General features: G+C 55.8%; 54 protein-coding genes (1 of these 54 only partly in view). 19 read left to right on the top strand and 35 right to left on the bottom strand.

Features of this window, described 5'->3' with window-relative positions:
* On the top strand, window positions 1-1231 hold the 3' portion of the coding sequence (locus tag ACN0VM_RS02215; RefSeq protein WP_417449194.1) for a M20/M25/M40 family metallo-hydrolase. Its footprint begins 260 nt before the window's first position; the window shows 1231 of its 1491 coding nt (coding positions 261-1491); its start codon lies beyond the left edge, outside the window; it ends in the stop codon at window positions 1229-1231.
* Between the two features lie 225 nt (window positions 1232-1456).
* Window positions 1457-1903 carry a GNAT family N-acetyltransferase gene (locus tag ACN0VM_RS02220; protein ID WP_417449195.1) on the top strand — a complete coding sequence of 149 codons (447 nt, stop codon included), beginning with the start codon at window positions 1457-1459 and terminating at the stop codon, window positions 1901-1903.
* A 39-nt stretch (window positions 1904-1942) separates the two neighbouring features.
* Here the strand turns inward: ACN0VM_RS02220 and ACN0VM_RS02225 are convergent, their stop codons facing one another.
* Window positions 1943-2410: a GNAT family N-acetyltransferase gene (locus ACN0VM_RS02225; RefSeq protein WP_417449196.1), complete on the bottom strand. Its 468-nt coding sequence runs from the start codon at window positions 2408-2410 to the stop codon at window positions 1943-1945.
* 35 nt (window positions 2411-2445) lie between these two features.
* Here ACN0VM_RS02225 and ACN0VM_RS02230 point away from each other — a divergent pair, with 35 nt between their 5' ends.
* A complete protein-coding gene (locus ACN0VM_RS02230) occupies window positions 2446-2865 on the top strand; it encodes an HIT domain-containing protein (RefSeq protein ID WP_417449197.1) in 420 nt (139 codons plus the stop codon).
* 67 nt (window positions 2866-2932) lie between these two features.
* Here ACN0VM_RS02230 and purH read toward each other — a convergent pair whose 3' ends face one another.
* From purH to ACN0VM_RS02250, 4 genes are all read right to left on the bottom strand, one after another.
* Entirely contained in the window at window positions 2933-4513 is a 1581-nt protein-coding gene (gene purH / locus ACN0VM_RS02235) for a bifunctional phosphoribosylaminoimidazolecarboxamide formyltransferase/IMP cyclohydrolase (RefSeq protein WP_417449198.1), read from the bottom strand.
* A gap of 64 nt (window positions 4514-4577) precedes the next feature.
* On the bottom strand, window positions 4578-6329 hold the full coding sequence (locus ACN0VM_RS02240; protein WP_417449199.1) for a heparinase II/III family protein: 1752 nt from the start codon (window positions 6327-6329) through the stop codon (window positions 4578-4580).
* 51 nt (window positions 6330-6380) lie between these two features.
* Window positions 6381-7040 carry a ribulose-phosphate 3-epimerase gene (gene rpe, locus ACN0VM_RS02245; RefSeq protein ID WP_417449200.1) on the bottom strand — a complete coding sequence of 220 codons (660 nt, stop codon included), beginning with the start codon at window positions 7038-7040 and terminating at the stop codon, window positions 6381-6383.
* Between the two features lie 72 nt (window positions 7041-7112).
* Window positions 7113-8438 carry an RsmB/NOP family class I SAM-dependent RNA methyltransferase gene (locus tag ACN0VM_RS02250; protein WP_417449201.1) on the bottom strand — a complete coding sequence of 442 codons (1326 nt, stop codon included), beginning with the start codon at window positions 8436-8438 and terminating at the stop codon, window positions 7113-7115.
* A 137-nt stretch (window positions 8439-8575) separates the two neighbouring features.
* Here ACN0VM_RS02250 and ACN0VM_RS02255 point away from each other — a divergent pair, with 137 nt between their 5' ends.
* The 4 genes from ACN0VM_RS02255 (at window position 8576) to ACN0VM_RS02270 (ending at window position 11372) form a co-directional block, all read left to right on the top strand.
* Window positions 8576-9301 (top strand): PaaI family thioesterase, encoded by a 726-nt coding sequence (locus ACN0VM_RS02255; RefSeq protein ID WP_417449202.1) that lies wholly within the window; start codon window positions 8576-8578, stop codon window positions 9299-9301.
* 3 nt (window positions 9302-9304) lie between these two features.
* A complete protein-coding gene (locus ACN0VM_RS02260) occupies window positions 9305-9772 on the top strand; it encodes a hypothetical protein (protein ID WP_417449203.1) in 468 nt (155 codons plus the stop codon).
* A 68-nt stretch (window positions 9773-9840) separates the two neighbouring features.
* Complete coding sequence (locus ACN0VM_RS02265; RefSeq protein WP_417449204.1) at window positions 9841-10746, top strand: GNAT family N-acetyltransferase; 906 nt, start codon at window positions 9841-9843, stop codon at window positions 10744-10746.
* 11 nt (window positions 10747-10757) lie between these two features.
* Window positions 10758-11372: an MSMEG_1061 family FMN-dependent PPOX-type flavoprotein gene (locus ACN0VM_RS02270; protein ID WP_417449205.1), complete on the top strand. Its 615-nt coding sequence runs from the start codon at window positions 10758-10760 to the stop codon at window positions 11370-11372.
* A 30-nt stretch (window positions 11373-11402) separates the two neighbouring features.
* On the opposite strand, the gene ACN0VM_RS02275 is transcribed toward ACN0VM_RS02270, so the two are convergent.
* The 9 genes from ACN0VM_RS02275 to ACN0VM_RS02315 all read right to left on the bottom strand — a co-directional run bounded on the left by ACN0VM_RS02275 (window position 11403) and on the right by ACN0VM_RS02315 (window position 18617).
* Window positions 11403-13076, bottom strand: a complete 1674-nt coding sequence (locus ACN0VM_RS02275; RefSeq protein ID WP_417449206.1) for a DUF4166 domain-containing protein — start codon at window positions 13074-13076, stop codon at window positions 11403-11405.
* Window positions 13073-13726, bottom strand: a complete 654-nt coding sequence (locus tag ACN0VM_RS02280) for a thiol-disulfide oxidoreductase DCC family protein (protein ID WP_417449207.1) — start codon at window positions 13724-13726, stop codon at window positions 13073-13075. Before ACN0VM_RS02280 ends, ACN0VM_RS02275 begins: the two co-directional genes overlap by 4 nt.
* Entirely contained in the window at window positions 13656-14552 is an 897-nt protein-coding gene (locus ACN0VM_RS02285) for a hypothetical protein (protein WP_417449208.1), read from the bottom strand. The genes ACN0VM_RS02280 and ACN0VM_RS02285 overlap by 71 nt, the downstream gene beginning before the upstream one ends.
* 19 nt (window positions 14553-14571) lie before the next feature.
* Window positions 14572-15453, bottom strand: a complete 882-nt coding sequence (locus ACN0VM_RS02290) for a hypothetical protein (RefSeq protein WP_417449209.1) — start codon at window positions 15451-15453, stop codon at window positions 14572-14574.
* Between the two features lies 1 nt (window position 15454).
* Window positions 15455-16339 carry an alpha/beta hydrolase gene (locus tag ACN0VM_RS02295; RefSeq protein WP_417449210.1) on the bottom strand — a complete coding sequence of 295 codons (885 nt, stop codon included), beginning with the start codon at window positions 16337-16339 and terminating at the stop codon, window positions 15455-15457.
* Between the two features lie 177 nt (window positions 16340-16516).
* Window positions 16517-17164, bottom strand: a complete 648-nt coding sequence (locus tag ACN0VM_RS02300; RefSeq protein WP_417449211.1) for a DUF938 domain-containing protein — start codon at window positions 17162-17164, stop codon at window positions 16517-16519.
* Window positions 17161-17397: a DUF6460 domain-containing protein gene (locus tag ACN0VM_RS02305; protein WP_417449212.1), complete on the bottom strand. Its 237-nt coding sequence runs from the start codon at window positions 17395-17397 to the stop codon at window positions 17161-17163. Before ACN0VM_RS02305 ends, ACN0VM_RS02300 begins: the two co-directional genes overlap by 4 nt.
* Window positions 17398-17453: 56 nt before the next feature.
* Window positions 17454-17915, bottom strand: coding sequence for a hypothetical protein (locus tag ACN0VM_RS02310; protein WP_417449213.1), 462 nt, complete (start codon window positions 17913-17915; stop codon window positions 17454-17456).
* Window positions 17916-17933: 18 nt separating this feature from the next.
* Window positions 17934-18617: an EI24 domain-containing protein gene (locus ACN0VM_RS02315; protein WP_417449214.1), complete on the bottom strand. Its 684-nt coding sequence runs from the start codon at window positions 18615-18617 to the stop codon at window positions 17934-17936.
* 167 nt (window positions 18618-18784) lie between these two features.
* Between ACN0VM_RS02315 and ACN0VM_RS02320 the strand changes: the two genes are divergently transcribed.
* The gene (locus tag ACN0VM_RS02320; RefSeq protein WP_417449215.1) at window positions 18785-19771 is read left to right on the top strand and encodes an adenosine kinase; all 987 of its coding nucleotides are present in this window, start codon (window positions 18785-18787) and stop codon (window positions 19769-19771) included.
* A gap of 21 nt (window positions 19772-19792) precedes the next feature.
* Here the strand turns inward: ACN0VM_RS02320 and htpX are convergent, their stop codons facing one another.
* Window positions 19793-20746: a zinc metalloprotease HtpX gene (gene htpX, locus ACN0VM_RS02325; protein ID WP_417449255.1), complete on the bottom strand. Its 954-nt coding sequence runs from the start codon at window positions 20744-20746 to the stop codon at window positions 19793-19795.
* Between the two features lie 153 nt (window positions 20747-20899).
* Here htpX and ACN0VM_RS02330 point away from each other — a divergent pair, with 153 nt between their 5' ends.
* On the top strand, window positions 20900-21805 hold the full coding sequence (locus ACN0VM_RS02330) for a CPBP family intramembrane glutamic endopeptidase (RefSeq protein ID WP_417449216.1): 906 nt from the start codon (window positions 20900-20902) through the stop codon (window positions 21803-21805).
* Window positions 21802-21960, top strand: a complete 159-nt coding sequence (locus tag ACN0VM_RS02335) for a DUF1674 domain-containing protein (RefSeq protein WP_417449217.1) — start codon at window positions 21802-21804, stop codon at window positions 21958-21960. Before ACN0VM_RS02330 ends, ACN0VM_RS02335 begins: the two co-directional genes overlap by 4 nt.
* Before the next feature lie 9 nt (window positions 21961-21969).
* Here ACN0VM_RS02335 and ACN0VM_RS02340 read toward each other — a convergent pair whose 3' ends face one another.
* Together ACN0VM_RS02340 and ACN0VM_RS02345 are read right to left on the bottom strand one after the other, a co-directional pair.
* The gene (locus tag ACN0VM_RS02340; RefSeq protein WP_417449218.1) at window positions 21970-23778 is read right to left on the bottom strand and encodes a hypothetical protein; all 1809 of its coding nucleotides are present in this window, start codon (window positions 23776-23778) and stop codon (window positions 21970-21972) included.
* Between the two features lie 135 nt (window positions 23779-23913).
* Window positions 23914-24891, bottom strand: a complete 978-nt coding sequence (locus ACN0VM_RS02345) for an NAD-dependent epimerase/dehydratase family protein (protein WP_417449219.1) — start codon at window positions 24889-24891, stop codon at window positions 23914-23916.
* A gap of 123 nt (window positions 24892-25014) precedes the next feature.
* On the opposite strand from ACN0VM_RS02345, the gene ACN0VM_RS02350 reads away from it, so the two are divergent.
* From ACN0VM_RS02350 to ACN0VM_RS02380, 7 genes are all read left to right on the top strand, one after another.
* Window positions 25015-26028, top strand: coding sequence for a DUF481 domain-containing protein (locus ACN0VM_RS02350; protein WP_417449220.1), 1014 nt, complete (start codon window positions 25015-25017; stop codon window positions 26026-26028).
* Window positions 26029-26257: 229 nt separating this feature from the next.
* The gene (locus ACN0VM_RS02355) at window positions 26258-27052 is read left to right on the top strand and encodes a hypothetical protein (protein ID WP_417449221.1); all 795 of its coding nucleotides are present in this window, start codon (window positions 26258-26260) and stop codon (window positions 27050-27052) included.
* 33 nt (window positions 27053-27085) lie between these two features.
* Entirely contained in the window at window positions 27086-28903 is a 1818-nt protein-coding gene (locus ACN0VM_RS02360) for a CHASE domain-containing protein (RefSeq protein WP_417449222.1), read from the top strand.
* Between the two features lie 15 nt (window positions 28904-28918).
* On the top strand, window positions 28919-29338 hold the full coding sequence (locus ACN0VM_RS02365; RefSeq protein WP_417449223.1) for a response regulator: 420 nt from the start codon (window positions 28919-28921) through the stop codon (window positions 29336-29338).
* Window positions 29335-29724: a response regulator transcription factor gene (locus ACN0VM_RS02370; protein ID WP_417449224.1), complete on the top strand. Its 390-nt coding sequence runs from the start codon at window positions 29335-29337 to the stop codon at window positions 29722-29724. The genes ACN0VM_RS02365 and ACN0VM_RS02370 overlap by 4 nt, the downstream gene beginning before the upstream one ends.
* A 143-nt stretch (window positions 29725-29867) precedes the next feature.
* Window positions 29868-31379: an ATP-binding protein gene (locus tag ACN0VM_RS02375; protein ID WP_417449225.1), complete on the top strand. Its 1512-nt coding sequence runs from the start codon at window positions 29868-29870 to the stop codon at window positions 31377-31379.
* A gap of 289 nt (window positions 31380-31668) precedes the next feature.
* Complete coding sequence (locus ACN0VM_RS02380) at window positions 31669-32454, top strand: sensor histidine kinase (RefSeq protein WP_417449226.1); 786 nt, start codon at window positions 31669-31671, stop codon at window positions 32452-32454.
* An 18-nt stretch (window positions 32455-32472) separates the two neighbouring features.
* Here ACN0VM_RS02380 and ACN0VM_RS02385 read toward each other — a convergent pair whose 3' ends face one another.
* Window positions 32473-32880 carry an Hsp20 family protein gene (locus ACN0VM_RS02385; protein ID WP_417449227.1) on the bottom strand — a complete coding sequence of 136 codons (408 nt, stop codon included), beginning with the start codon at window positions 32878-32880 and terminating at the stop codon, window positions 32473-32475.
* A 179-nt stretch (window positions 32881-33059) separates the two neighbouring features.
* The gene (locus ACN0VM_RS02390; RefSeq protein ID WP_417449228.1) at window positions 33060-34469 is read right to left on the bottom strand and encodes a tetratricopeptide repeat protein; all 1410 of its coding nucleotides are present in this window, start codon (window positions 34467-34469) and stop codon (window positions 33060-33062) included.
* Window positions 34470-34616: 147 nt separating this feature from the next.
* Here ACN0VM_RS02390 and ACN0VM_RS02395 point away from each other — a divergent pair, with 147 nt between their 5' ends.
* Complete coding sequence (locus ACN0VM_RS02395; RefSeq protein ID WP_417449229.1) at window positions 34617-35627, top strand: SPOR domain-containing protein; 1011 nt, start codon at window positions 34617-34619, stop codon at window positions 35625-35627.
* 357 nt (window positions 35628-35984) lie between these two features.
* On the opposite strand, the gene ACN0VM_RS02400 is transcribed toward ACN0VM_RS02395, so the two are convergent.
* Window positions 35985-36686, bottom strand: coding sequence for an AAA family ATPase (locus ACN0VM_RS02400; protein WP_417449230.1), 702 nt, complete (start codon window positions 36684-36686; stop codon window positions 35985-35987).
* Window positions 36687-36969: 283 nt separating this feature from the next.
* Between ACN0VM_RS02400 and hemN the strand changes: the two genes are divergently transcribed.
* Window positions 36970-38328, top strand: a complete 1359-nt coding sequence (gene hemN, locus ACN0VM_RS02405) for an oxygen-independent coproporphyrinogen III oxidase (protein WP_417449231.1) — start codon at window positions 36970-36972, stop codon at window positions 38326-38328.
* 149 nt (window positions 38329-38477) lie between these two features.
* Here hemN and ACN0VM_RS02410 read toward each other — a convergent pair whose 3' ends face one another.
* The 15 genes from ACN0VM_RS02410 to ACN0VM_RS02480 form a co-directional block, all read right to left on the bottom strand.
* Window positions 38478-39107 (bottom strand): OmpW/AlkL family protein, encoded by a 630-nt coding sequence (locus tag ACN0VM_RS02410; protein ID WP_417449232.1) that lies wholly within the window; start codon window positions 39105-39107, stop codon window positions 38478-38480.
* 108 nt (window positions 39108-39215) lie between these two features.
* A complete protein-coding gene (gene ccoS, locus ACN0VM_RS02415) occupies window positions 39216-39398 on the bottom strand; it encodes a cbb3-type cytochrome oxidase assembly protein CcoS (RefSeq protein WP_417449233.1) in 183 nt (60 codons plus the stop codon).
* Complete coding sequence (locus tag ACN0VM_RS02420; protein ID WP_417449234.1) at window positions 39398-41650, bottom strand: heavy metal translocating P-type ATPase; 2253 nt, start codon at window positions 41648-41650, stop codon at window positions 39398-39400. The genes ccoS and ACN0VM_RS02420 overlap by 1 nt, the downstream gene beginning before the upstream one ends.
* A complete protein-coding gene (locus tag ACN0VM_RS02425) occupies window positions 41650-42144 on the bottom strand; it encodes a FixH family protein (RefSeq protein ID WP_417449235.1) in 495 nt (164 codons plus the stop codon). The genes ACN0VM_RS02420 and ACN0VM_RS02425 overlap by 1 nt, the downstream gene beginning before the upstream one ends.
* 11 nt (window positions 42145-42155) lie before the next feature.
* The gene (gene ccoG, locus ACN0VM_RS02430; RefSeq protein ID WP_417449236.1) at window positions 42156-43571 is read right to left on the bottom strand and encodes a cytochrome c oxidase accessory protein CcoG; all 1416 of its coding nucleotides are present in this window, start codon (window positions 43569-43571) and stop codon (window positions 42156-42158) included.
* Window positions 43572-43604: 33 nt separating this feature from the next.
* Window positions 43605-44474 carry a cytochrome-c oxidase, cbb3-type subunit III gene (gene ccoP, locus ACN0VM_RS02435; RefSeq protein WP_417449237.1) on the bottom strand — a complete coding sequence of 290 codons (870 nt, stop codon included), beginning with the start codon at window positions 44472-44474 and terminating at the stop codon, window positions 43605-43607.
* The gene (locus ACN0VM_RS02440; protein ID WP_417449238.1) at window positions 44471-44623 is read right to left on the bottom strand and encodes a cbb3-type cytochrome c oxidase subunit 3; all 153 of its coding nucleotides are present in this window, start codon (window positions 44621-44623) and stop codon (window positions 44471-44473) included. The genes ccoP and ACN0VM_RS02440 overlap by 4 nt, the downstream gene beginning before the upstream one ends.
* Entirely contained in the window at window positions 44620-45372 is a 753-nt protein-coding gene (gene ccoO, locus ACN0VM_RS02445) for a cytochrome-c oxidase, cbb3-type subunit II (protein ID WP_417449239.1), read from the bottom strand. Before ccoO ends, ACN0VM_RS02440 begins: the two co-directional genes overlap by 4 nt.
* Window positions 45365-46816 carry a cytochrome-c oxidase, cbb3-type subunit I gene (gene ccoN, locus ACN0VM_RS02450; protein ID WP_417449240.1) on the bottom strand — a complete coding sequence of 484 codons (1452 nt, stop codon included), beginning with the start codon at window positions 46814-46816 and terminating at the stop codon, window positions 45365-45367. The genes ccoO and ccoN overlap by 8 nt, the downstream gene beginning before the upstream one ends.
* Before the next feature lie 10 nt (window positions 46817-46826).
* Complete coding sequence (locus ACN0VM_RS02455; protein ID WP_417449241.1) at window positions 46827-47579, bottom strand: sulfite exporter TauE/SafE family protein; 753 nt, start codon at window positions 47577-47579, stop codon at window positions 46827-46829.
* A gap of 136 nt (window positions 47580-47715) precedes the next feature.
* Entirely contained in the window at window positions 47716-49425 is a 1710-nt protein-coding gene (locus ACN0VM_RS02460) for a sodium:solute symporter family protein (RefSeq protein ID WP_417449242.1), read from the bottom strand.
* 108 nt (window positions 49426-49533) lie between these two features.
* Complete coding sequence (locus ACN0VM_RS02465) at window positions 49534-50331, bottom strand: gluconate 5-dehydrogenase (RefSeq protein WP_417449243.1); 798 nt, start codon at window positions 50329-50331, stop codon at window positions 49534-49536.
* A 2-nt stretch (window positions 50332-50333) separates the two neighbouring features.
* Complete coding sequence (gene kduI / locus ACN0VM_RS02470; protein WP_417449244.1) at window positions 50334-51185, bottom strand: 5-dehydro-4-deoxy-D-glucuronate isomerase; 852 nt, start codon at window positions 51183-51185, stop codon at window positions 50334-50336.
* Window positions 51186-51295: 110 nt separating this feature from the next.
* Complete coding sequence (locus ACN0VM_RS02475) at window positions 51296-52603, bottom strand: DUF4861 family protein (RefSeq protein ID WP_417449245.1); 1308 nt, start codon at window positions 52601-52603, stop codon at window positions 51296-51298.
* 8 nt (window positions 52604-52611) lie between these two features.
* Window positions 52612-53636, bottom strand: a 1025-nt coding sequence (locus ACN0VM_RS02480; protein WP_417449246.1) for a TRAP transporter large permease, incomplete at its 5' end; no start/stop codon positions are given.

Raw genomic sequence — 53636 nt, forward strand, 5'->3', positions numbered from 1 at the left:
CTACCCCAATGCCCATGGGGTGATGGAGCGTGAAGTCGTCTCAGGCTATTCCCTCATGTACCGCTGGCCAGCCGTTGAGGGTGCCAGCAAAAAGCCCATCGCGCTTCTGGCGCACATGGATGTGGTACCGGTGCCGGAATATGGCCTCAAAGACTGGAAACACCCGCCGTTTGACGGCGTGATTGACGCGGACGGTGTGCTGTGGGGCCGGGGTGCCTTGGATGACAAGGGCATCCTGATTTCGCTGATGGAAGCGGCGGAACGTATGGCCACATCTGGCTTCACGCCGGACCGCGATATCTATTTCCTGTTTGGTCATGACGAGGAACTGGGCGGCGACATGGGCGCGGTCAAGATGGCGGAAATCCTGAAGGCGCGCGGTGTGCAGCTTGCCTGGGCGATGGACGAAGGCTCGGCAATGACAGACGGCATTGTGCCGGGCATACAAAGCCCGGTCGCGCTTGTCAGCCTTGGCGAGAAGGGTTCGGTGACGCTCAAATTCTCGGCTGAGGATGAAGGCGGACACTCAAGCGTGCCGAAAGAGTTTACCGCTGCCAGCCTCGCCGCCAAAGCGGGCGCCACAGTGATGGATAACCCTTATGAGCCAATCCTCGATGAACATCTGGAAGAATTCCTGTTCGCCATCGCGCCCGAACAACCCTTTATCAACCGGTTGATGATTGCCAACCTGTGGCTCACCCGCCCGCTGATGGAAGCGCAGCTCGCGAAAAGCCCGACTGTGGCGGCCTTCATGCGCACCACCACGGCGTTCACCATGATGAAATCGGGCACCAAAACCAATATCCTGCCGCAGTATGGTGAGGCGGTGGTGAACTACCGCATTCACCCGCGCGACACGGTGGCGAGCGTGACCGAACGCGCCCGGACGCTCGTGGATGATGAGCGGGTGAAAATTACCAACCTCGGTGGCGGCCGTGAAGCCACCAGCATGTCTGACGCTTCGGGCGAAGGCTACAAAGCCATTATCGCCACCATTGCGGATGAGTTTGGCGATATCCCCATCGCGCCTACGCTCACCGTGCAAGGCACCGACGCGCGGCACTATGACATGGTGGCCGACGGCGTGTACCGCTTCATGCCTTTTGTGTTTAAGCCCGAAGACTTGAAGCGCATCCACGGCACCAATGAAGCAGTGCCCATCGCCGTGATCGCGCGGCAGGTGGACTTTTTCGAGAAACTCATGCGACGCTCGGCGGGGGCCGCGCCGTAACGGAACCTACTTTACCGGTTTGCGCTGTCGTGCTAGGTGAACAGTCATCTTTCACAGCAGAGACTTTTATGTCCCGTTGATCAAGGGGGTGCGTTGCACCGCCACCACATTGCCAAACCGCTTTCCCTGCGCCGGGCCTCCTGCGCAAGCCGTTTGGCATATCCAGCAAAAATTTGATCAAGATACGGCGCCGCCCCGAGGTGGTGTCGCAACAGGACATAAACAATGATTCGCAAGTTTCATCATGACGACACGAACGCGGTTCTGCGCGTCTGGTACGAGGCCAACAAGCTTGCCCACCCTTTTCTAAGCGAAGACTTTCTGGCTGAAGTCAGGCTGAAGGTACGAGATATCTACCTGCCCAATACCGAAAGCCATGTTGTCGAACAGCATGGCGAGGTGGTTGGTTTTATCAGTCTCATCTCTCACCCAGACAGCATACCGGAAGTGGGGGCTATCTTCATCGAGCCCGCTTTTATCGGCAAAGGGTTCGGCAGGATGCTGATGGACCATGTTGTCGCCGACCATCCGAGGCTTTGCCTGGATGTTTTCGCGGAAAACACTATCGGCAGGCGTTTCTATGACCGCTACGGTTTCAAGGAGGTCAGGCGATATGCCTTTGAAGCCACGGGCGACACCGTGGTGACGCTTAAACTGGGCAAAGCGCTGTAAATGAAGCTGGTGACGCCTTGGCCATGGCTTGCCGGGGCGTCACTGGTGTTTCGGTGAAGGTGTGTATTCCATAATCACCAGTGTCTCGCCGGGCACCGTCTCCCGGTCCTCGCGCACTTCCTGAAAACCAAGCGAACGGTAGACATGCCGTGCCCGGTCGTTCTGGGCGTAGACGTCAAGCCAGATGACCTCAAGTACCGGGTCCGCCGTGAACTGGCTTAGTACATCGCGCATGAAGGCGGTGCCGATGCCGTCGCTCCGGCGTGCGACAACAATGCGTTTCCATTCAAGCCGATTGGGGCTGTTATAATTCAGGATGGCAAAACCAATGGCCTTTCCTTCGGCATTTTCGGCGATTAGGTAGCGATAAGTTGGCTCGGCCATCTTGTCGCGGTGGGTGGTTTCGTCCCACGCATGCACATATTGGTTTGCCGGGTCCAGTTCCAGCGCACGGATAAAAAATATATCCTCTTCCCCCGCCGGCCGGGTACGGTAAAATGATGCCATATAGTCAACCCCCCATTGGAACATGGAGAGCGAGTATGACAACATTTCACCTTCATAAGCAACTGGCGATGGATACAGAATATGTCTGTACGCTCTCGCTGTGTCGTGTGCTGCTGGTGAATGACAGTAATTATCCCTGGCTTATTCTGGTGCCGGAACGCGCCGACATGCGCGAAATTCATGATTTGGCAGAAGGCGACCAGATCGAGCTGATGGGCGAGATCACCTTGGTATCACGCATGCTGCAAACCGCCCTTGAGGCCGACAAGATGAATATCGCCGCCCTTGGCAACATGGTATCGCAGCTTCATGTGCATGTCATCGCGCGCTACGAGGGGGACCCGGCGTGGCCCGGCCCGGTTTGGGGCAAGGTGTCGGCTGAGCCGTATGAAGCCGAGGTGCTGGAAGCCCGCCTTGAGCACCTGCGCGCCCATCTGGCCGACATGAGCCTATAAAAGACATCGGCCCATAAAAAAAGCCGGAGCAGATGCCCCGGCTTTTCCGTCAATTGGTGTGCGTGTGCTAGTGGCGGAAGTGGCGCATGCCGGTGAATACCATGGCAAGCCCGGCCTCGTCTGCGGCGGTGATCACTTCATCGTCACGCATGGATCCGCCCGGCTGGATGACGGCGGTGGCACCTGCCTCAGCCGCGGCCAGAAGGCCGTCCGCGAAGGGGAAGAAGGCGTCAGACGCGACAACCGAACCCTTGGCAAGGCTTTCTGCGTCCCCTGCCATCTCAGCCGCTTCACCGGCGCGTATGGCGGCGATGCGGCTGCTGTCGCGGCGGTTCATCTGCCCGGCGCCGATGCCCACGGTCATGCCGTCGCGCACGTAAACGATCGCGTTTGATTTCACATGTTTGCCCACCTGGAAGGCGAACAGCATGTCTTTCAGTTCTGTGTCTGTGGGCGCGCGCTTGGTGACCACCTTCAGGTCATCCAGCGTCACACGGCCGGTGTCGCGGTTCTGCACCAGATAGCCACCCGCGACGGACTTGATCATTTTGGCTGCCTGTGTTGGCAGCGCAAGGCCGCCTGTGGTCAGCAGGCGCAGGTTTTTCTTGGCGCCAATAATCTCTTTGGCCTCATCTGTGACCTCAGGCGCGATGATCACTTCGGTGAATACCTTGATGATCTCCTTGGCCGTGTCAGCGTCGAGACGGCCATTGAGCGCCACAATGCCGCCAAAAGCGGAAACCGGGTCACATTTCAGAGCCTTGTTGTAGGCGTCCAAAAGGCTTGCGCCCATTGCCACACCACATGGGTTGGCGTGTTTGATGATGGCGACCGTTGGAACGCTTTGGTCAAACTCGCTCACCAGTTCAAAGGCGGCATCGGTATCGTTGAGGTTGTTGTAGGAAAGTTCCTTGCCCTGATGCTGCACGGCGGTGGCGATACCCGGGCGGTTTTCTGCGTTTTTATAGAAAGCGGCAACCTGATGCGGGTTTTCTCCATAGCGGCATTCCTGCACTTTTTCGCCCGCGAACGGCAGGCGGTCGGGGAAGGTTTCGCCGTTTTGTGCGGCAAACCACTGGGCGATGGCGGCGTCATAGGAACCGGTGCGGCTATAGGCCTTGGCGGCAAGGCGGCGGCGGGTCTCAAGCGTGGTGCCGCCGGTCTCGCTGATCTCGGCGATGACAGTGGCATAGTCTGAAGGATCGGTCACAATGGTGACAAAGCCATGATTCTTGGCCGCCGAGCGCACCATGGCCGGGCCGCCGATGTCGATATTCTCGATACAGGTTTTAAAATCCGCACCTGAGGCAACGGTGGCTTCAAACGGGTACAGGTTGATGGCCACAAGGTCGATGGCGCCGATATCATGGTCTTTCATCGCTTTGATGTGGTCTTTGTTGTCCCTCAGCGCCAACAGGCCGCCGTGAATTTTGGGGTGCAGCGTTTTCACGCGCCCGTCCATCATTTCCGGGAAGCCGGTGTGGTCGGCCACTTCCTTAACCGGCAGGCCCGCGTCGCGGATGGCCTTGGCCGAGCCACCCGTTGAAAGCAGTTCAACACCCTTGTCCGCCAGCGCCCGCGCCAGCTCCACCAGCCCGGTTTTGTCAGATACCGACAAAAGGGCGCGTTTAATTGTTACTTTATCCATAAGTACTGGTCGCCTCTAATATTAAACCACTCCTGACACCGGGCCACCCATCAGGCCGGGTGTGTCAGAGGTCCATTTCACTCAAAACCCAATTGCATATGGGCTGCTCGCTCCCATCATTGCCCCCGCTTGGTGCAAGGGTGACAACAATCTGTTTCGTGGCTTCCGGCCGGTCGGGACGGCTCAGGTACAGGCTGTCCTCAATCTCGGTCTTGCCGCCGTCTGCATCAAAAATCCATGTCTTGCCGGACCGTGTTTCCAAGGTGACACGACCGTCTGGCGCCTTCATGGCGCGCACCTGCGGGTGCAGGTGAAAGCGCAGCACTACATCCTGCCCGACAAGTTTTTTTATCTTTGGCCCAAACAGCCGGTCGCTGCCCTTGATGCGGCTGCCGTCTGCCGGTATTTCAATCAACCGTTCGTGCTTGACGCCAAAACGTTTGAGATACCCGTCATGGGTCACGCGCAGGCGCTGGCCTTCTTCTGTGGTTTCCCGAACCGTGAGCGTTTCGCTAACACCGGCACCCAGCCGTCCGTCTTCCATCAGGCGTGTGGAATTGCGGTCGCCGATCACAAGTGCGGAATGGGCGGCAGTGGTGCGGGCAAGCGTGGCCAGACTTGGCATCGGCCCGCGTTTTGACGCTGGGCCGACACTGACGATCAGGCGTTCCTGTCCGCAAGAAAATTCTACCGCCCCTGTGCTGGCATGTGCGCGGGTGGCGTATGCTTGCGGAGGCGGTGGCCCGGCGTCCATGATCAGGCAGGCCTTGCCCGCAACTAACCGCTGGAAGCCCGTGTGTGCAGCATTTTCAATGGCCTTGCCCTTGGCGTCGCTCGCGGCGAGAATGGCATTGGTGCCGTTGCCGCCTTCGGCTGTGACACCGCCGAACTGCGCGAAGCAGCCGTCGCCGTGGCGCATGGCGCGGATGAAAGGTGCCATGCGGTCAAGGGTTGTGAGCACCCAAGCGGGCAGGTCATCGCCGCGGTCCTGATAGGCGCCGCGCACCAGAATGAGCAGTTGCATGGTTCGGATGGCGTCGGCGGTGTTGCGGCTGGCGGACCCGCCGTCTGGTAAAATAAAATTCGCAAGCGCACGCTCGAGTTCCGCGCTGCCGCGGTTCAGCCAGCCTGCGCCGCCCGGCAGCAGCAGACCGCACAGGGTCAGCGCACTTGTGGTATAGATGCGCGGCAGGCCCGCTGGCGCATCGCGCCACACGCGCATCAGATGGCGGGTTTGCCGGGCAAAACTTGTCAGCACCTTTGAGCGATAGACCAGATCCTCGCTTGAGAGAATAAGCGGCGCGTGGGTCAGCCAGTTGATAAGGCGGCGCGCCAAGGTTTCGGCGTCCCACACGTCCTTGTACCAATCCTCGCCATAAGGTAGCCACCATGACAGCATTGTCTCCGCCGCGTCGCGCGCTTTGACCTGATCGCCCACCTGTGCCAGGTCCTGCAACCAGTGGAAACTGTGGGCATAGTGGCGGAAAGTTGGGCTGGCACTTTCCATGCGCAACCAGAAATCTTCCTTGATCACATGTTGCTCACCATTGTGCAGCATGTCACCGCCAAAGATGGCAGAGCCAAGGGTTGCGTTGCCGGGGGCCGGGTCATCGGGACTGCCGAGCAGCTGTCCGGGGTGCCGACCCCGGAGACGGTAGGTGTAGAGCGCGGTGGAATAACCCCACTCGCGCAGTTGCCGTCCGGCACGTGTCACAAGGTGAAGCACAAAATGAGAGCGCTGGTCGCGCCTCAGCGTAGAACGCGACAGGGGCGTCCGGGCCGAATATTCGGCGATCTGATCAAAGGCCGCGTTCATCGCCGCCTGCTCCCTATCCTTTGGTGTTGCACTCTGTCAACAGCAGTATAGTTAAACCCTGAGCGCCTTGATGTTGGCGGCATACATGTCCGGGCCACCTTTGAAAGTGGCGCTGCCCGCTACAACAACATCTGCGCCTGCGTCTACGACCGACCGGATGGTCGATGCGTTTACGCCGCCGTCTACCTCAAGGTCGATCTCCAGCCCGAGCGTATCAATGCGCTTGCGAATGGCTTCGATTTTCCTGAGCTGGCTTTCGATAAAGCTTTGCCCGCCGAAACCGGGGTTGACCGACATCACAAGGATAAGGTCTAGCTCTTCATAAAGATAGTCGATTGTGCTTTCCGGCGTGCCGGGGTTCAGCGACACGCCGGCCTTGGCGCCTGCGGCCTTGATGGCCTGAAGCGTGCGGTGGGTGTGCGGGCCCGCTTCCACATGAGCGGTGATGATGTCTGCGCCAGCATTGGCAAAAGCCTCGATATAGGGGTCGACCGGTTCGATCATCAGATGAACGTCAAACACTTTGTCGCTGTGCGGCCTTAGCGCCTTAACCACATCGGGCCCGATGGTGATGTTGGGCACAAAATGGCCGTCCATCACGTCAATGTGGATATAATCGGCGCCTGCGGCGTCAACGGCTCTGACTTCTTCACCCAGACGGGCAAAATCCGCCGACAGGATGGAAGGGGCAATTCTGAGAGGCTTTTTCATGGCGTTTCCATATCAGTTTGGCCCTGTGCCCGCAAGGGTTGGGGCGTGCTTTTGCCGCACAATTCAGGCCGTTTATTCCTTCGCAATTCGGGCAGCGTAAAAACCGTCCATGCCGCCTTCCGCCGCCCGCATGGACGGCAGGCAGCGCATGTCGCCGTCTTGTGTGACAAGCTCACCCATGCCGCCAAGTTCCGGTGCAGTAATAGCCACGCGTTTGGCGTTTTTATGGCGGCCAAGGAATGCGGTGATCTGGTCCTCGCCCTCCGCGCGTTCAAGCGAGCAAACGCAATAAACCAATGTGCCGCCGGTGGGCAACAGGTTGAAGGCGTGGTCAAGCATGCGGGCCTGCAGGGCTGTCAGCTTGTCCACATCTTCGGGCGCCTTGGTCCAGATGACATCCGGGTTGCGGCGCAGGGTGCCGGTGGCTGAACACGGGGCATCCAGAAGGATGTGATCCGCCGGTTTTCGGGGCATGAAGGCGGCGGCGTCTGCCACGTGTACGTTGGCTTTCAGGCCAGTGCGTGCGAGGTTGGCGTGCAGGCGACCCATGCGGTTTTTATTGCGGTCTATGGCTGTCACGACAGCCCCCATGGAAGCCAGTTGCATGGTTTTGCCGCCGGGCGCTGCGCACATGTCCAGCACATGTTTGCCGCTAATATCTCCCAGAAGCATGGCGGGCAGGCTGGCGGCCATATCCTGCACCCACCATGTACCGTCGGCGTAGCCCGGAAGGGCCGATACGTCCGACAGTGCGCGGCGTAGGGACCCGTTTGGCATAATGGTGGCCTCAAGGCTTGCCGCCCACGCCGCAGCGTCTTCCCCGGCCTTCAGGGTGATGTCAAGTGGCGGTGCACTTTGCAGGCAACGTGCAATATCTTTCATAGATGCCGCGCCATAGGCTTTGGACCAGCTTTTTTGCAGCCAGTCCGGCAGGTCTGCTTCAGGCATGGCATCCAGTTTTGCCACCAGTGCATCGCGTTCACGCACCGCGCGCCGCAAGACCGCGTTCACAAGCCCGGCAAATCCGCGTTCCTTGCCGGACAAATTCTTGACCATCGTCACGGTTTCATTGACTGCGGCATGGTCTGCGGTGCGCATGAACAGGATCTGCGCAAGACCGGTCAGTAGCGCGGCATCCGTCCATGTCGCGTTACGCGGCAGGCCGCGGTCGATCAGGTCCCGCATCAGGGCGCGTAAGGAACCAAGGCGCCTGAGGCACAGCATCACAAGCTGCATCACAAAGGCGCGGTCGCGGGCGTCAAGCCCGCCGGTGATGTCATCAAGCGCCACGTCAAACGGACGGTTCTTGAGCGTGACGGCCATCAGGGTACGCACAGCAGCCTCGCGGGCGTTTTTCGGCGTGTCCTGGTTTTTCGGGTTTTCTGGATTTGTCATCATGGCGCTTCATAGCGCCAAGCGCGCCTGAACGCAAAGCCAAACACGGGCCAATGGCAAGAGAGATGCATGATTGCCTTGCACGCGACGCATTTTCCCCCTTACTTAGGCCTAAAGGCAAAACAGACGGGGAGGATATCATGCAGCAGACGGTAACGATCGCATCGCGCTTCAAGGGCCCACCGACCAGCGGCAACGGCGGTTATACATGCGGCTTGCTCGCCAGCCTGATTGACGGCCCGGCGGAAGCCAGCCTGAAGGCACCGCCGCCTCTGGATGTGGATCTTGTGCTTTCAAGGTCGGGAGACGGCAGCGTGCTGATGCAGGGGGATGCGGTACTGGGTGTGGCAAAACCTGCAACGCTTGATCTTGAGGTACCCGCCCTCCCGACTCCGCTGACGCTTGGCGTCAACCCTGTGGACGCGCCGGGAAGGCCGAAAAAGTTTGAGCCGTTTGAAACCTGTTTTGTATGCGGCCACGAACGCACGCACCCGGACGGGCTGTGCATCCACGCACGGGTGGTTGAGGGCGTGCCCGGTATGGTCGCCGCCAAATGGCTGCTCGATGAAAACTATGCGGCAGCTGACGGCAATGTGTCTGACGTGATGCTGTGGGCTGCGCTAGATTGTCCCGGTTATTTTGCCTGCGCGGCCGGTGAGGCAGCGTTGCTGGCCCGCCTGACCGCGCAGATCATCAAACCGCTGAAGGCCGAAGGTGACGCAACGGTAATCGGCTGGGACATGGGCGCCTCGGGCCGGAAACGCCGCTGCGGTACCGCAGTGTTTGACGCGGACGGCACCCTTGTCGCCAAGGCTGAAGGGCTTTGGGTCGTGGTGGACGCTGCGCGCGTACAGGCTGGGGCATAAGCTGTGTCGAAAGCGAAAGATATCTGGGCCGCGCTTGAGCCCTACCGCGACCGCCGCATCGTCGCCACCTTCGGGCTTGGTATGTCGAGCGGTTTTCCGCTGACCTTCGTTATCTCGCTTCTGGGTATCTGGCTGTCACGCGAGAGCGTGAGCAAGTCGGATGTCGGCCTTTTTGCCCTTATCACTACCTTCTACACATGGAAATTTCTGTGGTCCCCCGCGATCGACCGGCTACCTCTGGGACCGGTCACGCGTTTTTTCGGCCAGCGCCGGGGGTGGCTATTCACCAATCAGGCCCGCACGATCCTCGGTGCCCCAAGCGGCTTTGTTGCCGAAGCGGTAGGCTGGGTCGAGTTTTTCCTCTATGCGACGGCGGTGGCCATACCGGGGCTGATCCTGCTTCTGATCCTCTGGAAAAAGGATGTCGGAACGGGTACCCTTGCAGATGGCGGCGGGAAGGCCGACATATGACCCATGTCACGGATTGTTCAAGTGCTTGTAACAATATCGCCACGCTGCGCGCCTATTAGGATTGCCTTATGAAAAAATATGCTCTCATTCGCCCCCGGGTCGCCGCCGCGCAGGCATTGGCTGGCGCCCCGTCTTATGTGCGGCAAGGCAGCCTTGAGGTTCGTCTGGCGCGGTCCTTCAAGGAAATAAAATGGGCGCAAAAGCTACGCTATAAAATCTTCTATGAAGAAATGCAGGCCAAGCCCGACTGGCGCATGCGTATGACCAAGCGCGATATTGACCCTTACGATGCCGTATGTGACCACCTGCTGGTGATCGATCATAACCGCAAGAAGGGCAAACGTGTTGTGGGCACCTACCGGCTCTTGCGCCAGGAAATCGCCGATGCGCACAATGGGTTTTATTCCGGCGGCGAGTTTGACCTGACGCCGATGAACTCAAAAGCCTTCCGCCAGCAGATGGGCGAAGGCCGCCAGCTTCTGGAGCTTGGCCGGTCATGCGTGCATAAGGATTACCGGGCAAATTCAACCATCAACATGCTTTGGAAGGGCATTTCCGAGTATCTCAAGGAACACAACATCGCCTATATGTTCGGTTGTGCGTCTTTTGAAGGCACGAACCCGGACGCGTTCAAGGAAGCGCTGGCCTATCTTTATCACAACCATCTGGTAGCAGATGATTTCCACGTGAAAGCGCTGGGTGGCCAGTTCATCAACATGAACACCATGCCGGCCGACGAGGTTGATGTAAAACGCGCCCGCCGCGCCCTGCCGCCACTGATCAAAGGCTACCTGCGCATCGGTTGTTTTATTGGCGATGGTGCGGTGGTGGACAAACAGTTTGGCACCACGGATGTGTTTATCCTGTTGCCGGTGGAACGTATCGCCAGCCGTTATTCCAAGCATTTCGATATGGGCGCCGGCACTCAAGCCAACGACAGCGCGGACGCGGGCCGGAAAGCTTCCGCCGTATAGGAGTGGAAGAGATGGCCGAAGGGAAACTTGAGAGCGTCAAAGCGCTTGAGGCCCACTATGGTGTGCCAAGTGAAAAGGGGCTTGATAAGGAACTGCCTGCGCTTGATAAGCACTGCAAACGCTTCATTGAGCTTTCCCCCTTTTTCCTCATGGCCACGGCAAGCGACACGAAGGTAGACGTTACCCCGCGCGGCGATGCGCCCGGCAGCGTGCAGGTGGAGGGAGATAACATCCTCCTGCTGCCTGACTGGCCCGGCAACAGGCGGCTCGATTCGCTTAAAAACATCCTCATTAACCCCAGCGTCAGCCTTATTTTCCTTATCCCCAATGTGGGGGAGACCCTGCGCATTCTGGGCACGGCTGAGATCATCACCGACGAAGCCCTGCGCGCCCGATTTGAAACCGGCCTCAAGAAGCCGCTTTCCGTCATTCGGGTGCGCGTGGAAACCGCTTTCCTGCACTGTTCAAAAGCGTTCCTGCGCTCGCGCCTGTGGGAGCCGGACTGCTGGCCGGACCGTTCAGCGCTCCCGAGCGCGGGTGAGATGTTCCGCGACCATATGAAGCTTGATATGCCCATCCGTGACCTGGACGCTGTGGTCGAGAACTTCAAGAACGAGCTTTATTGAAGCCTCGTTCCGTCATCTCATCGTTAAACATTAGTCACTTGAGCCATCACGTTCTTTAAGCCATCCGTGATAGTGTACAATTAGTCCAAGCATTGGAGCCCTAATTGAAACGTTAAACCTGAACACGCCGTCTCGTTCATACTCGAAACTTTCACCGGATGGCAGAAGTAGGCGCGGTAAGGGGATACCCAGTGCCTGCCAACGCCTTGGAACAAGATGGAGTTGATTGTCTTTGACGACGGTTGCCAAGGCGACTGAAATGATACCAAATCGTTCAACCAACAATCCTGTATTTCTTCCGGAACCCAAAGTTTGGGAACTGGAGAATGATCGACCTCCAAAATTTCTCTCCCAGCGTTCTCCTTGCTCGGTGGAAAGAAATTTCACGGTGACCTTGGTTTCCTTTGCGTCGGTTGGGAAACCGAAGAGGCGCGCCAGAAGCGTTGCAAACGGATTTTTGCCCCGTGATACTTGCGCCTGACCTTCCCACACTTTTTCTCCCTTTACGCTATGCAGGGCCTGCAATTGTCCTGGCAGCGCCCTAAAAGCGGTCCCCAATATCTGCTGATAAAGTGGCCCATCCATCTCCTCCGGGTTGCGAAACCCGGTAAAGATCGATCTGTTCTCAAACAGTTTCCGGTAGTCGGCTAGATCAAGTGCTTTGGTTGCTGGTCTGGCGCCATGTGCAGGGGTTGCACCTTCCATGGCCTTGCGAATGATAGCTTCAATTGCCATTGAGGGAATGAACGGCCCATCATCGCCTTCTGCAAGCAGGTGCCAGGATTTCTCAACCAGTTTGCCGTTTTTGACCCCTGTCGCTTTTACAAACATGCCTCCTCTGTGTTCACCAAATTTGGCTAAGTTTAAAACCCAGTAGAAGAGAGGCGAAAACATAACGAAGGATGGCAGATGAAGGCTTGCCCGGGTCTTTGCGAGCAGGTTCAAGATACGGTGTAGAGTTTCCGGAACAGGAGCGGCCCCCATCCAAATGTCTGAGAGACTTTCATGCTCAGGAGGAAGCACTTGCAAATCTGGTACATCAACCAATGAAAAGTGTAAGTTTCGCAGGGGAAGGTGGCCTGGCGGTGCGATGGTAAAACGCAGGCTTTCCGTCAAACCCTTTGCGTGGGTCTGTTTGCCTTGACGCATTATCTTTACGGGCGCTCCCGCGTAGCCGACGACCGCGCGCATGACATTTAAACCTATGCCCGCGTATGGAGAGGGAGCGATACCGCCGGTTACGGACTGAATTGCCATGTCTTTTGACATTTCACGCAATACGGCAGCCGTGAGGACCGGGAAACTGCTCACGCCAGAGAGTATAAACACGCCCGCGGCTTGGGCCTGTTGATCAAACTGTGAAATACCGAAAACGAAGTCCGCAGCGTCTGCGAAATCAAGGTAATTTACACGAGCTTCGATACAGGCTTTGACCACGACATAAGGGTTATCACCATAGTCTTGAAAAGGTCCGGAAGCATCAACAACGATGTTTGGTTGGTGTACTTTGATGGCTGTGGTGATGTCAGTTCGCGACATTTCTACAGCCGTGACTTTGGCTTTGCCGTGGTATCTTCGGCAGAACTCTGATGCTTTGGTGCCATCTCGGCCACAGATTAAAATTTCGGCATCTACGATGTCTGACAAAAGCGATGCGAGCCGACCGCCAAAAACCCCATAACCGCCCAATATGAGTATCTTCAAGTGAGTATCCGCTTTCTGACTTCGGGGTCTGGTATGTTGCATAGGTCTGCCCTGCCGAATATCCGGTATCGGTTTTGAGCAATCGCTCGATATAAATAGTCCTGCACGTGCTTTGGTATTATTCGCAGGATGCAAAATATCTTCCAGACACCTCCAAGCCGCGTGGCAACCTTAACAAAGGCTTCCAACGACGAGTATGCGCGCCCGCTCTCGATAAAAAGCCAGGAGCTGGGGTCCTCAGGATTGAGGCCATAATGCACCATCAATGCATTCCCAAGTATGGATTGTAGCGGGATGATGCGGAATTCTTTTTTATGATCGTTGTGGGCAATCCACTTTGCGCCTCGGGCACAAAGAGAACAGTGCGCGTCCATAACGGTGCAGGGACCAGTGTCGGCAAAGTCCGGCACAGTTTCATCAACTCGGTACGAGTAGGCTGGTTTGTCCATATTCATATGGTGTCCGCAATTGCACCATCGAGTGTATAATATAGATAACCTAACGACACTGAGCGCATACTGCAATGCGACCATTTGTCTCCAACCATATGCGCTATAGCAACCGTGCTTATACCCTGTCCTAATCCTTGGGCCTGAGGTCTTCGATGATTTTCGCATCGATCCAATAGAGGTCTGATTGGCGTTCGCCATCGCCGTCGGCTTTTGGCACCATGCGGTTGAAGAAGAGATATTTCCCGTCAGGCGTGATCTGCGGGCCACCTTCCTCTGTGTCGGTGTTGACCTTGTTGCCCATGTTAATCGCGTCCCCCCACGAGCCGTCTGGCTGCTGGAAGCTGATGTAAAGGTCACTACTGCCGAAACCGCTCGCTCGCTCGCCGTCCCACATGATGTAGCTTTCATCTGCTGCGATAAAGGGGTGGGCATTCCATGTGCCGGTGTTGATCTCTTTGGGCAGCGGTTTCGGGTCTTCCCGTTTGCCGCCCACCAGCCGTGAGGTGCGAAGGATGCCGTCGCCTTCCCGGCTGCCTCGCTCATCGAGAACCAAGGTGCCGTTCCTCGAGGCTGTCAGGCCCATGATCTGGATGGCTTCAAAGGCGGGGCCAAGGCTTTTCATTTCTGACCAGCCGTCTGCTGTGCGCTCCTGATACTTGGCGCGGTAATAGAGGGTCTTGCCGTCTGGCGACGGGAAAGGCCTGCGCGTGCCTTCTGGCATGGCGACTTTCTGCCAACCATTACCCACTCTTTTAAATATGACATTTTCAGGTTCTGGCACGTCGCGGGAGTGCCGCCAACGACCCACATAAAATTCATTCATATCGAGTGAAAAGCCGCCCGCATCCCCCCAGGTTTCTGTGTTCACAATACCGGGCGCAAAAGGTTTTGCGGTCATACCCGGCGGTGTTTGCCCGAGATAGGGGCCTTTGAGCGCGGACAGCTCGTCCCCCGCATGGCTTGCGCCGGTGATAGCCAATGAGGCTAGCAGCAGCACCTTTCGCGCTGAAAAACGCTTCATCATGTTCCCCCTTAATCGGTGTTTATTGTTTTGGTCTCAGGTCTTCGATAAAGCTGGCGTCGACCCAGAAGATATCCACATTGTCATAAGTGCCGGGCTTCATGTTCCTGTTGAAGAACAGATATTTGCCGTCCGGCGATACGCCTGCGGCGGCTTCCCATGCGCTTGTGTTGATCTTGTCACCCAGGTTGATGGCCTCGCCCCATGTACCGTCGGCTTGCCGGTAGCTGATGTAAATATCAGAATCGCCGTGGCCGTCTTCCCGTTTGGCATCCCAGATCAGATAGCTCTCGTCAGGCGCGATGAAGGGGTGGGCCATATAGGTGCCGGTGTTGATGTTTGCGCCCAGGGCCTTTGGGGCCTGGCGCTCACCATCCACCAGCCTGGAATAGCGAAGGGGGAAAGCGTCATTGTTTTCATCATAGGTATCGAAATACAGGGTGCCGTGCCGGGATGATGACATCCGCATGATCAGGAATTCATCAAAGGGGGCTTCCAGCATCTTCACGTCTGACCAGCCGTCCGCCGTGCGCTCCTTATAGCGCCGCCCCAGATGCATGGTCTTGCCGTCGGGGGAGAAGACCGGCTGTCCCGGCCGGGGCGATACCACCCTTTTGTGCCAGCCATCCTTCTTCTCTGTGAGAAGGACCAGTTCATGATCGCCGGTTTCCGGGTTGGCGCGCAGGAAATAGGCTTCTTTCATGCCGGGCGCGAAGCTGAGGCCATATTCCCACCCGTCTGTCACCACAATGCCGGGCGCAAAGGGTTCAGGCGTGTTGCCGGGCGGTGTTTGCCCCAGATAAGGGCCTTTGAGGCCCGAAAGTGCATCGCTGGCCTGGATGCTTGTGCTTGCTGACGCCGACGCAATCAACAGGGCAACGGATAAAGTGAAGCGTTTTATCATCTTACCTTCCTCTAATATCAGTTTCTGGTTTAGCCGTTAATTCGGACAGCCATTTGAAACTGCCTATAGCCGTTGCCGGAAAAGCCTCCGAATGGCCTGACCGTTCTATAATCTCAAGATTGTGCACGTGGAGACCTGCGCCCTTAAGGCGTTCCAGCGTTGTCATGAACGCGCGGATTCTGGGTATGGCATCGGTTTCCTTTTCACCCACAGTGACATAGACATTGGCGTCCAGCGCCCCCTCCTCAGCTTGCCGCTGGGCCGCCTGACCTTGAACAAACCTCAAAGTCTCCGCGCTGAAGGCTGGGCTGCCAAGCACATAATGTTTGAAGGTGTCTGGCTTATCAAAAAGGATATAGGAGCCAAATGCGCCCCCCAGCGAGAAACCGAAGTAGATGCGTTCCGCTGGATTGGTCTGATAGTTGGCCTCGACATAGTTGATCACGTCATCCCGAATAAAGGCAAGGTGGCTTGCCGCTTGCCCTGCCTTATATTTTGCCTGCTGCTCCGGGTTTGATCTTGGCAGGATTGTGTAGTCCCGAAACCGGCTGAGGAAAGGCCGGGTGTCGCCGTCAAAATCCTCCGCAGACTCCTTTTGCCACGAGATGGCAACAACAATGGCATTTGGCAGCACGTATTCGGCGGCGCCGGACAGGACCTCCATGTGCCAGGCCCCATCGGTCGTATAGACGACAGGGTGTTTGATATTGGCGTCTTTAGCATAGTCTTCCGGCAGTTTGATATATAGCTCATACTGCCCGCCGGTGTTGCTGTCCTTGATAGGGATAACCTCTGTTCTCGGCATTTCATACGGTCGTGCCTCGCCTGCCGTGGCAGAAACGAACGGCGACAGCAGCGCAATCGCGAGCGCAGCAATTTTTTTCATGATATCCCCCATCATTGTCACAGACGTGTCTTCCTTCCGGTCGAAAACAGGCTTATGCCGGAAGACATACAACGGATTTGCGCTGAACCGTTCATCTGATGCGCTGGCACGTAATACCATAACATTTCATGTAACAATGGTTGGAGAGAAGCGAGGGGCGCCAGCTCAGGGTGCTGTTCAGCCTTTTTTGAAAATCAGCGAAAAATTATTGGCGGGCATGCTGACGATGTCGGGTGCCCGGAAACCGGCGGATCCGGCAAGTTCGGTTACCGCTTCCATGTCACGCACACCCCAGTCAGGGTTTCTGCGCTTCAGCGACAGGTCAAAGGCGGCATTTGAGGGCGCGGTATGTTTACCCTGCCGCTTGTAAGGGCCATAGAGGTACAGGATACCGCCTGCAGGCAAGCTTTCGCCCGCGCCTTTCATCAGGCTGACAGCAACGTCCCACGGCGCAATGTGGATCAGGTTGATGGCGGCGATTGCCGACAGGGGCGCTGGCAGGTCGGTGAAGTTCCACCGGTCTTCAAGCACATTGAAACGTCGCGTGGGCAGGATGTTCTCGGCGCCTGTATGGTGCCGCCAGGCGTCGATACTGGCGAGGTGCCGATCATCGATATCGCTGGGCTGCCACAGCAGGGGGGCAAGCTTCGGTGCCATATATGCGGCATGTTCTCCCGTGCCTGAGGCAATTTCAAGAAGGGTGCCCTCGCGCGGGAGGCAAGCCTCAAGAAGTTCGAGAATAAAACCCCGGTTACGCGCGGTTGCCGGGGCTTGGAGGCGTGTGTCTTCTTCGTCATGGGTCTCGGTGTTGAAAAACTTGCTCATCTGTCACGGCGCCGGTTCTTGAGGTGCATAAGGAAATAAACCGGCACAACGATGGTGGCGCCCAAAAGGATATACTCAAGGCCGCTGCCCACGAGCCACGACCAGGCATCAGCCGCGCGGTTGGCGGTCCAGCCGTAAACATCCCCCGGGCTCCACCCGAGCCAGTAGAGCAACGCGCCGACAAGGAAGCTGTATATCACGAGCTTGATAATGGTCCCGGCGTCAAAACGCATATGCTGTCCCCTTTTGGTGGTTGGCCTTTTTCATTGAGTATTCATTCATCCGGCTATTACTCATCCGGCCAGTGCCCGCCCGGCAGGTGTGAGGCAAGGCAGGCATCAATATCGACATTATTGCCTTTACGGGTGCGCGCGGCAATGTGTCGTGCCTCAAAATATTCGCCTTGTGTAGGCTCGTAGAACACGACTTCAAACACGCAGCCGGTGTTTTCAAACAGCATAACCTGCATCATGTCCTCACGCCGTACGAGCGTGGGGTTGCCCATAAGGGCTTGAACGTCTTGTGGGCTCGCCCCCATGAGGCGGAGCGGGTTGGCAAGCGGCCGCGGATGGATTTCCGCAAGCGGCTGCGGTTCTGGTGTTAGCGCAGGCGGTTTGGGCGCGGCCTGTTCGGGCGTGCGGGTTGCCTGAGGCCCCGTCGGACCGCACGCGGCTGTTAGCAAAAGGCCGCACAAAGCACTGAACCGCCAGACGCGATATGATAAAGATGGGCGATGGTTTTTGTGTGTCACGCTGTCTCCTTCGCCCCCTCAGGCACGGCCGCTTGCAAGGTTTTGGTAGATATGGGTCATCATCGCCGTGCCAATGATAGGCGCCAGAATATTCACGAACGGGATGGCAAACAAGACCGCGATCATCGCGCCGCCGATAAAAATCTTGCCGCTGAAACGTTTGCGGAAACGCCTGACTTCCCGTGCGTCCATATGCCTGATGGCGACCATCTCGAAATATTCACGGCCGAGCAGGAAGCCGTTTACGGCCACAAACAACAGGAAGGTACCGGTGCCAGCGGTGACCAGCAGCAAGATATAGGGGATCAGCGCAATGAGGTTGATAAGAATAACAAGGAACATCAGCTTGAGGGACCCCAGCACCACCTCAAGGCCCGACACTTTGCGCGTACCGAGCCGGTGAGGGTAATATTCCTCCTCGACTGCCATCGCAATACCATCGGTGAAAAAGCCCATGACGGTTGTGGAAATGGCCGGGAAAAGCACGTAGCTGCCCACCATGGCAACCGCCCAGAAGCCCGCTTCGTCCAGCCATTCAAGCCAGCTGTATCCAAAGGACAGATCCTGCGGCCAATAGATATTCAACAGATATAAAAGCACCCCAAGGGTTGCAAGCGCCGCCAGAACACCGGTGAAAAACACACTGCGAAACTTCGGGTGCAACAGCTGTTGCCAAGTTCGGTTGAGGGCCTGCCCTATCATTTTATTTCCTCGCGCTTTCAAATTGTCCGTCGCTCGTGGACGGTTTTTTATTCTCTAAAACATAGGAAGCACGATCAAAGCTTGCAATAAGGTATGGCTTTTCTATGGTGCGCCAAAGGCCATGATGCGCGGGAGATGCTCCGCCGCGCTATTCAGGAGAGAGAGATTTGAGCGATTTTCAGGTATTGTGCATTGGCAATGCAATTGTCGATATTGTGGCCCGCGTGGAAGAAGACTTCCTGGCTGAGCATGACTGCGTCAAGGGGTCGATGATGCTGGTGGAAGCGGAAACCTCGGCGCGGATTTATGACGCCATGCCGCCAGCGGTGGAACGCTCAGGCGGGTCCGCAGGCAATACGGCGGCAGGTATCGCCTCGCTGGGCGGCAAGGCCGCTTATATGGGCAAGGTGCATGATGACCAGCTTGGTGCGGTGTTCAGCCATGATATCCGTGCAGTGGGTGTGCATTACCAAACGCCCCGCGCCACCGAAGGCGCGCCAACCGCTACCAGCATGATCCTTGTCACCCCCGACGCGCAGCGCACCATGAGCACCTATCTGGGTGCGTGCGGGGAGCTTGCGCTTGCCGATATTGATGAAGACATCGTCGCCCGTGCTGATGTTACCTATATTGAAGGTTACATGTGGGACCGCGACAGTCAGAAGGAAGCGGTGCTCAAAGCCATGGACGTCGCGCACGAGCACGGCAAACTGGTTTCGCTGACTCTGTCCGACAGTTTCTGCGTGGACCGTTTCCGCGCCGAGTTTGTTGATCTGGTCGAGGGGCGCGTTGATATCCTGTTTGCCAACGAAGCCGAGATTAAATCGCTCTACCAAGTGGAAACTTTTGACGAGGCGATTGAACGTTTGCGCCCCCATGTCAAACTGGCTGCGATTACCCGGTCGGAAAAGGGCTCAGTCGTCTTGAGCCAGGATGAGAGCGTAACTGTGCCTGCGCACCCGACCAGCCTTGTCGACACTACGGGTGCTGGTGATCTCTATGCCGCAGGCTTCCTGCACGGTTATACCTCCGGCAAGAGCCTTGAGGATTGTGCCCGGTTGGGCAGCCTTGCAGCGTCAGAGGTAATCTCACACCTTGGTGCGCGGCCTGAGGTGAACCTTAAAAAACTGGCGGCTGACGAGCTCGGGCTTTAAGCAAACAGGTGATCCACAGGGTTAGCCCCAAGGACCCCTTGGGCCTTTTCCGGAGCTTTCCTTTTCGCGTGGGTCGCTTGTGGGTACGCTGGTTGTGGCCGACCGGCGGGTCTTCGTGCGGCTTACCGGCGCATAGTTGCCTGTTGCCGCCATGGCTTCAAGTCGGCTGATGCGGTCTTCCATGCGTGGGTGGGTGGAAAACAGGCTGTCAATCGAGCCACCTTTAAGCGGGTTAACAATAAAGAGATGGGCCGTCGCGGGGCTTCTCTCCGCGCTCTCATTTATATTGATCGCTGCACCCTGATGCAGCCGCGCCAACGCGCTGGCCAGCGCAAGCGGCTGGCCGGAGATGGCTGCCCCTTCTTTATCTGCGGCAAATTCCCGCGTGCGAGAGATTGCCATCTGCACCAGCATGGCAGCCATGGGCGCCAATATCATCATGAGGATGGTGCCGATGATACCCAGCGGATTGTTACGGTTGCCACCGAAAAACAGCGCGAAGTTAGCCAGCATGGAGATGGCACCGGCGATAGTGGCGGTGATGGTCATTATCAGCGTATCGCGGTTTTTAACGTGCGCCAGTTCATGCGCCATAACGCCGGAGACTTCATCATGGCTGAGGGTGCGCAAAAGCCCAGTTGTTGCGGCAACGGCGGCGTTTTCGGGATTGCGCCCGGTCGCAAACGCGTTGGGCTGGTTATTGTCGATGATATAGACCTTGGGCATGGGCAGGTCTGCACGGCGGGCAAGGCGCCGCACGATGCCGTATAGTTCTGGCGCGTCGCGCTCGCTCACGTGTCGGGCCCCGTGCATGGACAGCACCATTTTGTCGGCGTTCCAATAGGCAAACATATTCATGCCCGCTGCAATCACGAAGGCGATAATCACGCCGCTCTGCCCGCCCAGCATCAGGCCGAACACCAGAAACAGGGCCGTCATTGCGGCCATCAACAGAGCGGTACGGGCATAACTCATCATAGCTTGTTCACCTGTCGGTTTATCGCGTTTGTCTTGCGCTTGCCTTTATATTTGGGCAGCGTGTGGTATGGCTTCAAGTCTCATCTTGGGGCGGCACCGTGAGCAAGCCTTGCGGAGAGCGTTGGAAATATAAGAACCAAAGACGGGACCATGTCTAAAGAAGGCCAACTGGAAAACCTGCCACGGTCTGTGGTGACGAAAACGCTGTTGATTTTTGTCCTGATGACAGTGGTTCTGTCGCTGGCGGCATCAAAACTCGTGATCGATATCGGACTCAAGCGCCATTATATGGTTTTGCTGATGTGGACGCCGGGCCTTGCCGCGCTCGCGGCGTGCAAGCTCTCCGGTGTCGGTATCGGCAGCTTGGGCTGGGGCTGGGGCAAGGCGCGCTGGCAAGCTGCTGCATACCTGTTGCCGCTTGTATACGGGGTGGTTGCATACACCATCCTTTGGGCGGGCGGCCTTGGCGGTGTGCTGGATGCAAAATTTCTGGAGGAAGCTGGCTATCACCTGGGGCTTGTCGGCTGGTCGGAAACTGCGACGCTTCTGATGGCTATTTTCATCTTCGCCGTTGTGGGCATGACATGGCATCTCGCGTCCGCGCTCGGGGAGGAGATTGGCTGGCGTGGCTTTCTTACACCGGCGCTGATGCGCTATATGTCATTCCCCTTTGCGTCGCTGGTGACCGGGCTTGTGTGGGCGCTTTGGCACCTGCCAATCATCCTTCTGACACAATATAACGCCGGTCCGAGTGACGTTGGCCTGCAGTTTGCCAATTTCACGCTGCTATGTGTCGGGTTGTCTTTTATCATGAGCTATCTGCGCGTGAAATCCGGTAGCCTATGGACGGCTGCGGTCATGCATGCGGCGCATAATATTTTCATCCTCAGTTTACTTGACCGGATGACGGTGAAATATGAGGATACTTGGCGGTTCGCAGGTGAGTTTGGCTTCATACTGCCGCTTGTGATTGCTGCCATTGCAGTTTATGTCTGGCGTCTTGCACACCGGGATGGCCTGTGTGCAGGCCCTGTGAAAAACGAGGTGGCATCATGAGCGAAGACAAAAAAAAGGGTGCTCTTGACCAAGGGCACCCCCGCGAAACCCCGGCAGCGGATAAAACACCGGTAAAGGAAATCGGCGGTCGTAAGGGGCCTGAGCCCACCCGGTATGGGGACTGGGAAAAAAATGGCATTATTTCGGATTTTTGATACCCGAACCTAGCTTTGTGCGGCCGCTTCGTCGGCATCTGTTTGCCGGGGCGTCTCTGACGAGTTGTTATCAGGGTCGGGCCCGATGTGGTTTTCCCCAGTGTCTGTCTCCACCGGTTTTGCCGACTGTCCTGACGGTGTAAAGCCGGCGCGGTCAAGCAGATCACGGAAGTCTTTCAACTCCTTTTCTGCGGTGGCACGGTCCAGACCTTTGATCAGCCCCTCGGTAAATCCCGTTTGTTTCATGTAAATGCGCACCTGATGGTCAGCACGGGTGCGGCAATCGCCTGTGGTGAAATAATTATCTGCCAGCAGCGACAGGATCTTTTTCGCCTTATCTTGCAGGCTGATGTTCAGGCCGTGCAGTTTCTTCAGGATCTGGGTATTATCCATGATGGCCCGACAAAATAAGTCCAGCTTCTCAGCGATCTTGCGGCGATGCATTTCCGTCAGATCGGCTTCCATGATGCGTTTTTGCAATTCAACAAGGTCGTGCATGCGCTGCATTGGCTGGTTGCTGTCAAGTCCGACAAAAATCGGTTCATACTCGGGACGTGTCAGCACCGGTAGCATGAAATTGGCCACCATTCGTTTGTTGCTGTGGCCAATAGTGAATTTCTCAAGATCAAGCAAAGCGTTAAGTTGCGCGATCGGGTTTTTGGTTTCGTAGAGCATCTCGCCCACGGCCTGGCTGTTCAGCAAGCGGCCAGCCCTTGAGGCAAGGGCTTCTTCCAGGCTTTCCTGCATACCTACGTCGTCCTGCAGTTCGTCAATTGCCTGCTTCAACTGGTCGATACCCTTCAGTTGTTCTACCAGCCCGCCTGGACAAATCGGCTTTGCAGCGTCGATCTCTATCTTGAGCCGGGCAAAAAGCGCGCGGGCAACCTGAGGCATTTGGCCCGCCGAGAGGAAACCGTTCAGTCGCAGTATCTCGTCGGAAAATACCGGGGAGCGCTCATCTTCTCCCATCATGTTCAGGCGTCCGGCCTGCAGGAACGATAACCAGGTCATAAAGCGCCCGCGATCTTCTGGTTCGTCCAGCATCTGGCCCAGAATGCTTGGGTGCAGGAACATCTCGGAAATCATCTGGTCGAGGATCTCCAGCACCCAGGCAGGCCTGGTGCCGCTAAGCATCGCAATAAGGCGCCCGACCTTGTCGGACAGGGTCACAGCGGGCCGCAGATATTCCGTGATTGCTGCGATCAGTAGAAAGCGTTTGTTGGTGCGGTCCTTCAACTCCTCGATGACCGGCTTAAGACGTCCAACTTCAAGTGAAGGCGTTTTTTCCTTGTTGGCTTTCATGATGTCGACCGAGGTGTCGATCACTTTGGTGATCTTGCGCATGCGCTCCTGAATGGAATTCTGGTCATTCTCATAGGAAACGGCCGTGCGTTGCACAGCATTTTGCAGCTTGGTGCCTGCGTTATACAGTTTGTAATAATGATCCAGGCTGTGCAGCAGTTCGGTGGGGGTTATCATCCAGTCGCCAAGCGTGTTGCCGAGCAGTTCCCAGATTGCGCGTCGGCCGTCTGCGCTGTATAGGTCATCGGGTGTCAGGCAAGGCGATATTGTGCCGGACTGGTCGTATTTCGATGTTTTACGGTGTGCACCACGTGAATAAATTTCAACTGAGGCAAACTCCTGGTTGATCTTGTCGTAACTTTCCTTGACCACACGGACGCCGGTAAAACGTTTTGACCCCCAGAGTTCTTCCGCTTTTCCAACCGCCAGCTTCCGATCGTTGATGACTTCAACGATCGTCCAACGGGTGCCGCGCCGGCCCATAATTTCGTAGTGGACGCTCTGGCCTAAAGACACTCGGCTCTCCTTTTACCGCGATACCGCCTTGAAATGCGATCATCGTCAACCAATTGTGCAGGGCAGTCAATATTGGCTTGCCTTATATCTGCGACTTGGTGCTATGCAGCAGGTATGCCAAAAACCTTACCTTTCCTAAAGTAACTGTTCCTCTTTCAAGTAAGCGAGACATTCGTCCACCGATTGTTCGAGCGGAACAAGGCGGTATCCGAGCTCAGCAATTGCTTTGTCACTCTTTGCGTCAACGATCTCCGATGCAAAATAGGCTTCTTCCGGCGTGATCGTGGGCCGTTTTCCGGTAAAAAGGGCGAGAAAGCTCAGACAGGTTGCGGCCACTTCCAGCAGGAATGCAGGGGTTGGTTTCCGGGGCTCCGGCAGGTCCAGCTTTCTGGAGGCAAGGCTCAGAAATTCGTGCATGCTGGCATAAGGACCGCCCAAAATGTAATTTTCTCCGGTTTTGCCTTTTTCATATGCAGCAAGAAGGGCCTCGGCCACGGCCCGGCCATTGGCAAAATTACCGGCCCCCGGCGGCGTACCTGGCAGGCTGCCTTCAGCGTGGCGGAGGATCAGACGCGCCCAGTTGTGGCTGTCGTAACGTCCAATTATATGGGTCGGGTTTACGATAACCGCGTCCATGCCGCGCCATGTGGCTTCTTTCACCTTTCGTTCGGCAAACGTCTTTGTGTGAACGTAGGAAACCCAACTGGAAGCGCCCAGTTTTTCGGTTTCTTCGGTTACAGGGGTTTTGTGGATACCGTATACACTTGAGCTTGAGACGTGGACGAAGCGGCGGACATTCTTGTCGGTCGCCATTTGTAAAAGGGCGGCGGTGCCTTCCACATTCACAAGGTGCTGCCGGGCGGCGTCTTTTTTCCATGTGCTTGTATCGGCGGCGATATGGAAAAGGGCATCCAGATCATCGGGTACTTCCGGTGCATAGCCGGTCGGCTGGGATAACCGCCCGCTGGTGTAGTTCACGCGGTCACCGAAAAGGGCCTCGGCTGCGTTCCGGTCGCGCACCAGAATATGTATTGTCCAACCCTGTTCGGTAAGTACATCGATCAGATGACGTCCGAGAAACCCGGTGGCGCCGGTCACAAATGCGGATGGCATATTTTTGTCCTCGCCCTATAGTTTGAATTTTTAACCGGGTTTTTGGCTCAATGCTTGAGTTTTTGCGCAACTGCGGTTAAGTCACAGGCAAGTGATCCCTGTGTGCTAAGGAATATGACGTTCATGCGGCTTTTTGGCAATGTGAAGACACAAAAATTACTGGCATTTTTTCTTGTGACGACCGTGCTGTCGTCAATGCCGGCTCATGCTTCGAACCCAACAAGCGGCGTGGTCGAAATGTTGAAGACTGCGTCTGCAGCTAACGACAAGGCAACATTTGATACTTTGCTCAGCACCGCCTTGAACACCTGGCCCAAGAAGCGCATTGAACTTTTGCGTGCTGCCCGCGGCATCAGCGAGACCTGGATGAGCCAAGCTTACCTGGATGAAATGAGCGCGGCGAAAAAAGCCCAGGAGGCCGCTGAAGCAGCGTCCCGCGCGCGGGGGCTGATGTACTATCTTGATCCCAAGCTTTGGAACGGACAGGCACAGTTGGGAGGCAGTTCCAGTTCAGGTGATACTGACGAACAGGGTGTTTCCGCTGCGCTGAACTTTGAGCGTGCTTTTGGCCCCAAATGGAACCATTCGCTGAACCTCAAGTTTGACCTGGCCCGTTCTGAAGGCGCAACCACAAGGCAACGTCTGGTTGGCCAGTATGAAGTGATGTGGAAGCCTTGGACAGATGTTTTTCTGCTGAATTTCACCGAAGTCGAGCTGGACAAGTTTTCCGGCTATGATTATCGGGTGGTTGAAAACCTTGCGGTTGGTACCGAGATTTTCCGCACCTCCAATCAAAGCCTGCGCGTGGAAGCGGGGCCGGGTATCCGCGTCAGTCGGGTGGAGGAAACGATTGAGGACGGTGTGATCAGAGCCCCGCACACGGAAAAAGAATTTCTTGGCCGGGTGTCGAGTACCTATGAGTTGAAGCTGACGGATAACCTTACCTTCAAGGACCGCGCGTCCGCAATTTTTGGCACGCAATCCACAACGCTTGAAAACTGGGCACAATTTTCTGCGCGGATTAATTCGCACATGCAAGCCCGCCTGTCGTTTGAGGTCAAGTACGATTCATTGGCACCGATTGGCACCGCAGCATGGGATACAGCCACGCGGGCAACGCTGGTGTATGATTTCTGATTTCACCCAGACAATGCCATAGCGCAATAATGTTGCCAGACCCGCCTCACAGGCGGGTTTTTTGTGGGCCTCCTGCGGGCCTCCCGGATCATGCCATAAAACCATCCCTTGCTAACCTTTCGTTAGGGCTTGAATGGTAGTTATGCAATCGGGGGTCTTATGATGGCTGGTTGCTGATCGTGGCAAAATACACGACGGTCGCGGCGGCTTTGCAAGGAAGGCTCTCCGCATGACGCGCAGTATAATCGCGACAACCTTGATAGTGTCCTCGCTTTCCTCTCAAGGGCGTAAACCATATGCCTTTTTTGGGTTTTGCCTGCTTATTGGTTTATGCGTTCTGACCGCGTCGCCACTGTTGGCGGAAGGTGGTCGCAAGCAGAGTTTCTTTCTTGATTTGAATGCCTATCCTGTTCTTACCGACACTTCACATGATAATTACTTCACCGTTAACGCCGGTGCGACGTTTGGGCATGGTCTGTCGTATTTCAGTTTGAACAATTTTGGCAAACGTGCAGGCGGCAGCGGGATGCCCGACGACGATGCGTTTTATTCCGAGCAAAACCTGCGCTGGAATGTGATGCGGTCTCTGCCACTGGATCTGACGGTGCAGATGAATTTTCGCTCCGGTGAAAACAATGACCGCTACAGGCTGGGCGTGCGCTGGCGCTTGAATGATACTGGCGTGTTGTCGGATATATTCAGCGCATTAAACCTTGTGTATGCCATTAATGTGCATGTGGTTCAGTTTGATCATGAAGAGCCGTATGTCTGGCAGATGGAGCACGCCTTTAGAATGACATTCCCTGCGCTGAGCGATCGACTGTATCTTGCGGGCTTTGTCGACCACACGTTTAATCAGCGCCTGCCAGAATCTTTTCCGGCGCGCCCGATAGTCGGAGAGGCGCAGGCTGGCATTCGTATCGTGGACCAGCTTTTTGCCGTTGCCGAATACCGGATAAATGAATACCGCCGATCAGAAGTTGATAATCTTGCTCTTGGCCTGCAGTATAAAATTACTTGGTAAAATAACAATGCGTCACCGAGATTCAGGAAACATATGACAGAGAGCCCCCCTGAAACCGAACTGCCCGACCGCAGCAGAAAGGCTCGTATGGAGCTGTTGCAAGGCGCCGCTTTGCACTGGTCACACTGGCTGGTCGTCAGTTTTTCCCTGCTTTTAACCTTCGGTGCGTGGTACATCGCCGATGCGCAGGTTGATGAAAAGAATCGGCTTGAATTTGAACGCCAGTCTGAGCAAGTGGTTGTGCTGGTGCAGGAGCGCATGCATCTGTATGAAAATGCTCTCTGGGGCGGTGTCGCGCTGATCGACTCGCATCAGGGTGATCTCGCTTACGAAACATGGCGCGATTTTGCGACGAGCCTGAATATCGATAAAGCCTATCCGGGCATCAACGGTATCGGCATTATTTTCAATGTTGACCCTGCGGCTTTACCTGCCTTCCTGCAGGAACAGCGGGATAGCCGCCCGTCGTTCAAAGTGCATCCTGAGCATGACCAGATGGACTACTGGCCCATCACATATATAGAACCTATCGAGCCCAACAAACAGGCTGTTGGCCTTGATATGGCTTTTGAAGCCAATCGCTATGCGGCGGTCAAAAAAGCGCGCGATACTGGTCAGGCGCAGGTGACAGGGCCGATCACATTGGTGCAGGACGCGAAGCAAACGCCGGGCTTTCTGTTCTATGCGCCCTTCTACCAAGGCGGAAAAAAGCCTGATACTCAGGAAGATCGCAGGAATGCGAGCCACGGCGTGACCTATGCGCCTTTTATCATGGGCAAGTTGATGCAGGGAACCCTTGCCAGCGCCAACCGCCAGGTAAATATCACGATTACCGACAAGGATACGCTGCTGTACGGTGACGCGACCGATAACGTGGCGGAACAAAGCAACGTTGACCCCTCACCGCTCTATTCCAAAGTCGTGGAAGTGGCAATGTATGGCCGTATATGGCGGTTTCATATTGAAAGCAGTCTGAGCTTCAGGCGTGCCGTTTCAAGCAGCCAGCCGCTGATTATCCTCGGGGGCGGCCTGCTGATCGATGCATTGCTGCTGGCGCTGTTTATGGTACTGGTACGCGCGAACCGGCGAGCGCTGACTTACGCTGACTCTGTTACTTTCGAGCTGCGGGAACAGTCAGGTCAACTTGCCAGGTCAAATAAAGATCTTGAACAGTTTGCCTATCTTGCATCCCATGACCTCAAGGCACCGTTGAATTCCATTAATCAGATTGTGGGGTGGATAGAGGAAGACTGTGCCCATCTGTTGCCCGAACCATCAAAAAAACATCTGGATCTGCTCAAAAGCCGCAGCAAACGGCTGATGAAATTGCTGACCGACTTGCTGGAGTATTCGCAGGTTGGCCGGGTGACCTATGAACTTACGACGGCCAATGTGGCACAAATAGCGGCTGAAAACCTGGCGATGATGGGCGCGCAAGACCGGTTTCAGCTTGAAGCACCGGATCAGGATATTCTTGTACTGAAAGTACCATTTGAGACCGTGATGCGGAATCTGATCTCCAATACCATCAAGCATCATGACCAGACGACAGGCAAGATTGTCATCAAATGCTTCCAGCAGGATAACGGCTACAGAATAAGCTACGAAGATGATGGACCAGGCATTCCTGATGACATGCATGGCAAGGCTCTCGAGATGTTCCAGACACTGCGGCCGCGTGATCAGGTCGAAGGAAGTGGTATGGGACTGTCTTTGATCAAGAAAATCATGGAGCATGTCGGGGGCTCGTTGAGGATAGAAACTGGCCGCAAGAGAGGCTTGCACATTACTGTGTTCTGGCCGTTGTTGCAGGACGGGGATCACCTACTAAATAATCCGCAAGGCAGGTGACGGATGAGGCACCCTATGAAAGACACGGCCATACTATTAGTGGAAGATGATGACGTTGATGCCATGTCCATTGAGCGCAGCTTTTCTGCGTATGGTGCCGCAAACCATCTGGTGCGTGTGCGAGACGGCATTGAAGCACTTGAGCTCCTTGAAGATGGCAGTGTACAGCCGCCTTTTATTGTGCTGGCCGATATACAAATGCCCCGCATGAACGGTGTGGAGCTGATTGCTAAAATACGTCAGCACCCGGAGGCCTCAGACACAGTCATCTTTGTTTTGACAACGTCCCGGGCCCGTCGGGATATAACCGAGAGCTATCGTCATCATGTCGCCGGGTACTTCTGTAAGGAAGATGCCGGGCGTAATTTTGAAAAGGTGGTGGGCATTGTTCAACAGTATCGTGAACTGGCAATGCTGCCGGCAGTACCGCAGTGACTGGTGTTCTCCGCATACTGGTTGTCGATGATGACGAAGTTGCTCGGTATGCCCATGCCCGGCATTTGCGTAGCCTTCCCGGCTTTGCCGTGGAAATAGCTGAGGCCGAAACCGGTTTGGATGCATTGTCCATGTGTGAACAAGCGAACTATGATTGTGTGTTGCTGGATTATTCAATGCCGGGCATGACAGGACTGGAGATACTGAAACGGTTGCATGCGTCGTCTCGCAGTGTGCCGGTCATCATGCTTTCGGGAATAGAGCAGCCGGCCATCGCCGATGAAGCTTATGGGCTTGGTGTCTGCACGTTCCTGTCCAAAGACGCCCCTGTTGCAGACATCCATACAGCTATTCTGCACGCGGTGGTGGCACAGGTTTCACGGTAGTCTGAATTCTTTTGTGCCAGCAGGACAAAGCGGCGACAGCGTCTGCAACCATTCATTTACCATTTTCGCTTATTGTGTAACCCATCGGGGAGAGTCGGGTAAGTTGTCGCCACAGATAGGGGCGAATCAAAGGATTTGCGACCATGTTGCAGTATCAGGCCGCCGGTACCACCCTCACTTCATCTTTCAGCCCCTGCGAAAGTCAGGCACGTCGCTATGAAACGACACGCCGATTTGAAGCGCTGATCATTGATGATAACCCGGCGGACCGGAAGCTTATAGAACACTACGTCAAGAAGGCTTTCCGCGGAGCGGCCTCTGCATCCAGCGCAGCAACTCTTGAAGAGGGGCTGATGGCACTGGAGGGTTTTCATTTTGACGTGCTTTTCCTGGACCTGGGTCTGCCTGAAAGCACGGGGCCCCGTACTGTTAGCGAAGTGGCTGCCGCGTTTCCCGATGTACCGATTATCGTTGTCACGGGGCAAAGCGACCTGTGTGTTGTACAGGATGTTATAAAGCGCGGCGCGCAGGAATTTCTGTGCAAAAACAACCTGAATGAGGACGGTGTGTCCGCAGCGGTACACCATGCGGTAGAGCGGCACAGGATGTACCGTCAGATGGAAAGTCTGATTGCGCAAAACCCTGAACCAATCATGGTGGTCAGTTTCGATGGCGTTATCGAATTTGCCAATGTTGCCGCCCACAGGATGTTCTGTGCGGGGTCGGAAATGCTGGTAGGCAGGCATTTTGACTGTTATGTCGAAGGAATTGGCAAGTCCGAGGTAGAGTTAAGCTTTCTAGATTGCCGGGATCTCCTCGCCGAGTTGAATGTTACCCATATACACTGGCACAGAACCAAATCGCAGCTCATTACAATTCGGGATATTTCTGCTCAGAAAAGGCGTGAGCAAGAATTGATCAACGACCGGGCGCTTGCCTTGGCCGTAAGTGAAGCGAAAGACAAATTTCTCGCCAACATGAGCCATGAACTGCGCACGCCGCTGAATGGGATCGTCGGCTTTTCCGAACTTATGTTGTCTGAAAAGTTTGGTGCGATCCAGCCCGCACGGTATGCAGGGTACGTCGAGGACATATTGCATTGCGGCACTACATTGCTGTCGCAGATCAATGACTTGCTGGAACTGGCCAAGGCTGAAGCCAATAGCATAACCTTGACAATTGAACCGTTGCACCTGGATAGCCTGTTGTGCCAGATGGTCGCCCAGTTTCAGGAACTGGCCAAGGTAAAAAACATCAGCCTTGAACTCGATCAGCCTCACACTGATATAGTTTTGAACGTAGATCGTCACCGCCTTAGCCAGATATTGGGTAATCTCCTGAGCAATGCGGTGAAGTTTACTGGCGAGGGCGGTCTCATTACGCTGACAGTTCACGACTTTCAAGACCACGTCCGCTTCAGCGTCAAAGACACAGGCTTGGGCATTGAGAAAAAAGAACAGGCCCGGGTTTTTGAGGCATTCTCTCAGGTTGATGATCACCCCCACCGGCGCCGCACAGAAGGAAGCGGCCTCGGTCTTCCTATAGCCAAGCGTCTTGTGGATCTTCATGGTGGGGATATCGGCATAAATAGCGATATAGGCGAGGGAACGGAAGTATACTTCAGCATTTCTAAACTGCTGAGTTGGGACGATTAATTCCGTGCTCACGCTGACACACACAGAAGCCGTGAGGCAGATTGCCTCGGAACTGGCGGATGGGGACTGTCTGCAATTTCTGTCGGCTGCGTCCGATGGTCTTGCGCTATGGAACCACGATAGGTCTGTCACTTTGTGGTGTGATGAAAAACTCCAGAGTTTAATGGGCTTCACAACGCAAGGGGTTCCCTTGCCGGCATCGGCTGCAGGCCCGGTAAAAAGCCCTGACACCGTATGTTTGGAATATACCGACTGTACCGGTGCACAGGTTGTGATGGAATGTAATCTTATGAAATTGCAAAACGGCACTTGGCTCGTTTTGCACAAGAACATGAGCGAGCAGTTCCGCATGGAAGAACGCTTTCTGGCTCTGATGGCTGGAAAATCGGCGCTGGAGGAGGAACTGGAGCAGTTTCTGTATGCAACATCTCATGATCTGCAGGAACCGCTACGCAACATCGCAGAGTTTGCGGCGCTATTGGAGGTCGAGTCGGGTCCGAACCTGAGTGACGACGCGCAGATGTGTCTGGACTACATTGGCAAAAGTACAGTCCGCGCCCGGCAAATGATTGCCGGATTGCTTGAACTATCAAGAACCAGGCGGAAAAAACCTCAGCCGGTCAGCATAAAGGTGAAGGAATTTGTGCAATCGCTGCTGGTTGAACGGGCAGCAGCTTGCAAGACAGTGGCCATGGATGTTGATATTGATGAAAGCTGTGTCATTACGGCGGATTTTGACCTGCTCTCAACAGTCTTATCTAAGTTGCTGGATAATGCTTTAACCTACCGGAGGTCTGATGCTGATCATGAGGTTAGCATAACCGCCGCTCGCAAACGCAACAGGTTAGAGATAAGTGTGGTTGATAACGGCATTGGATTCGACCCTATTTATCAAGGCGAGATTTTCACTATTTTCCGTCGTCTCGTGCCGAGAAGCCGCTATCCTGGGGTCGGGGTTGGCCTTAGTATCGCACAGGCAGCCGCGCGCGCTATGAACGGCACGGTATATTCGGAGGGACGCCCGAACAAAACGGTGTTTGCACTCAGTATACCTTACAGTGCGCGCCACCCTTAACCTTCTGTCAGGTGGCGGTTACCGTATGGGTACGGTACGGACCAACTCTTCGGCGTGGGGCCGCTCCAGGTCAATGTGCAGAAGACCGTTTTCCATGAAGGCGTCTGATACTTCCATACCGTCGGCCAAAACAAATTTACGAATGAACTGGCGGGCGGCGATTCCGCGGTGCAGGTATGCTTTTTCTCCGGCGTCATCTTTTTGCCTGCCACGGATGATGAGTTGGCTGCCTTCAAGCGAGATGTCCAGATCTTCGCGGGCAAAACCTGCGACGGCCAATGTGATGCGGATTGTCTGATCTGCAATATGCTCGATGTTATAGGGGGGGTAGCCCTCACCTGCGTTCTTCGACACCTTGTCCAAGACATCTTCAAGCTGATCGAAGCCCAGCAGAAAAGGGCTGTTGAAGATGGACATACGCGACATGGACGTCTCCTTTAAAAAGCGAAACTACGCCGCAGGTTCCCAAATTGGGCAACCTGGACGGCAGCGCTGGTCCCTCGTCGTGAGGGGCCTGTACACATAGAGTTTGGGGATGCCGGCCGTATTCTTCAAGCATAAAACACTGATGAAGAGAAAAGCGTGCCACGTCAGGGCGCAGAAGCTTATTGTAGCACTTTTGAGGTGCGCTTCTTATCCGACGCCGAAGGGCTGTTCATCGCCTGTTCGCTGTGTTCGGGCGGGCGTACCCAGCACGCGGTCCCTCGTGCGATAAGTTTAGCACATAGCGCACGCGCGCCTGCAAGGCTCTTGAGCGGCCCGGCATTCAGGCGGTGATAAAAGCCGGTCGGTTTGCCGTCCGTGTCGCCAAAATTTACTTCTGATCGACGCGGCGGGATATTGTCTAACAAATCTGCATTAGCCCGGTAGAGGATGGTCCAGCCCCGCATCAATGCCCGGGTTGTCCTGTAGGCGCCAATTTGTAAAGCCCAGCCTCCCGGCTCCACAAGGGGCGGAACCTCGGTCAACTCATAGTTGGCGATACCAGCGCTATCTATGGTAGCGGCGTGGCGTGTTTCCTCAGCCGCTTCTTTGCTGGTGCCAGCCTGCGCTTGCTGTATTGCCGGAGCTTTGGCAGATTTTGATACCGTGACGGTAGTCTCCGTTATCCGGATGGCGGCGGCGGCCGCTGAGGGTTGGTCACCCAAAACAAGGTTACCGGCTTCTGCAGTTGTCCATTCTGGCTCAATCGTTCCGGTTATGAGCGCCTGCATGCGGTGTTTGACGGGCATGCTGGCGAGAGAGCGATAGAAAGTGAATGTTTCATCTATGGTAGTCGGATCGAGATCCAGCCGCGCCATCTGCCAGGCATCCGCTTTACGACCCGCCAGCAGATAGGCCATGGCAAGGTTCTGTCTGTCATGGGCGGATGCTCGACCACTCCGAATGATTGGCGCCAAGATGTTTACGGCGGCTTCCGGTTTACCGGTGACTGCAAAGATCAGCGCGAGGTTGGAAAGTGCCATGGGGTCCGTGGTGGTCTGGTAAGATGCTATCGCGTCTCCGGTACGGCCAAGCGCGGCCAGGGTGATTCCCCGTGCTGATAGTGACCCCTGGTCACCCGGCGAGATGAGTAGCGCGGCATCAAACGCAATAAGGGCTTGTTCAAATTTACCCAGTGCCAACCTGCATTTGCCTAAAATATACCAGCCGTCGCCCGACAACTGAGAGCGTGCCGCAAGGTCCTCAAGCAGGGATACTGCGGTGTCGTGCTTGCCAAGGGCGGCCAAGCTTTTCGCAAGCCCTGTAATAGCCGCCGGTGATCCGGTTGCTGTTGCGCTGTGACGATAAAGGGGGATGGCGGCGCCGTGATTGCCCTCGGCGGCCAGGCCTTGTGCAATGGTTAGGATACCTCCGCTTTTTGTCGCAGCACTCTGTGTTGTGACTGTCTCATCCTTTAGCGCATGCTTGGACGCTGCAGTGCCAGCGGTCGGAGGGGTATGCTGACTACAGCCCGCAAGGCCTATCATTGCAAAGCCGACGAGAAGCAGCGTTGCGGTTCCTGTTGTATTCATAACTGTCTCGCTTTTCAGCGTGGGTTGCCTGATGTTCTCAAAAACAGCATAGCGCGCACCCATGAAAGAAGCTTTAATTGACGCCGGGGCTTTTAACTGTAATTTCAGTAAAATTGATTAAAAATAGAGATTTATCCTGTGAGGTATATGTTCCACACTCAACTTGTCTGCTTAACGCTTGGGGTTGCGATATTCGCCGCTTCTGTGGATGCGCAGGATGACGAGGGTGATCGGCTGGACCGGGTGCCCACGGATCTGACTGGGCCTGATTTTGCAGAATCAGAAATTGATGACGCGTTGACGCTGATCCGCGAAGGTAACCCGGAAGCGGGTATCGACCTGCTGCGGCGTATGGGGGAAAACGGGAACGCTGACGCCTTTTTCCACCTGGCGGAGATCAACCGACTGGGCGCCGGTAAGGAAGCCTCTGAGTCTGTCGCGATGATGTACTACCGTTTCGCAGCCCGTCTGGGGCATAGGCGTGCTTCGCTTAGTCTGGCTAACATCCTGTTTTTCGAGGGTCGCGAGACGGAAGCCGAATATAAAGAGGCAATTGGAATATGGCAGGAGCTGGCTCTCAAGGGAGAACCGGAGGCCATGTATCTTCTGGGCATGGTCTACTGGAACGGTGACGGGGGCGTGCTACCTGACCCGGTTCGTGCGTTCGGCCTGCTGACGCGTGCCGCGCGCCTGCAATACGGCCCCGCTATCGAGGCAGAACCAGCCATGCGGGAGCAGTTAAGCCTTGAGGCTCGCGCCACGGCGCTTGATTTTGCCGATAATATGATCGTGGAAGGATTTGATGAACGGCCTTTGGCGCTTGAACTCGTCACCGACGACGCCGACACTATCATCAAAAATTATGAGGAAACCCGGGGCAAAACGGAGAAACCTGAGGACTGGGACGATGTATGGCACCTTGAAGTCGGTTTCGCGATGAGTGAGGAAGAGATAAAGAAATTGCAGGCAAGTATTATTGCCAACCCAAAAACCGATGTCGCAGACATGTTTACCGAAGTAGTCGAGAATACAAATCGCCCCGGGCTTTATCGTCTATTGTTTGGACCCGTTGACAATATACAGGATGCGGTACGCCACTGTGTGGCCCTCAAGCGTGCCGGACACGACTGTTTTGCCAAGCCGCCGAAAGAAGAATAAGCACAACTAGGCCTTATTGGTGTTGGTGTGCAACGCGTTCTCGTTTTTTAACATCCGCGAGACGGCCCGCTCCATCAGGGATTGCTGGGAGACGCCTTTTTGTTTCGCTAGTCGTTTGAGGGCCCGGTGAGTTTCCCTGTCCAATCGAAGCGTTTTCCGCTGCCGGTCTGGTTTTGGGGCGGGGCGTTGCAGTTGAGGCGTCGGCAAGGTGACGGGTCGGGTGACAGTGGCGACCACCGGTATTGCCGGAGACGAGGTAAGGGTGCGGCCGTGTCGGCGAACCTCTCGCTGCGCCTGCCGCGTAAGAAGGTCCGCGCTCAGGGATGCCATGCTCATTGGACGTTCCTTTCCTCGATACTATGGGTGGTTCGCAAACGCAGTGCGCGTACCAAAGGCGTTGCGATGAAGTGCGCTGGCCTTGAAATTTCCCCTTACGGGTAAGCGTTTTATCCTGCTGTCAACATAGCGCCATAGCGTGCAGATCTCTTGAGCCGACCGACCGCCAGCAGCAGCCTCCATAACAGTGCGACCGTCAATCATGCTTGCGGCAAAGTCTTGCCGGTTGTGGATGATGGTTGGCGCAACTGTGCCGTGTTGAGAAAGGGCGATCGCTGCTTCGCCGGTCAAGCGGGCCCGTGCGGTTGCGGCATTGACAACGAATACCAGCGGTTTTCCTGCGCGCTCAGCAAGGTCCACGGTGGCGCCTGCAGCGCGAAGGTCATGTGGGCTTGGGCGGGTCGGAATAATCACAAGGTCTGCGCGCTGGATCACGGCCTGAATTGAACGGGTGATCGCAGGCGGCGTGTCAACGAAAACGAGCTTGATGCCAAGCTCCTTCATGTTCTGCAGCATTTCCGCCAAATGGCCGACTGTGCCCTGTGCGAACGCGGGGCTGTCGGCTTGCCGCGCGGCCCACCAGTCCGATAAGCTGCTTTGCGGGTCGGTATCAATGAGCGCAACGGGCCCCGCACCCGCCTGTTCTGCGGCCACACCAAGGTGGCCTGTAAGGGTGGTTTTGCCTGACCCCCCTTTTTGTGACGTGACAGCGACAATGCGCATTTTCAGTCTCCAAATTGCCTGATTGGGAGTTGTCTATCGCTTGAGCATGGCATTTGGTGTGTAAAAGGGAGCTTAAGAACTGTTGCGAATTTTTGTCTAATCAATTGATAATATTGGATTAATTTTATCAATTTTACCAAGGTCACGGCGTGCGGTGCATACGAGGGCTCGTGTTCCTGCCAACGGTAGTACCGAATTTAAGCCGCCCTTGATCTATATCAAGCCTCCGGACACGGCCGTCTGGTAGAAAGCGACATTGCGGGGTGAAAAGTAAGGAAGAGAAGTGACATCAAAGATGCGTGAGGCGTTGCTCAATTTTAACCGGCAGGTGCCAAGATACACCAGTTACCCGACCGCGCCGCACTTCTCGGCCTCGGTCACGCCCGACACCTACACAAGCTGGTTGATGGACCTGAAAGACGGTGCCTCGCTCTCGCTTTATGTTCACATTCCCTATTGCCGGCAGATCTGCTGGTATTGTGGCTGTTTCACCAAGGCGACACGCCAATATGCACCGGTGACAAGCTATGTGGACACTCTTATTGAGGAAATGCAGCTGGTGCGCGAGCGGCTGTCCGGCGGGCAGTCCGTGGGCCACATACATTTTGGCGGCGGGTCGCCCAGCATGCTGTCGCCGGAGGATTTCACCCGCATCATGACAACGGTACGCCAGCTTTATGTGCCAGAGCAAGATGCTGAAATTGCCGTCGAACTTGACCCGCGCGAAGTCACCGAGGCCAAAGTCGCCGCTTACGCCAAAGCCGGTGTGACCCGCGTCAGCCTTGGCGTGCAGGACTTCCATGACCATGTGCAGAAGGCGATTGGGCGCCGCCAACCTTTCCATGTGATTTATGACACAGTTCAGCTCCTCAAGGCATATGGCATTGAGGACATCAATATGGACCTGCTTTATGGCCTGCCCCACCAGACGACCGCCGATGTTCAGGAGAACGTGGATTTTGCCGCCGCTCTTGGTCCTAGCCGGATCGCGCTTTTTGGCTATGCCCATGTGCCGTGGATGAAGAAACATATGCGGCTGATTGACGAAGATGCGTTGCCGAACGGTGACGTGCGTTTGACCCAGTTCGAGGTGGCAGCAAAGCGGCTTAAAGCCCGCGGCTATCAGGCCATCGGCCTTGATCATTTTGTCCGCCCCACCGACACCATGGCCGTCGCGCTGGCAGACGGTACCCTGAAGCGTAATTTTCAGGGCTATACCACCGATAAAGCGGATGCGCTCATTGGTTTTGGTGTGTCGGCTATCAGTGCTCTGCCGCAGGGCTATGTCCAGAATACGCTGGTCGCCGCCGATTATGAAGCCGCTGTGGCGGGCAATATTGCACCGGTGATCAAGGGTAGGGAGCTGACGAATGAGGACAGAATACGCCGCGCTGCCATCGAGGAGCTGATGTGTTACTTCGAGCTGGACCTTGAGCTCTTTACCGCCTCGCATGGCAAACCACGGGACTATCTGGATGATGTGCTGCCAGCCCTGTATGAACTGGCCGCAGACGGCCTTATTACCCTAAAAGGCCGCCACATCACAGTGCCGGAACAAGCCCGGCAGGCGGTGCGGCTGGCCTGCGCGGCTTTTGACGCCTATCTGCAGCCCGATACCGCGCGCCACGCACAGGTGGCTTAGCCACTAACGGCTTGAAAGCTGACAGGGCCGTTAATGACCGCTTGACGGATAGCTGATTCTGTCAATCCCCGCACAACAAAAGCCCGCGACACATTGTGCTGCGGGCTTCTTTTCGGGGTATCGCCCCATGAAAACAGTATCTGGGAAAATTAGAAGCGGTAGCCAAAACCAACGCCTAAAATCCATGGGTCAAGGTCTACATCCGCTGTGACCGCACCACCATTGATGGACACATCAGTGTTGAGCCACAGTTTCTTGGCGTCGACGTTAAAATACCAGTTGTCCTTGATATGAAAATCAACACCAGCCTGCAGGGCAAGGCCAAAGCCGTTATCATAGTCGATATCCGTCACATCACCGGGGTTATCGTTGTAGAAAAAGGTGTAGTTCACACCGGCCCCAAGATAAGGCTTCACGCCGCCATCTGCATTGAAATGGTATTGCATCAATAGTGTTGGTGGCAGCAACCAGGAGTGCCCGAGGTCAACATCGCCAATCGCGGTGCCGATAGCCTGAACATTGTGTTTTGTCGTCGCCAGAATAAGCTCGGTCGCAACATTCTTGGTCCAGAAGTAACTGATATCCAGCTCAGGCACGATGGTGCTGTCAACCTTGGCTTCACCGCCAATGGACAGTGTAGAGCTTTCATCCGGCACCACATCAATGGCGCGCAGGCGTACAAGCCATGGGCTGTTGCCACCTTCTGCCATTACGGGGACGGCCACTGCCTGAACGGCAAGAGCACAAACGGAGGCTTTCAGAAGAGTTGAGATACGCATGGGATTTTCCTCATAATTTGTTCTGAAGCAGTGATACAGAACGCAGTGGAAAAATGGCTTGACGATCGTCAATTCTATAGTATTTTCAAGGCTCTATGCGGCGGAATGTCACACCTTGTCGGTATTGTTCACCGGGGTGGGCGGCGCGTCATCATCCTCATCGAAAAGAATGCGGTGGGCTGCACCTTCAAGGTCGTCATACTGGTTGTTTTTCATCGCCCACAGAAAGCCCGCGAGGCCAATTAAACCAAGCGTAAGCGCGATGGGAATCAGATAAAGCAGAATATCCATCAGTGGTCTCGCCCAAGGTTGAGCCTAAAGGCATTGAGAATGACGATAAGTGACGAGCCTGACATGGCTGCGGCTGCCACAAGCGGGGTGACAAAGCCAAGCACCGCCACCGGAATGGCGACAAGGTTATAGAGGATTGCCAGACCAAAATTCTGCCGCACCAGCCGCATGGAATGGTCGGCCACTTCAAAGGCCTCCAGAACCGGTGCAAGTTTTCCACCCTGAAAAACAATGTCGGCAGTATTTTGCGTAATATCCATCGCCGTCGATGGTGACATGGAAACATGGGCGGCGGCAAGTGCGGGCGCATCGTTGAGCCCATCGCCAACCATTAGCACTTTCGCTCCGCTACGCTCCAGCGCGCGAAGATAGTCACTTTTCTCAACCGGGCTGACTTCGGCACGGTAGGCGGTGATGCCGGCCTCATCTGCGATTGCCGCCGCCACCGCAAGGCGGTCGCCGCTGAGAAGGCGTACATCAAGACCCCGCGCCTTGAGCGCTGCCACCACCTCTGCCGCGTCCGGGCGCAGGTGGTCGGAAAAGGCAAAACGCGTGCGTACCTCCCCATCAATCGCCAGCCACAGTTCAAGCGCATTATCGGCCACTGCCGCCGCATCACCGCACCACGACCGGCTGCCAAGGCGAATGGTCCACCCTTCAAACCCAGCCTCAAGGCCGCAGCCGGGCACTTCGGTAACCTCCATGTCAATCAACTCGCCCTCATATGCTGCGCTTAACGCTTTCGATAGCGGGTGACGGCTATGTGCAGCCATTGATGCCGCGAGGCGGAAATCCGGTTTGTTGAAATCATGGTGTGCAAGTTCAGGGTGACCGATGGTCATAGTACCTGTTTTATCGAACACCACCGTGTTCACATCCGCGAGCTTCTCAAGTGCATCGCCGGATTTAAGCAATATGCCTGTCTTCATCAGCCTGCTGCTGGCCAATACTTGCACTACCGGCACGGCGAGGCCAAGCGCACAGGGGCAGGTAATGATCAACACAGTGACGGCGTGCAGAAGAGAGACCTGCCAGGGTGCCTGCATCAAAAGCCACCAACCAAAAAAGGTCAGCGCACCCATGGCATGAACCACCGGCGTGTAAAGGCTGGCAGCCTTATCAGCGAGGCGCACATAACGCGCGCCGCCCTGCTCATTCACTTCCATCAGGCGTACAATCTCGCTCAGCAAACTGTCTTTCGTGGCCTTCGAGACCCGCACCTGAAGGGGGGCGGAAAGGTTCAGGGTACCCGCAAACACGGTCTGACCAGCAGCGATTGCCTCTGGCATCGTTTCGCCGGTGATCAGCGACACATCGACCTCTGACCTGCCTTTTTCCACAATACCGTCGGCCGCGATACTCTCGCCCGCCGCCACCATGACAAGCATGCCTTCCCGGAGCTCTTTGATCGGTACCTGCACGGCCTTGCCGTCCTCGAACACCGTGGCCATGCCTGAGAGTTTGGACAGCAGGTCAGACGCCGTCTGCCGGGCCTTGCCCTTGGCGCGGGCATCAAGGTAGCGGCCGATCAGCAGGAAAAAAAGCAGCATTACCGCGCTATCGAAATAAACATGTTGGCCGTGGCGGAAGGCTTCAAAAACACTCATGCCGCAGGCCAGTGTGACTGCGATCGAGATAGGCACATCCATATTGGTGTGCCCCTGCCGGAGCACGGCAACGGCCGAGCGGAAAAACGTTTGCCCGGCATAGAGCACTGTCGGCAGGGCAATCAGCGCCGAGAGCCAGTGAAACAGATCCCGTGTCGCCATACCCATGGTGGTGGCGTCGGTGGACCACAGCCCCACCGATATCAGCATCATATTGCCAGCGGCAAAACCGGCGACAGCGATCGCCCGCAACAGCGAACGGGTTTCCTTGTCCACAGCATCAGCAGCCTTATCCAGCGGATGAAGGCGGTAGCCCAGTTTGGTGACGGTATTCGCCAGATGGTCGCCATAGTCCCGCGCGCTGCGCCATGCCATGTTCACGCGGCTTGTGCTCATGTTCACCCGCGCATGGGTGACATGCTCCTCGGCCATCAGGGCATTTTCGATCAGGCGAATACAGGCCGCGCAGTGAATACCCTCAACCCCCAAGGTCAAGGTATAACCACCGTTGTCATCTTCGCTGGCAAGCAGGGAAAGGCCTGTTCCTGCCTCTGCGACAGCGGCGGCGGCGTGAGCGGCTTCGCATCCGGGGCAGCAAAATTCCTGATCTGTTTCGGTTGTTTCACCGCAGTGCAGGCAGCGCACTATGGCCTCACCACCAAGCGCCTGTGCACCTGGAAGTCATGCTCTCCTTCAAGCGCGAACACACGCACATCCCAAAGGCCAAGCGCAGGCAGGTTAATCGCGGCGGTATATACGCCGTCAGCACCTGCCACCATATCCACATTGAAATCCATACCGTCCTGGGTCGGGCGGGTAAAGACAGCTTTCACCGTTGCGCCGTTCAGCGTGCTGCCTTCAGCGTCACGCAGGACAAAGGACAGTTCGGCTTTGTCATGGAGGGTGATTTCGCCCTGCCAGCCCAAGGCGTTTTGCGCCTCGGCCGCTGCCACGGTTTCATTATAGGCAAGGCCTTTGTCGTAGGCTTGGTCCGTCACCACGCCGGTGTGGGTTGATGTGGCAATATAAACGAAGATACCGTCAAGGATGGCAACCACGACAAAAAAAGCGACGATATACCAAGGGATCAAGCGGTCGCTTTTCCGCATGCCTGTTTCTTCAACTTTTATGTTGCTCACCGTCATCGCTCCTAGGGCTTGCCACTCATGAACACAGCGTCATAACGGTCTGTGTTTGCGCCGCCGATTTCTTCCAGACGGAAGTCGACTTCTGAACGGATATCTTTTGGCTTGTCCGCTGTCACAAACACACGGAAGTGGGCCACACTGTCAGCAAAGACCGGCAGTGCAGTGGCGTCAAGCTTGCCTGCTCCCTGAACGCGCACTTCGGCACCCTCAAGACCTTCCACCACAAGCTGATAGGTTTTGTCTTCATGGGTCTTGTTGAGAATTTTCACATCATAGCCGTTGCGGACCCGCCCGTCCGACAGCTTGACAAACAGCGGATTGCGGTCATGCAGTACATGCAGTTCCACCGGCGCGCGGTGCATCAGGCCGTAAAGCATGACACCGCCAACAATGGCGAGAATGGCGGAATAATACACAGTGCGGGGCCGCAGCAGGTGCGAACGTTCCTTGGTTTTGGTCTCGCGGGCTTCCTGGTTATGTGTGGTATCATAGCGTATCAGGCCGCGCGGCAGTTCAAGTTTGTCCATGATGTTGTCGCAGGCGTCGATACACAGGCCGCAGGCGATGCACTCCATCTGCAGGCCGTCACGAATGTCGATCCCCATGGGGCAAACCTGCACACAGGCGGTGCAGTCGACACAGTGGCCGCGGTCGTCCCAGCTATCGCCTTTTTTATATTTGCCGCGTGGTTCCCCGCGTTTTTCATCATAGCCGATAATCAGGGTGTCACGGTCGAACATGGCGCTCTGAAATCGTGAATAAGGGCACATATACATGCACACCTGCTCACGCGCGAACCCGGCCATCAGGTAGGTCGAGAAAGTCAGTGCCAGTATCCAGCCCAACACCCCCATGGGCACATCAAGGTGGATTATATTCTCCAGAAGCGTAGGGGCATCGTTGAAATAGAAAACCCATGCACCGCCCGTCAGCAGGCCAATCACCAGCCACAGGCTGTGGGTCAGCGCCATTTTCCAGATTTTCTCAAAGCCCCACGAGGCTTTGGCAAGCCGCATGCGTTTGGCCCTGTCGCCCTGCACGATACGTTCAACCCAGACAAACAGGTCGGTCCAGACAGTTTGCGGGCAGGCGTAACCACACCAGACACGGCCAAACAGGCTCGTGGCGAAAAAGAGCGCAACCGCCGCGAGGATCAAAACCCCGGTGAGATAATAAACTTCCTGTGGCCATATCTCTATAAAGAAGAAATAAGCCCGGCGTGCCGGCATATCGATCAGGATTGCCTGATCAGGCGCGTGCGGCCCCCTGTCCCACCTCAGGAACGGGGCCAGATAGTAAATGCCCAAGAGGGCGACCATGGCCAACCACTTGAGTTTACGAAACGTCCCCCAGACGCGCTTCGGGAAGATGCGCTCTTTTTTCTCAAAAAGCTTCACTGGGGCCGCACTATCACTCATGTTTCATACTCCGGGCTGTACAGGGAGGGGTGATCAGTCACCACCACCCAGTGAGTGCACATAAATAGCAAGCTGGCGAATGGTGGTCGCATCAAGCCGCGCTTCCCACGACGGCATTACACCATGTTTGGGTTTACGAACCTGCGACATGATGTCGGCCTTCGTGTCGCCATAAAACCAGATGGCGTCTGCAAGGTTGGGCGAACCAAGACCATGGTCCCCTGTACCGTCATCCGCATGACAGGCGGCGCAGTTGTCGGCGAAGACCTGCGCACCGTCCGCGCTGCCAGGCACATCCTGTGTGAGGCTCATGACATGCTGGGCGACGTCGGCGATTTCCGTGTCGGATAACATGTCGCCAAAAGCGGGCATTTCAGAGAAACGGGTCTCTTCATGGCCTGCGCGAACCCCGGCGCGGATGGTTTCGTGAATGGCGTCAATGTCGCCGCCCCAAAGCCAGTCATCGTCATTGAGGTTGGGGTAGCCCGCAGAACCCGCGCCGCCGGTGCCATGACAGGTTGCGCAGTTATCCTTGAACGCCGCCGCGCCGCCCGCGACAGCAAAGGCATAAAGTGCTTCGTCGGCCTGCACTTCCTCAAAGGAAGCGGCTTCAAAGCTTGCCAGATAGGCAGATTTGCGCGCGCGAATTTCAGCCTGCTGTTCCTTGAGCTGGTCATATTGTGTCCAGCCCATGGAGCCTGCTGTGCCGCCCCGTTCGCCATCGCCCGAGAAGGTCGGCCACGCAGGATATACCACCCAGTAGCCCACAGACCACACGCAGCACAGGAAGAAAACGATCAGCCACCACCGCGGGGACGGGTTGTTCAGTTCCTTGATGCCGTCCCATTCATGGCCGGTTGTTTCAATGCCGGTAAAGCTATCGATATCTTTTTTCTTGCTCATGCTTCATCCCCTCTGAGAGGAATATTTTTGTGTGATTCCAGTTTGTCCTTCATGCCGGGGCGGTAGGCCCAGATGGCAATGCCGCAAAAGACAGCGAAGAAGAACAAGAGGCCGGTCATGCCGGCATTTTCAGAAAGCCAGCTGATCATTTGCCGCCCTCCTCTTGGCGGGAACGGGCCGCGCCGTCATGCACATAGTCCTTGAGTTCGGCCATGGTGCCCAGCACCTGCAGATAGGCGATCAACGCATCAAGCTCCGTCGTGACAGCGTGGTTGTCAAAGTTGCGGTAGTTGACCTTCTCGCCGTAGCGCTCAAGCAGACCATCATGATGGTCGCTCTCATCCTGCGCTTGTGCCATCGCGTCATTATAGGCGTTGGCCACCATTTCGTCGGTGTAGGGTACACCTGCCGCCCTGAGCGCCCTGATGTCGGCCTCGATATTATCAAGCTTGGCACCCTTGTGCGCCAGATGGGCATAGGGCGGCATAATGCTTTCCGGGACCACATCCTTGGGATTGCGCATATGCTGTACGTGCCACTCGTCGGAATATTTGCCGCCGACCCGCGCGAGGTCAGGCCCCGTGCGCTTGGAGCCCCACTGGAACGGATGGTCATACATGCTTTCCGCCGCCAGCGAATAGTGGCCGTAACGCTCAACTTCGTCCCTAAGCGCGCGGATCTGCTGGCTGTGGCAGTTATAACAACCTTCGCGGATGTAGACATTCTGTCCGGCGACCTCAAGCGGGGTATAAGGGCGCACGCCCTTAACCGGCTCGATCGTCGTTTCCATACGGAACAAGGGCAGGATTTCAATGATGCCACCGATTGAGACCACGATCACCACCAGGATCAGCATCAGCATGGAGTTTTTCTCCACTCTTTCATGTTTTTTAAGCATGGGCCGTCTCCACAGCTTGCACGTCTTCACCCTCGACCCTGTCGGGCACATTGTTGCCCCGGACCGTTTTGACCAGATTGTAGACCATGATCAGGCTGCCGCTGAGGAACAGGAGACCACCCAGCGCCCGGATCAGATAGAAAGGATGCATGGCCATCACGGTTTCCACGAAGCTGTATTCAAGGAAGCCCATGCTGTCATACGACCGCCACATCAGGCCCTGCATGATGCCAGATACCCACATGGCCGTGATATAAAGCACGATGCCGATGGTCGCGATCCAGAGGTGCAGGCTCACGAGCTTGAGCGAATAAAGCGACTGCTTCTTCCACAAAACCGGCACGAGGTAATAAAGCGCCCCGAAGGAAATGAAGGCCACCCAGCCAAGCGCACCAGAGTGGACGTGACCAATGGTCCAGTCGGTATAGTGGCTAAGCGCGTTTACGGTCTTGATTGACATCAGCGGGCCTTCAAACGTGCTCATGCCGTAAAACGCCAGCGATACAATCATGAACTGCAGCACAGGGTCCTGCCTGAGTTTGTGCCATGCGCCCGACAGCGTCATCATCCCGTTGATCATGCCACCCCAGGACGGCATCCACAGCATGATAGAGAAGGTCATGCCCAAGGTCTGCGCCCAGTCAGGCAGCGCGGTATAATGCAGGTGGTGCGGCCCGGCCCAGATGTATATGAAGATCAGCGACCAGAAGTGCAGGATCGACAGCCGGTAGCTATAGACCGGGCGACCGGCGCGCTTGGGCACAAAATAATACATGATGCCAAGGAAACCGGCAGTCAGGAAGAAACCCACAGCATTGTGGCCATACCACCACTGAATGAGTGCGGATTGCACACCGCCCCACAGCGAATAGCTTTTGGCTTCCGTCAGCGACACGGGGATCGAGATATTATTGCCAAGGTGCAGCACAGCGACTGTCACGATAAACGCGAGATAGAACCAGTTGGCCACATAGATGTGCGGTTCGCGCCGGTTCTTCAGCGTCATCATAAAGACGACAAGATAAGACACCCACACAAAGGTCAGCCACAGGTCGGCGTACCATTCAGGTTCGGCGTATTCCTTGGCCTGGGTAACACCCAGCACATAGCCAAGCGCCGCCATCACGATAAAGGCCTGATAGCCCCAGAAGGTGAATTTTGCCAGGCCGTCCCCCCACAGTCTTGTCCGGCAGGTGCGCTGCACGACAAAATAGCTGGTGGCAAACAGTGCGTTGCCGCCAAAGGCGAAGATCACCGCCGACGTGTGTACAGGCCGCAAGCGACCAAAGGTGAGATATTCACCAAAATTGAGCTGCGGGAAAGCCATCTGCAGAGCGATAAACACGCCCACAGTAAAGCCGACCACACCCCAGAAAATGGTGGCGATCGTGAATAGCTTCACGATGTCGTCGTTATAGTTCATTTTTTCAGCAAGATTAGTCATAGACCTGCCCTTAGTGATGTGCTGGTAACAGCATGCCCCCGGCGATGATAAAAAGACTGAGACTGTTGAAGACCATCACGCCGCGCGCAAGGGTCGAGAAACGAATGGGCAAGCGGTCGAGTGCATATCGCCCGCCTGCCCCGGTGAGGAAAAGCGCAGGCATGGTGCCCACGCAAAAAGCCGCCATACCGAAGGCGGCGGAGATAGGCTCTGCAGTTGCCGCAACCGCCATCAGGGCGGCGGCCAACAAACCACAGGGTAGAAATCCGAGTGTTACCCCAAGCGCATAGCGGTGCCACGGCGTGGGGTGAGTAAAAAAAGGTTTGGCCACATGACCGAGTGCGGCTCCAAACCGAGCGACAGACCCCTGAAACATTCTTGGGCCGACCAAACGCTTGAGGCCTGGAACTGCGCTCGCAAGGAACAGAAATCCGGCTACGGTGAGCAGCACGATGGCGATACCGCGCTGAAGTGGCACATTGAATATCATGCCAGAGAGGCTTGCAGCTAGCACCCCCAGCATCACATAGGTTGTCATCCGGCCCAAATGATATGGCATCAGCGCCAGCCCCCGCACCCGCCTGAGAAGCGATGGTGTTTGCTGAAGGCTGGTTGTCTGCGCCACTACAAAAGGGCCGCACATGCCTACGCAGTGCGTTGCGCTGCCCATAAGGCCGCCTAGAAAAAGCGTAAAAAGCAGACCGCCATGGTCTGCCATCACCGCCTGACAATGGGAAAGCAGGTATTCCACAAGATGCCTCATTCATTCAACTTGGTATCAACCTAGCGAAGCATGGTTGTGAAATGATTGACATTGGTCAAGTGCCATGGCGCCGCAGGCGGCTGAGCCGCGCGGAGGTACCTTTTGCCATGCGGGCATCCTACCCGAACACGATCTTTCAGGTTGGAATCTGCTTGACGTTACGTGTCGTTTTCCACGTCCCAAGCGCGGCGAATACCAGAAGAGGCACGGCATAATGATACTGACCGTAGAGCAGGTGGCCCGTCCCGAAAAGCAGGGCATAGACACCGGAAACAGCCCAGAACATGGCGAACAGACCAGCGATAACGGATTGTTTTTGCAAAAATGAGCCGCCCATGTTGCGGAAGCGTCGCAGGGTGGCTTCGTCCGTTCGAGGCGTGAGGAGCGTGACAAGGACCCAGATCGCGGTGGTGATAGCGACAGTAAGCAGGAAAACTTGCCACTGTGCGAAACCGTGCTCGGCGAAGCTGAAAGCCATGCTGACGACGAACGATGCGGTCATCGCTGCGATCTCTGACCAGGCATTGATGCGGTGCCAAAACCAGCGCAACAGGAACAACAGGCCGGTGCCGGCACCGACGGACAGCAAGAGGTTGAAGCCCTGGGTAGCGCTTTCGAGCTGGAGCGCGAGCAACATGGCCAGGCCCATCAGCATAAATGTGACAATGCGCCCCATCATAACCTGGGCTTGGGGTGAAGCGGAGGGTGACACGAACCTGATATAGACATCGTTGACGATATAGGACGCCCCCCAATTCAGGCTGGTGGAGATGGTAGATACATAAGCAGCAACAATGGATGCGAGAACCAGACCCAACAAACCAGCAGGCAGGAAGGTCAACATCGCCGCATAGGCCAGATCGTCTTTTACAATGCCGGGTGCGACATGGGGCAAAGCGGTGCGAAGGCTCGCGAGGTCAGGGAATACAATAAGTGATGCCAGGGCCACCAAAATCCAGGGCCAGGGTCTAAGTGCATAATGCGCATAATTGAAAAACACGGTCGCAGCCACAGCATGTTTTTCATTCTTTGCGGCCAGCATGCGCTGTGCAACGAACCCTCCGCCGCCGGGCTCGGCCCCTGGGTACCAGCTTGCCCACCACTGCACGGCAAGCGGCACGATCAGGAGCGGCACCAAGGTTTCCATTGAGCTGAAATCAGGCAGCATCGCCAATTTGGGGGCGACTGCGGCGTGCGCTACCAAGGCGTCCAACCCGCCAACATCGGGGTGCGACAAGGCATAAAAGGCTGCGAGAAAAGCGCCGACCATAGCAATGACGAAAAGAATAAGGTCGGTTATCAGGACGCCCAGAAAACCACCTGCCGCAGAAAAGATAACCGTAATGCCACCAGCGATAAGAACCACCATTTCGGGCGACATGTTGAATAATACCGCCCCAAACTTGATCGCAGCCAGCGTGACATTGCCCATTACCAGAACATTGAAAAACACCCCGAGATAGATGGCGCGAAACCCCCGAAGGAAGGCTGCAGGTTTGCCGCTATAGCGGTGCTCGTAAAACTCGTTATCAGTCGTGACCCCAAGACGCCGCCAAAGTTTTGCATAGACAAAAGCGGTGGTCATGCCGGTAAGCAGGAAACACCACCATGTCCAGTTGGCCGACACCCCCCCGGTTCGCACAAGGTCCGTGACCAGATTGGGAGTATCTGCGGCAAAGGTCGTGGCCACCATGGAGGTGCCCAGAAGCCACCAGGGCATCTGCCGGTTTCCCAGAAAAAAGGAAGCGCTGTTTTTTGATGCCCGCCGCGCGACAAGGCTGCCGATAACGACAATAGTGCCAAGCACCAGGGTGATGATCACCCAGTCGATTGTTGTTAACTGCACTTTCGGCTCCCCCGGTTTTCAACTCTCGCCCTCAGGCGGTTCTGGGCTGCTGGGTCTGTAGTATTCACGAGAGTGCGACAGCTAAACGAACTGCTCGTGCCGCAGGGTTTAAGCCTCGCCGTGGGGTTTGCCGATGGTGGCAAGAATACCGCCATCCACGTAAACCACTTGCCCGGTTACAAAGTCGCTGGCTTGCGAGGCAAGAAACACGGCGGTGCCCTGAAGATCGTCAGGGTCGCCCCATTTGCCGGCGGGGGTGCGGTTCAGGATGAAGTCGTTGAAGGGGTGTCCATCGACCCGGATGGGTTCGGTTTGGCTGGTCGCAAAATAACCCGGGCCAATGCCGTTTACCTGCACATTATGTTTGGCCCACTCTGTCGCCATATTTCGCGTGAGCATTTTGAGGCCACCTTTGGCAGCGGCGTAAGCCCCAACACTGTTGCGGCCCAGTTCGGACATCATTGAGCAAATGTTGATCACTTTGCCTCCGCCCCGTTCTATCATGCCGGGAACCACGGATTTGCTCATGACAAAAACCCCGGTGAGGTCTGTCTTGATGACCTCTTCCCATTCGGCCACGGCCATCTCAAGGAGAGGAACGCGTTTGATGATGGCAGCGTTGTTTACAAGGATATCAATGGGGCCAACCTCTTTTTCGATGCGGGCCGTGGCTTCCTGTATTTCGTCTTCGCTGGTGACGTCGAAGCGATATCCGCAGGCGGTGACGCCCTCCTTTGCATAGGCCTCGATGGCGCGGGCTATTTTTTCGTCGCTGGAATGACCATTAATGACCAGTGTGGCCCCGGCTTTCGCCAGGCCACTGGCCATCGCCATGCCAAGACCGTGGGTCGCACCGGTTACGAGCGCAACCTTGCCGGTGAGGTCGAACATGCCAAGGTTCGCCATGGCTATTCCCCTTTCGCGAATTCAGCAGGCGTAATCTTGTCCATATCGTCATAGTCCATGTTTTCACCTGCCATGCCCCATATGAAGGTATAATTGGACGTGCCGGCACCAGAGTGGATGGACCATGTAGGCGAGATGACCGCTTGTTCATTGGCCATCCAGATGTGCCGGGTTTCTTCGCGCGGGCCCATATAGTGGCAAACTGCCTGCTCTTCAGGCACTTCAAAATAGAAGTATGTTTCCATACGGCGGCTGTGGGTGTGTGCAGGCATTGTGTTCCAGACACTGCCGGGTTTGAGCTCTGTCATGCCCATCTGTAGCTGGCACGTTTCCACCACCTCATTGACCATAAGCTTGTTGATCACCCGGTGATTGGACGTCTCGAGAGCGCCAAGCTCGACTTTAACCGCATCTTCAAGTGACAGCTTTTTGGTCGGGCACGGTTTGTGCGCGCAAGTTGAGTTCAGATAAAATTTGGCGGGCCTTGCCGGATCCACACTTTCAAAGCTGACGTTCTTGGTGCCAGCGCCGACATAAAGCGCATCTTTATAGTTGAGGTCGTATGTTTCACCATCAACCTTGATGCGGCCTGCGCCGCCAACATTAATGGCGCCCAGCTCGCGGCGATCCAGAAAATGTACCGCTTTGAGGGGGTCTATGCTTTCCAGACCCAGAGGACCGTCTACGGGCATTGCGCCGCCGACAATGAAACGGTCTATCTGTGTGTAGGTAAGCTTGATTTTGTTGGGGACAAAAATTTCCGGCACATGGAAATTTTCCCGTAGCCGTTTGTTCGAGTAACCGACGTAGTCCTGAGGGTGGACTGCGTACCGTGATTCATATTCTACTGACATGCTCTTTTCCTGTATTTCTGGATGCTCAAACGCGCAGCGCGGGCGCGGGATTAAAGCTTGGTCTATTCGTGGTTCATGACCGATGGGTTTGAGGCCTATGGGTTCATCGCCTATGGGGTCATTGTCGGTACAATCGGGCTGGAGAGTCGTTCCAGTTCCTGTTGGAGATAGGCTTCGAATGCGGTCTGGTCTTGAATGCCATTTGCTTCGCCCGCCCATACAGCACCAAAATAATAGTCTGCCCCGTCTTCGGTAGAACCAAAGACAACGGCGTGGTTATGCTCATCTTCTACAACTGCGGTTTCGTTCGTCTGCCGATACAGGATGAACTTGCCGAGATTGTCATCAAACAGGGTTTGTGGGCCAAAGGTGGCGATGTAGCTCCAGCCGTCCTTTTCGCCTGTCAGCAGGTTTGCTGCTTCATGCTTGCCAAGGCCAGCGACCATGTTGGGCAGACTGGTCGTTGTTGCAAGTGACACATGCACGAGCGGGCTGCTTGCCGTCATGGTGAATGTGGCTTTCAGGTTTGTTGTATGGCCCGGCACCTGCCAGTTTTCATAGTCGATTTCCATCTCAGACAACAGGGGGCCATTTGCGATAATGGAAGCGCGCCGCCCGGTTGTTTGCTCCACACGGATGGCTTTATGCCCGTCCCAGAAGCCGAAGCCACCCATGCCGAGGCTGTCGCCGACTTTCAGGATATCCGCGCCCCAGTCAGCCATTTCGTGATAGCTGTCATAACCGTCCAGGCCGATATCCTGCAAATAAAGGCCGGGCTTCTTTTTGCCGAAGATATCGAAGCCGTTACGCCAGTCCAGATAGATGCGGTAGGCGACCTTGTCGGATTCGATGCCGGGTCCCTCATAACGAATCCATTCGCTATGGTCGGTGTATTGCTCTGGCAAGGTGACGGATTGCACGTTGACAAAATTACCACCGTCATAGTGCCGCTCGTTCCATGTCCCACCTTCCTTGATGGACACCTCAGCCTGTGCGCCAGCGGGTAAAGCGGCTGCTGCTGCCGCTTTTTTGGGATCAACCGACAAAGTCAGGCTGTCATGTTGGTTGGCGCCAAGCGGAGGCTGTGTGATCAGGCGGTCTGGAGTGCCGTCGCGGTCTGTGTCCAGCAACTGAACCAGAAGGGGCTGTCCGCCCTGTTCCGCTGCCAGGTTTTCTGGCTCATTTGCCGTCACACCCAGGTCAGTTAGCTGCCAGCCAAGCACCGGGGACCGCTGGAACGATGACGGGTTTTCAACGCCGTAGGTTTGGGTCTGGGCCTGTGCGGTTATGGTTTCCAATACCTGCTGTTCTTCAGCCTCGCCGGTCGTGTTCTGGTCACAGGCGGCAAGTAACAAGGCGCTTGCTAACAACGGCAGAGTGCGAAGATTTAGGCCGGGGTGTGTGTTTCTGAAAATCATGGCAGTCCTCATTCTATCAGGCCAAACAGGCGTGGCAGGAATTCGCTGACACCGGCGACATATGTCACGAGCAGCAGGGCGGCGATCATGGCGCCGTACATTGGCAGAAGGGGTTTGATCAGATCCGTAATTTTTGTGCGGGCAACGGCACAGGCCACAAACAGCACACTGCCCACCGGTGGTGTGCACAGCCCAATGGAAAGGTTGAGCACCAGCATGATGCCAAACTGCAGTGGTGACATGCCGAGGCTGACAGCGACGGGTAAGAAAATAGGTGTGAAAATCAACACCGCTGGTGTGATGTCAAGAAATGCACCGACAATAAGCAGGGTGATATTGATGATAAGCAACAATAGTATCGGGTTGTCTGTAATGCTGAGCAGTGTCTCTGCAACGCTTGTCGGCACATTTTCATAGGCCAGAACCCAGGACATGGCCATGCTGGTTCCGATCAGGAACATAACCATGGCGGTGGTTTTCACACCCTTGACCAACACGCTGGGTAGGTCTTCCAAGCTTAGTTCTTTGTAGACGAATGTTGACAACACAAAGGCATAGGCAACGGCAATGGCGCCAGCTTCTGTTGCTGTATAGATACCAGCGAGGATGCCGCCGATAATCAGGAATATCAGGAAGAGAGAGGGAAATGCGTCCCATGTCTTTTGCAATAGTGTGCCTTTTTCCATGGCGGGGTTGAGGAGGATGTCCTTCGATTTCCGCGCGTAGAAAAAGCTGACGATCATCAGGCCGATCATAACAGCGATGCCGGGGATGTAGCCTGCCACAAACAGTGCGGAAATGGAGACGCCTCCGCTGGCAACGGCATAAATGATGAGTATATTGCTTGGCGGAATCAAAAGACCGGTAATGGAAGCCGACGCTGTGAGCGCCGCGCTGAAACTGCGCGGGTAACCCTGTTTTTCCATTTCGGGAACCATGAAACTGCCGATGGCGGATGTTGCCGCCACGCTTGAGCCGGATATTGAGCCAAACAGGCTGTTTGAAATCACATTCACGAGCGCGAGGCCGCCGG

It is taken from the genome of Kordiimonas sp. (genome assembly GCF_048260245.1).
Lineage (GTDB): Bacteria > Pseudomonadota > Alphaproteobacteria > Sphingomonadales > Kordiimonadaceae > Kordiimonas.

Excerpts from the sequence above, each read along its gene's own strand:
- ACN0VM_RS02290 (WP_417449209.1), bottom strand. The coding sequence starts at position 15,453 with ATGATAAAACGCTTCACTTTATCCGTTGCCCTGTTGATTGCGTCGGCG.
- ACN0VM_RS02230 (WP_417449197.1), top strand. The coding sequence starts at position 2,446 with ATGACAACATTTCACCTTCATAAGCAACTGGCGATGGATACAGAATAT.
- ACN0VM_RS02385 (WP_417449227.1), bottom strand. The coding sequence starts at position 32,880 with ATGTCGCGTATGTCCATCTTCAACAGCCCTTTTCTGCTGGGCTTCGAT.
- ACN0VM_RS02390 (WP_417449228.1), bottom strand. The coding sequence starts at position 34,469 with ATGAATACAACAGGAACCGCAACGCTGCTTCTCGTCGGCTTTGCAATG.
- ccoS (WP_417449233.1), bottom strand. The coding sequence starts at position 39,398 with ATGGATATTCTGCTTTATCTGATTCCCATCGCGCTTACGCTTGGTTTA.
- ACN0VM_RS02225 (WP_417449196.1), bottom strand. The coding sequence starts at position 2,410 with ATGGCATCATTTTACCGTACCCGGCCGGCGGGGGAAGAGGATATATTT.
- ACN0VM_RS02475 (WP_417449245.1), bottom strand. The coding sequence starts at position 52,603 with ATGATTTTCAGAAACACACACCCCGGCCTAAATCTTCGCACTCTGCCG.
- ACN0VM_RS02255 (WP_417449202.1), top strand. The coding sequence starts at position 8,576 with ATGCAGCAGACGGTAACGATCGCATCGCGCTTCAAGGGCCCACCGACC.
- ACN0VM_RS02305 (WP_417449212.1), bottom strand. The coding sequence starts at position 17,397 with ATGCGTTTTGACGCCGGGACCATTATCAAGCTCGTGATATACAGCTTC.
- ACN0VM_RS02285 (WP_417449208.1), bottom strand. The coding sequence starts at position 14,552 with ATGATGAAGCGTTTTTCAGCGCGAAAGGTGCTGCTGCTAGCCTCATTG.
- rpe (WP_417449200.1), bottom strand. The coding sequence starts at position 7,040 with ATGAAAAAGCCTCTCAGAATTGCCCCTTCCATCCTGTCGGCGGATTTT.
- ACN0VM_RS02380 (WP_417449226.1), top strand. The coding sequence starts at position 31,669 with ATGAAATTGCAAAACGGCACTTGGCTCGTTTTGCACAAGAACATGAGC.
- ACN0VM_RS02455 (WP_417449241.1), bottom strand. The coding sequence starts at position 47,579 with ATGAGGCATCTTGTGGAATACCTGCTTTCCCATTGTCAGGCGGTGATG.
- ccoO (WP_417449239.1), bottom strand. The coding sequence starts at position 45,372 with ATGCTTAAAAAACATGAAAGAGTGGAGAAAAACTCCATGCTGATGCTG.
- ACN0VM_RS02270 (WP_417449205.1), top strand. The coding sequence starts at position 10,758 with ATGGCCGAAGGGAAACTTGAGAGCGTCAAAGCGCTTGAGGCCCACTAT.
- ACN0VM_RS02250 (WP_417449201.1), bottom strand. The coding sequence starts at position 8,438 with ATGATGACAAATCCAGAAAACCCGAAAAACCAGGACACGCCGAAAAAC.
- ACN0VM_RS02355 (WP_417449221.1), top strand. The coding sequence starts at position 26,258 with ATGACGCGCAGTATAATCGCGACAACCTTGATAGTGTCCTCGCTTTCC.
- ACN0VM_RS02315 (WP_417449214.1), bottom strand. The coding sequence starts at position 18,617 with ATGATAGGGCAGGCCCTCAACCGAACTTGGCAACAGCTGTTGCACCCG.
- ACN0VM_RS02375 (WP_417449225.1), top strand. The coding sequence starts at position 29,868 with ATGTTGCAGTATCAGGCCGCCGGTACCACCCTCACTTCATCTTTCAGC.
- ACN0VM_RS02335 (WP_417449217.1), top strand. The coding sequence starts at position 21,802 with ATGAGCGAAGACAAAAAAAAGGGTGCTCTTGACCAAGGGCACCCCCGC.
- ACN0VM_RS02280 (WP_417449207.1), bottom strand. The coding sequence starts at position 13,726 with ATGGCGAACGCCAATCAGACCTCTATTGGATCGATGCGAAAATCATCG.
- ccoN (WP_417449240.1), bottom strand. The coding sequence starts at position 46,816 with ATGACTAATCTTGCTGAAAAAATGAACTATAACGACGACATCGTGAAG.
- ACN0VM_RS02265 (WP_417449204.1), top strand. The coding sequence starts at position 9,841 with ATGAAAAAATATGCTCTCATTCGCCCCCGGGTCGCCGCCGCGCAGGCA.
- ccoG (WP_417449236.1), bottom strand. The coding sequence starts at position 43,571 with ATGAGTGATAGTGCGGCCCCAGTGAAGCTTTTTGAGAAAAAAGAGCGC.
- ACN0VM_RS02365 (WP_417449223.1), top strand. The coding sequence starts at position 28,919 with ATGAAAGACACGGCCATACTATTAGTGGAAGATGATGACGTTGATGCC.
- ACN0VM_RS02300 (WP_417449211.1), bottom strand. The coding sequence starts at position 17,164 with ATGAGCAAGTTTTTCAACACCGAGACCCATGACGAAGAAGACACACGC.
- ACN0VM_RS02240 (WP_417449199.1), bottom strand. The coding sequence starts at position 6,329 with ATGAACGCGGCCTTTGATCAGATCGCCGAATATTCGGCCCGGACGCCC.
- ACN0VM_RS02345 (WP_417449219.1), bottom strand. The coding sequence starts at position 24,891 with ATGCCATCCGCATTTGTGACCGGCGCCACCGGGTTTCTCGGACGTCAT.
- ACN0VM_RS02295 (WP_417449210.1), bottom strand. The coding sequence starts at position 16,339 with ATGAAAAAAATTGCTGCGCTCGCGATTGCGCTGCTGTCGCCGTTCGTT.
- ccoP (WP_417449237.1), bottom strand. The coding sequence starts at position 44,474 with ATGAGCAAGAAAAAAGATATCGATAGCTTTACCGGCATTGAAACAACC.
- ACN0VM_RS02220 (WP_417449195.1), top strand. The coding sequence starts at position 1,457 with ATGATTCGCAAGTTTCATCATGACGACACGAACGCGGTTCTGCGCGTC.
- purH (WP_417449198.1), bottom strand. The coding sequence starts at position 4,513 with ATGGATAAAGTAACAATTAAACGCGCCCTTTTGTCGGTATCTGACAAA.
- ACN0VM_RS02395 (WP_417449229.1), top strand. The coding sequence starts at position 34,617 with ATGTTCCACACTCAACTTGTCTGCTTAACGCTTGGGGTTGCGATATTC.
- kduI (WP_417449244.1), bottom strand. The coding sequence starts at position 51,185 with ATGTCAGTAGAATATGAATCACGGTACGCAGTCCACCCTCAGGACTAC.
- htpX (WP_417449255.1), bottom strand. The coding sequence starts at position 20,746 with ATGAGTTATGCCCGTACCGCTCTGTTGATGGCCGCAATGACGGCCCTG.
- ACN0VM_RS02440 (WP_417449238.1), bottom strand. The coding sequence starts at position 44,623 with ATGATCAGCTGGCTTTCTGAAAATGCCGGCATGACCGGCCTCTTGTTC.
- ACN0VM_RS02465 (WP_417449243.1), bottom strand. The coding sequence starts at position 50,331 with ATGGCGAACCTTGGCATGTTCGACCTCACCGGCAAGGTTGCGCTCGTA.
- ACN0VM_RS02330 (WP_417449216.1), top strand. The coding sequence starts at position 20,900 with ATGTCTAAAGAAGGCCAACTGGAAAACCTGCCACGGTCTGTGGTGACG.
- ACN0VM_RS02400 (WP_417449230.1), bottom strand. The coding sequence starts at position 36,686 with ATGCGCATTGTCGCTGTCACGTCACAAAAAGGGGGGTCAGGCAAAACC.
- ACN0VM_RS02360 (WP_417449222.1), top strand. The coding sequence starts at position 27,086 with ATGACAGAGAGCCCCCCTGAAACCGAACTGCCCGACCGCAGCAGAAAG.
- ACN0VM_RS02410 (WP_417449232.1), bottom strand. The coding sequence starts at position 39,107 with ATGCGTATCTCAACTCTTCTGAAAGCCTCCGTTTGTGCTCTTGCCGTT.
- ACN0VM_RS02350 (WP_417449220.1), top strand. The coding sequence starts at position 25,015 with ATGCGGCTTTTTGGCAATGTGAAGACACAAAAATTACTGGCATTTTTT.